The organism is Nitrospirillum guaranorum (genome assembly GCF_034653275.1).
Taxonomy (GTDB): Bacteria; Pseudomonadota; Alphaproteobacteria; order Azospirillales; family Azospirillaceae; genus Nitrospirillum.
In genome coordinates this window covers 449850-506407 of record NZ_JAYEES010000004.1, presented here as the reverse complement: position 1 = coordinate 506407, position 56558 = coordinate 449850, and the positions used below count along the sequence as shown (strand labels likewise).

Here is a 56558-nt window from a genome sequence, read left to right as displayed (position 1 = left end):
GTGGCCCCCCAGCCCCAGGCCCCCCAGTCCCCGGTTGCGACATCCCAGGACACGCCCCCAACCGGGTAATACCAGCGGCATGAGATTTCAACTCATGTCGCCATAGGACGCGACTGCGGCCGCCGGAGGGTTTCGGAAAGCGTCAGCGGACTGAAGCGCGAGGAAGCCCAGGCCACGGATGTGGCCGCCCGGCGATTGAGGGACGGCCTTTGAACGGTCACGATCAAATGCCGACAGTACAAGCACCGCCGGCGTAAGGCGGGGACGGGGCAAACCCCGCCGTCCCGCCCCGCCGGAGAGACGATGGACTTGATCAGCGGGCGGTGTCGGCCACCTGCTCGGCCGGCAGGGTGGCGAAGTCGCGGGCCACGGCCTTCAGGTCATGGATGGTGCGGTCATAGCTGTTGGCGATGGCGGCGCGGCCGTCGGGCGTCCAAGCGATGACGCTGCGGGCGCTCAAGCCGTCCAGGCAGGCCAGGCGGGCCTGGGCGGCCTTGCCATAGGCGCGGACTTCGGCGGTGGCGGCGTTGACGTCGGCGGCCGAGGCGGTGGCGGACAGGTGGTTCACGGGAGCCACGGGCGCCTTGCCGCAGGCGCGCTCGACACCCAGGGACTGGGCGGAGGCGGGAAGGGCGGCGGTGATGAGGCCACCCAGGACCAGGGCGGCGAAGACGCGGGAAACGGAAGCCATGTTATCTCTCCGATGGCGAAAGGTTGTGCCTTTGACGGTCGCGCCCTCCCCCGCGGATTGATTGGCGAAACTGCCATTTCGCAAACGCACATTATTTATTGTGCGTCGCGACAACCGTACGATTGGCCCGTTGGGGTGTCAACAACGCCCCTGGCCGCTGATAACGCTATCATCAGTCAGGCATATGGGCAGAAACCCTTGCGCTAAAAGCGAATTATCCTTCTGATCCGCATATGAGCGCATCGCGCATGGCCGCCATGCGCGGAACGAAAAAGGCGACCGGTCGCGGCCGGTCGCCTTGATCGACGGAAATTATCGGGCAGGAGTGGGCTTAGTCGCCGGAGGGTGCCGGGGCCATGGCCGGGCTGGTGGTGCCGCTGTTGGCGGCGACCTTGGCCAGGCAGGCGCTCCGCGCCTTGGCCTTGGCGGCGTAGCTGTTCACCTGGGCCACGAAGGCGTCACCATTGATGGAGGCGGGCCGCGCGTCCAGGCGCTTCAGCGATAGGGTGGGGGCCGGACCGCAGGGACCGGCATCAGCGGCCAGAGCGGCACCACTGGTCAGGCCGACCAGGGCGAAAAGGGCGCAAGCAATGGATTTGGACATTGCAGTCATGGGTCATCTCCTTGAAAAAACAAGGCCTTGGTGTCTTCTCGACCCGTACCCGCCCCGGTGCGGTCCGGCCTGTCGCCGGCTTCATTAATTTCACGTTATGGTGGTTGCGTTATGTAATAACGCTACATTTGCTTGTTACCGGTGTCAACAACGCCGACGGCGGGGAAGAGGCGCCTTCGCCATAGGGCAGCGGGTGCAAAAGATAGAAGGCCGAACCCCTTGGCCCCAAGCCGGCGTCCAGGGCGCCTTCCGTCAATTGCCACCACGCATAGCTGCCATGCGCCCTTACAAGCCCGCCACAGGCTGGCCCGCGCGGGGCGGACAGGTACCCTTTCCCCCACAAGGCCGCGCCGGATCAAGGCGATGGCGGGAAACAAGAGGGGCGGTGACAATGGGTAAGCGGCATTTCGGCTGGGTGTTGGCCTTGGGCACGAGCGTGGTGGGCCTGATGGCCGCCGCCCTGCCCGCCCACGCCGGCGATCGGGAGACGGCGCAGGCCACGGTGGATACCCGCGCCGCGGTGGAACAGCCCAAGATCATCGCCTGGCGCCGCGACATCCATGAGCATCCCGAACTGGGCAACCAGGAGACGCGCACGGCCGCCCTGGTGGCCAAGCATCTGAAGAGCCTGGGGCTGGAGGTGCGCACCGGCGTCGCCAAGACCGGCGTGGTCGCCGTGCTGAAGGGCGGCAAGCCCGGCCCCGTGGTGGCCCTGCGCGCCGACATGGACGCCCTGCCGGTGGTGGAGCAGGTGGACGTGCCCTTCGCCTCCAAGGTCAAGACCCAGTACAACGGCCAGGAGGTGGGCGTGATGCACGCCTGCGGCCACGACACCCACGTCGCCATGCTGATGGGCGTGGCCGAGGTGTTGGCCGGCATGAAGGACCAGTTGCCGGGGACGGTGAAGTTCATCTTCCAGCCCGCCGAGGAAGGCTTGCCCAAGGGCGAGGTCGGCGGCGCAGAGCAAATGCTGAAGGAAGGCGCGTTCGAGAACCCCAAGCCCGACGCCGTCTTCGGCGTGCACGTCATCTCCACCCTGCATGCCGGCGATGTGGGCTACCGCCCCGGCCCCTTCATGGCGGCGGCGGATGAGTTCGTCATCACCGTGCACGGCAAGCAAAGCCATGGCGCCCTGCCCTGGACCGGTGTCGACCCCATCGTCACCGCCTCGCAGATCGTGCTGGGGATGCAGACCATCGAAAGCCGGCAGATGGAGGTGATCAAGGAGCCGTCCATCCTGAGCGTGGGCAGCATCCATGGTGGCAACCGCAACAACATCATCCCCGACACGGTGACCCTGAACGGCACCATCCGCACCTTTGACGAAGGCATGCGCGCCGACATCGACAAGCGCCTGCGCCGCACCGTCGCCGGTATCGCCGAATCCGCCGGCGCCACCGCCGACGTGGACATCATCAAGGGCTACCCGGTCACCATCAACAACCCGGAACTGACGGCCAAGATCGTCCCCACCCTGCAGCGGGTGGCGGGCAAGGACCATGTGAAGCTGATCGACAAGGTCACCCCGTCGGAGGACTTCTCCTTCTATGAACAGCAGGCGCCGGGCGTGTACCTGTTCGTGGGCATCACCCCGCCCGAGACGGACCTGTCCAAGGCGGCGTCGAACCACTCGCCCAAGTTCTTCGTGGACGAGTCCGGCCTGATCGTGGGCGCCCGCACCCTGGCCCACCTGACGGTGGATTACCTGTACGGGCTGTAACGCAACGGAGGCATGACGGGACGCGGCGGCGGGGCCGCTTCCCTGGGGCCGGGGGCGGTGCCAAGATGCCCGCCTATTTCCGTTTATGACTTGGCGCCCATGTCCCACGACACAAATGACTCTGGCGACAAAAACCCCGCCACCCTGCTGGTCCATGCCGGCCGCAACCCGCTGGACAATTACGGCGTGGTCAACGTGCCGCCCTATCGCGCGTCCACCATCCTGTTCTCCTGCCTGGATGAGCTGGAGGGGCACGATCCCGAGCATCGGGCGCCACGCTACGGCCGCCGCTCCACCCCCAGCAGCCTGGCGTTCGAGGACGCGGTGGCGGCGCTGGAGGGGGGGCACCGCGCGGTGGTGGCCAGTTCCGGCCTGGCCGCCGTCACCACCGCCTTGCTGGCCTATGCCAAGGCCGGCGGCCACCTGCTGGTGGCCGACACGGTCTACGGCCCGTCGCGCGATTTCTGCGACAAGGTGCTGACGCGCCTGGGCGTGACCGTGGAGTATGTCGACCCGCTGATCGGCGCCGACATCCGCCATAAGCTGCGGCCCGAGACCACGGCCATCCTGCTGGAATCCCCCGGGTCCCTCACCTTCGAGGTGCAGGACATCCCCGCCATATCCCGGGCCGCGCATGACAAGGGCGTGGCCGTGCTGGTGGACAGCACCTGGTCGGCCGGCATTTGCAGCAAGCCGCTGGACCTGGGCGCGGATGTCGTCATCCACGCCGCCACCAAGTATTTCGTGGGTCATGCCGACGCCACCGTGGGTGTCATTGTCGGCACGCGCGAGGCCTGGCAGCGGGTGAAGGACACCGCCCTGCAGCTGGGCCAGAACGTGGGCGGCGACGACCTGTATCTGGCCATGCGCGGCATGCGCACCCTGGCCGCCCGCATGGCCCGCCACCAGGAGACGGCGCTGGCCATCGCCCGCTGGTTGAAGGGGCGGGACGAGGTGCAGCGCGTCCTGCACCCGGCCTTCGCCGACTGCCCCGGCCACGACACCTGGAAGCGGGATTTCACCGGATCCAGCGGGCTGTTCACGGTGGAATTGAAGAGGCAGCCGCGCGCCGCCATCGCCGCCCTGGTCGACGGCATGTCCCACTTCGGCATCGGCTTCAGCTGGGGCGGGTTCGAATCCCTGATCCTGCCCACCGACCCGCGCAAGATCCGCACGGCCACGCCCTGGACCGGCACCGGCACCCTGGTCCGCCTGCACGCGGGCCTGGAGGACGCCGACGACCTGATCCGCGACCTGGAACGGGGCCTGGACCGCATGAGGGGAGCCACCGCGTGAGCACCGATATCACCTATCCCCTGCCCCCCTCCGTGGTCGAGGCGACGGTGGCCGCCATCCGCTTCGACGCCAACGGCCTGGTGCCGGCCATCGCCCAGCAGCATGACACGGGCGAGGTGCTGATGATGGCATGGATGAACGCCCAATCCGTGGCGGAGACCCTGGCCACCGGCCGGGTCTGCTACTGGTCGCGTTCGCGCCAGTCCTTCTGGCGCAAGGGCGACACCTCGGGCCAGGTGCAGCGCTTGCGCGAAATGCGGGTGGACTGCGACGGCGACACCCTGCTGCTGCTGGTCGACCAGGTCGGCGTCGCCTGCCATACCGGCCGACGGTCCTGCTTCTACCGGGCGGCGACGGCGGACGGCCTGTCCACAATCGCGGATGTGGTCACCGACCCCCTGGACCTGTATCCGCCGCATGGCCACAAACACGCGACAACTTAACTAAAAATCCAGCAATCGTTTGCCGTTTCCAGTATTGTCCAATTGACGGCGATTGCTTGGTCGCCGACCATTTGGCAGTGGGGTCCGGTCCGGTTTTTGGGTGGAACCAGCGGATCCCCCGTGGGGGAAGACGGGTATGACTGGCGCTGTTCAGGGGGCTGGTGGCGAATTGGGGTCGTCATCCCAACGCCCCCGTGACTTGGCGCAGGCCACCACCCTGTTCGCGGCCCCCACCACGCCATCGCAGCACGCGGCGGCCTTCCTGGTCGGCCTGGCGATGCTGGCCCTGTTCCTGATCGGCGCCATGGGGGCGAAGACGCCCGTTGGCAACATCCCCGGCCTGCTGCCCGCCTATGCCGTCATCATCCTGGTCACCGACCTGCTGACCTCCTTCCTGATCGCCAGCCAGTTCCTGCTGTCGGGACACCGCGCGCTGCTGTGGCTGGTGGGTGGCTACGCCTATTCCGGCGTCATGTCCGTGCTGCAGGTGGCGGCCCTGCCCGGCGCCTTCGCGCCCCTGGACCCGGACGGCACGCTGTCACAGTCGGCGCTGTGGCTGTACACGGCCTGGCACATGGCTTTCCCCCTGGCGGTGCTGGGCTTCGCCCAGCGGCAGCGCCAGGCCCCGCCGCCAGTGGCCGGTGAGGCGCGCAAGATGATGGCGCTGGGCGTGGGGGTGGGCGCCGTGCTGGCGGCCGGCCTCACCCTGGCCGCCGTCCTGTTCTCCATAGACCGCTGGCTGCCGCGCGTCACCCTGGTCAACACCTACAACAACGATATGGTGGTCAAGGTCATCTATGTGGCCATGCTGCTGATCAACTTCTGCACGCCGGCCATCCTCGCGACGGTGACCAAGGTCCGCACGGTGGGCCATCTCGGGCTGTTGATCTCCACCGTCGCCCTGGCGATGGACACGCTGCTGAACGGCCTGGGCCTGGCCCGCTTCACCCTGGGCTGGTTTCTGGCCCGCGCCGACGGCGCCATCGCGTCCAGCGTCGTGCTGCTGCTGCTGCTGGCGGAAATGGTCAGCCTGTACCGCCGCGTCCACCTGTTGAACGGCCAGTTGAACGCCCAGCGCGAGCGTCTGCTGGCCCTGACCGGCGACCTGGACCGCGCCCGGCGCACGGCGGAGGAGGCCCGGCAGGTGGCGGAACGGGCCAACGCCGCCAAGTCGGACTTCCTGGCCAACATGAGCCACGAAATCCGCACCCCCATGAACGGCGTCACCGGCATGGCGCAAATCCTGCTCGACACGCCGCTGACCACCCAGCAGCGCGGCTATGCCGAAATCATCCGCGACAACGCCGACGCCCTGCTGGGGGTCATCAACGACATCCTGGACATCTCGAAGCTGGAGGCGGGCAAGGTCAGCCTGGAACGCATCCAGTTCAACCTGGATGAGCTGGTGGACGGCGTCCTGTCCATCCTGGGCCCCAAGGCCCGCGACAAGGGGTTGGAGATCGGCGCCCTGGTGCATGAGGGCGCCATGGGCATGTGGTGGGGCGACCCCACCCGCCTGCGCCAGGTGCTGCTGAACCTGGTGGGCAACGCCATCAAGTTCACGGCAAAGGGCGCGGTGTCGGTGGACATCCAGCTGCTGGGTGACGTGCCGGCCCTACCGGAGCAGACGCGGCGCCTGCGCGTCACCGTGCAGGACACCGGCATCGGCATCGACCCGGCGCAGGCGGGCAAGCTGTTCCAGATGTTCGAGCAGGCCGACAGCTCCATCACCCGCCGTTTCGGCGGCACCGGCCTGGGCCTGGCCATCAGCCGGCAGCTGGTGGAGCTGATGGGGGGCAGCATCGGGGTGGAGAGCACGCCCGGGGAAGGCGCCACCTTCTGGCTGGACATCCCGTTGGAACGGGCGGTGGCGCCCAGTCGCGCCGTCCAGCCCCTGGGCGATCGCCTACGCGGCCGCCGCGCCCTGGTGGTGGACGACACCCCCGTCAACCGCCTGATCCTGGTGCATCACCTGATGACCTGCGGCATGACGGTGGATGAGGCCTCGGGCGGGCTCCAGGCCCGCAACCACCTGCTGCGGACCATGGCGGTGATGGACGGGACCCTGGACGGCGCTTGCACCGACGGCGGCCAGGCCGCCCTGCCGGACGTCATCCTGATCGACCACCACATGCCTGAGCTGGACGGACCCGGCCTGGCCGCCTGGATCCGGGCGGAACCGCGTTTGGCGGGCGTGCGCCTGCTGCTGGCCAGCTCGCTGGAGGCGCCGGCGGCGGGGGTGGGCGCACCCGAAAGCCTGTTCGACGCCGTGGTGCCCAAGCCCATCCGCCGGCCCCAACTGCTGGAGGCGCTGGCCAAGGCCTGCGGCCTGCGCGTCGAGTTGGCGGAGGCCGCCCCGCCCCGCTCCGCCCCGGCCACCACCCCGGCGGGCGCCAGCAAGCCCCGTATCCTGGTGGTGGAGGACAACATCACCAACCAGACCATCGCCTCGGTCCTGCTGGAAAAGGCGGGATACCAGGTGCAGATCGCGGAGGATGGGGCGCAGGCCGTGCGCGCCTGCCTGCAGACCCGTTTCGACCTGGTGCTGATGGACGTGCAGATGCCGGTCATGGACGGGATCGAGGCCACCCGCCGCATCCGAGCCGTGGACGTCCGCGTGCCGCAGATGCCCATCATCGCCATGACCGCCAACGCCATGGCGGGCATGCGCGAGGAGTACCTGGCCGCCGGCATGGACGACTATGTGTCCAAACCGTTCAAGTCGGACCGCTTCCTGGAAACGGTGGGCCGCTGGCTGGCGGAGCGCGCGCCCCAGCCGACGTCGGAACCGGACGCGACCACCCTGCTGCTGGAACCCCGGGTGTTGGCGCGGCTGGAACGGACGGTGCCGCCAACGGACTTCCGTGCCCTGGTCGACGGCATCGTCAGCCGCGGCCGCGGCAGGCTGGATGCCGTCCTTGACCTGAGCGCCGCCAACGCCACCGAGGCGCTGCGGGAAGCCACGCGCGACCTGGCGGTGATGGCCGACAGCTGCGGCCTGGTGCTGCTGGCCCGCCAGGCGCGTCAGCTGGGCGACAGCCTGGCCCAGCCGGATGGCGGGGCGGACGTCGACGGGCAGCTGCGGGCCCTGGCCGACCTGGGCCATCGCTCCTGGGACGCGCTGCGCCAGCGCTTCCTGGGTGTGAGCGTGGAGTAGCTTCCCCTCGGCGCTTCCCGCCTCGGCGGCTCCTTCACGTCGGCAAAAAAGGCGGCCCCCGGATGGGGACCGCCTTTTCCCATGCCTGAAAAGCGCCCGATCAGAACCGGAACTTGCTCACGAAGCGGGCGTCATAGCCGATGAAGCCGCGACGGTCTTCGCCGCCCAGTTCCAGCGCGATGTCGGAGTAGCGGTTGCCGCCCTGCACCGTGACGCGGGCGATGGGGCCGCCGCCGACCACGGACTGCGGCATCAGGGTGAAGCTGGACCCGCCGGCGAAGCTGGCGGTGGTGTCGCCCGGGCCATCGCCGAACACCTGCTTCCATCCCACGGTCAGGGCGGGCTTCCACTGGAAATCGCCGCCCAGCTGGGTCCCGAAGGTCAAGGCGGCCTCGGCATTGCCCTGCTGGCCGGTGCGCTCGTCGATCTTCAGGTTGAAGCCGTCGCTGCCGCCGCTTTCCTGATGGGCGCCGTCGGACAGCACGAAATAGTCCACCGAGGCGGTGGGCCGCACGAACATGAAGCCCAGCGATTGCTCATACCCCACGCCGAAATGGGCGTCGCCCAGATAGCCCGACCAGTGGGCGTTGGCGTCGCGCTCGAACGCCGCCCCTTCGTCATCCGTGCCGGTGAAGACACGCTTGCTGGAGAAGCGGATATAGCCGGCGTTCAGGCTGGCGCTGGCCATCAGCCCGCCGTAGCGATCGCGCCAGTAGGCGCCGCCGGTGAAGACCTCACCCTTCACCTGGTTGCCGCTGGAGGCGTCCGGGTCGTTGACCGCGGTGATCATGTAGGAGGAGGACAGGCCGACGATGCCGACGTTCTCCATGGATTTCTCGTAGCCGCCCATCAGCGCCACGCCGTTGCCGTTGTAGCCGGGCCCCTGGTCGCGGTTCTGCGACACGGCGAAGCCCAGCTCCTGCACCCAGGCGCCGCGCTTCTCGTCCTTCATGGCCACGGTGGGATCGGATTCGGTACGGGCCAGCGCCATCATGCCGCGGTTCAGCAGCTGGAAGGGGCCTCCGTTGTAGTCGGGCAGCATCTTCTCATAGAGGCTGCCGAAGCTGCCGGCGCTGGTGGCGTTGAAAAAGGCCTCGCCGATCTGCGTATCCTTGTCGAAGGCGCCGTAGACGGCGTTGAACGCGCCCGCACCCACGGTGATGCCCGCCTCGGCCGCCGTCCGGCGCGCCACGTTCACCGTCACCGTGCCGGCGGTGGTGTCGGTGGCGACGTTGGCCTTGTACCAGTAGGACACGTCACCCAACAGCGACTGGTCGGTGGTGCCCACGCTCAGGCTGCTGGCCTTGATGACGGTGAAGCTGTTGCTGTCGGTGACCTTGCTCTTGAAAATCAGGCCGATCTTGGCGCCCGAGGCCAGCGAGGCGGCGCCGGAAACGTTGAACAGGGTGTTGGTGTTGTTGGCGGGGTCGGCGGTGAAGTCGATCTCACCGCTGGACCCCACGGTCAGGGAGCGCAGGGCGATGGTGCTGGTGCTGCTGTTGCGCAGCTGACCGCTGGTGACGGTGGCCGCCAGGGTGCCGTCGCTGGTCAGGGCGCCGGTGTAGATGGCGCCGCCGTCGATGGTCAGCGTGTTGGCGCCGCTGCCGAAGGACAAGGCGCCCGTGACCTTGCCACCCGTCAGGTTGATGGTGGCGTCACCCGAGCCCAGCAGGATGTCGCCGGTGATGGTGCCGCTGCTGTTGATGGTGACACCGATGGTGTTGGCCCGCAGGTCCAGCGCCGTGGCCGTGCCGGTGATGCCGGTGTTGTCCGTGGATTTCGTGACGGTGGCCAGGATGGTGCCGCTGTTGTTCACGAGGGTGATGGTGCCCGCGCCGTCGTAGACGGCGACGGCGTTGCTAGCCACGGCGGTGGTGGCGCCCGCATAGCCTGTGGCGTAGGCCGCGATCGTGCCGGTGACGTTCAGGCTGTTGACCGTGGCGCCGCTGCGGATGGAAATGGCCGTCGCCTGGGAGGACTGGGAAGACACCGTCGTGCTGAGGGAGCCGGAGATTGCGACGTCGGTGACCGTCGCGCCCGAACCGATCAGGATGCCGGTGGAATCGGCCTTGTAGGACAGGGTGGTCAGGGTGCCGGACACGCTGACGCCGCCCAAGACGTTGACCGTCCCGCCCAGGCCGCCAATCTGGATGCCGGTGGTGCTGAAGCCGTCATAGACGCCATTGGCCACAATGCCGCCCGCCAGGACCAGGCCGCGGGTGTTGTCGGGGTAAGTGCCAAGGGTGATGTTGTCGGTGGCGCTGCCGACCAGCAGCGCCGGGGCGGAACCATAGGATGTAAGACTGCCCGTCGACTCCAAGTACAGGCCACCCGTTATCGTCTGGGCGATCCGGAAGGCGGCGCCGCCCTGCAGCTCGTCATTGGCGGTCAGCGCCGCGAAGCCGGCCGTGGTCGTGGGACGCGTGGTCGACAGATAACCGGTGGAGGTGACGCTGCCCGAGACATCAACCGCCCCTTCCATCACCCCATCCACGGCCACGCCGACCGCTCCGGTGCCCAGCACGCTGACCGTGCCGGAAACGACTAGGCCGCCATAGGTATGCCCCGTGTACTGAATTCCGTAAGAGTTGTTGCCCGTCACCGACACCGAACCACTCATGGTCACGCTGCCAGCCATATCGGACGCGACCAGGATGCCGGCGCTGTCGTTGCCGCGGACCGTGAGGGTGGCCGAGGTGTTGATGGCGCCGGTGAACACGCCGTCGCCCGAGACCCAGATGCCATAGCGCCGTTCGGCCGAGGTCAGCGGGATGGTGGAGCTGACGCTGCTGTCGGTCAGCGTCAGGGTGCCGCTGACGGCGACGCTGCCGGTGGTGCCGCCCTTCACCAGGATGCCGGTGGTGTCATCGCCGCCGGTGATGGAGATGGTGCCGGAGCTGCTGACGCTGTTGTTGCTGTCCAGCGTCACCGCCGTGCCGCTGGAGGGGCTGACCGTTCCCGTGATGGTCAGGTCGCCGGCCGAAGACGTCGCCACCCCGCTGCTTCGGGTGTCGGAGATCGTGGTCGCCGCGTGAAGGTCGGTCAGGGCGGCGAGGCACAGGGGCGCGGCGGCCACCGGCGCGAGAAGGCGCTTCATTTGCTGAAAAATCCTGCCTGTTCAGACGAATTGAAGGACGTTTGGCCGGCGGGCCGGCGGGGAGGGCGGAATTGGACCCTGTTGTGGCGACGGGGTTGCGGGCGGGGGGATCCGTCCCTTACGGACCGGGTTACACGGCGCGGTCGTCGAAACCCGGCGGGTGGTTTTGAAAAAAATTCCCACCATCGCGGCCGCTGGCCAATTTGCCGCAGGCCAGCCCGCGCCTATCCTTCCGGACGGCGGAACGCGATGGGCCTGGGATATTTGCAACTGGCGGCGGCGCGGAGACCTGGCGTAGAGTTCCCGCGTCCCAGCCTGCCGGAACGCGAGCGCATGAAGGAACTACGCTGCATCGTCTTCACCGACCGCGAGGTGGTGAGCGCCATCACGGAACGGCGGCGCAAGCTGAACGACGCCTTCCCCGACGGGGATGTCACCAGCCTGGAGTACACGGTCAACCGCGGCGTCACCGCCCGCCTGTCCGTGACCCTGGATGGCGCGGCCAACGACGTCACCGTTCCGGAACAAGAGCTGCAGGCGGCCCTGGTGGGCTATTGCATGTCCCGCAACGTTCCGCTGCCCGTCGTGGCCGACAAGGCCCTGTACGTCATCAAGGGACGGGCCACCCTGATGATCACCATGAATTTCAAGAAGCCGGCGCGCCTGGTTGTTCTGGGTGTGGAATGATCGCCGCGGCGCCTTAGGCTTAAGCGCGAAATGAAAAAGGGCGGCCCGCTGGGGACCGCCCTTTTCCTTGCGCCTGTCGCTTCCGGGACCGGGGCGGCGGGATGGGGGACCGGTGGCCTTTTGCCACGCCGCCGCCCGCCCCGCCGTCGCCGATTAGAACAGCTTCAGGATGGCCTGCTGGCTCTGGTTCGCCAGCGACAGGGTGGTGACACCCAGCGACTGGCGGGTCTGCAGGGTCAGCAACTCCGCGCCGGCCTGGTTCTGGTCGACCTGCACCAGGCTGTCGGCGCCGTCCGACAGGACGTTGTTGAAGGCGCTGGTGAAGTCGGACCGGGTCTGGATGACGTTCAGGTTGGTGCTGAGCGTCTGGCCGGCGGACCGCAGCTGGCTGGTGGCGTAGGTCAGCTGGGCCACGGCGGCGTCGATGTCCGACCGGTCCAGGAACTCGTTCTGGGCATAGTCGAGACGCAGGCCCTGGCCGTCGGTGGTGACGTTGGTGGACTTGACGCTCAGCGAGTTGGTGTTGGTCTCGTTGAACTGCACCGACAAGTCGTTCTGGGTGTTGGCCGGCGTCTGCTGCGACGTCGTCATGTTGGCGGACCGGTTGGCCGACGCCGCCTGCATGATCTTGGCCGGATCGACGTTGATGCGCACTGTGCCGGTGGTGAAGGACATGGCGTTTTCGCCGTCCGTCAGCTTGCCGCTGCCACGATCATTGGCGCCCGACCGGGTGATGGACACACCGTTCAGGTCGGTGGCCGTGACCGCCAGATCCACGTCCTTCTCGATGGTGGAGGTGCCGTTGCCCGCCGTACCCAACCCTTCCAGCGTGGAACGGTCGACGGTGAAGGACACGACCGAGCCCGAGGTGAAGGACACGGAGATGTTCTTGGTCAGGGCGTTGACGGTCGAGCTGCCCAGCGTGAAGCTGTTCGACGTGCCGAAGCTGCTGGCCGCGGTGATCTGGAAGCTGCTGCCCGTCACCGTACCGATGGTGAAGCCGGAGAACGCGCTGCCCGGAAGGGAATTGTTGATCAGGCTCTGCAGGTTGGTGGCGATGGCGGCCTGGCGCGTCGTCGGCGACGGGCTGGACACGTCGCCGGCCGAGGCGGTGTAGCTGAACGTCCGGCCGTTGATGGTGACGTTGAAGGTGTCACCCTGATCGATGTTGCCGGTGATGTTCACCTGCGACACCTGCGGCGTGCCGGAGGCGCCGGCGCTCACCAGGCTGTTGGTGGCGCTCTGGGTGTTATCGAAGAAGGTGATGGAGCGGGACTCGTCGCCCTCGGTGATCACGGCCGTGCGGGTCTGCCCCACGGAGCCGCGGATTTCGATCGACACGTCGGAGAAGTTGCCGGCGGTGCTGCTGAGCTTGCCGGAGACCTTCAGGCCGAACAGGCCGCGGGCGGTTTCCGCCGAGGCGATGTCACCGGCGTTGCCGGAGATGTCACCCGTGCCGGACACGCGAACGGAATAGGTGTCCGAAGTGGTGACGTTGGTCACGCGGCTGTTGGACAGGCCGGTGATGGAGTTCACCGTGGACCGCGACGTGGAGGTGGCGTCAAAGGTCTGGCCGCTGCCGGCCAGCAGGTTCTTGCCACCGTAACCGCTGTCGGCGGCCAGCTTGTCGATCTGGTCCTTGATGGCGTTGAACTGGTCGGCCAGCGACTTGCGGGTCGCGATGGCGCTGGGGTCGTTACCCAGGTTGGAGTAGGCCGAGGTCGTCAGGCCCTTGGCCTGGTCGATCAGCGACTGGATGGAGGTGATGCCCTGGTTGCCCGCCTTGATGGTGCTGATGGCCTGGCCCATCGCATCCTTCAGGGTGGACAGGTCGCTGGCACGCTGGTTCAGACCTTGCGCCGCGAAGAAGGCCGTGGGGCCGTCCAGCGCGCTGTTGACCTTGTTGCCCGTGGACAGTTGCGCCTGGAGCTTGTCGATCGAGCTGTTGGTGTTCTGCAGCAACAGCAGGTTGGAACGCATTGCCGAAGAGAGGGCGACTTGAGAGGACATCATCTATCTCCTTTTGAGCTGCCGGAGGGCGGCCGTTTGGGCCGGTCTGATCCTTCTGGCGAGAGCAAGCTGTTGGTCCCATGCCATCGAAGAGCACCACCCGCCCGCTGCCGGGGGGGCCTAAGTCCCCGTCTCCGGGCGGCAACCCGTTCCTGCCGGGATGGCGGGACGGATTGGTCCGGGGTTGCCCGGGGGCGCTACGCTGGTATGGACGCCATCAACCTCCTCTGATGGACGGTTAGGTTCGGCCGGCTAACCGCAGAAACCGTGCCAACAGCCCGCAGCGATATTTACGCATCTGTAAATAAAGGGTTTTTTCAGGGTTGACCGGCGGGAGGCGACAGGAATGCGAATAATTGGGGCGGTCGGATTTTCCCGTTGCCCGGTCAAAATTGCCGGGTGAAGCGGCCCAAGGCGGTCGGGATTACCTGGTTGCCGGCCCGGAAAAGGGCCCGCACGCGATCCGCCGGGCCCCTGGAAAGGCGTGGCTTCGGCCCTGGGAGCGGGATTCGGCCGCCGCCGGGCGCTTTTTGCCGGGCAGCACGCCACTCTTCCGTGTATTGGGCGGTGGGGATTTCGGTCCAAAACCTGGGCGCGGGTTGGGTCAGGGTTGCCGCGCGCCGGGCCGCTTTCCTGATTGACCATGGCCCCGCGAACCGCGTAAACCCTAGCTCGCGATGGTTTCGGGGCGTAGCGCAGTCTGGTAGCGCGACGGTTTTGGGAACCGTAGGCCCCCGGTTCGAATCCGGGCGCCCCGACCATCGCCCGGACCGGCGCCGGACGGCGCCGGCAGGCAACAGGTGTTTCGTTCAACCGGGGACGTTCCAGAGATGCAGGTTCGTATCTATCAGCCGGCCAAGACGGCCATGCAGTCCGGCCGGGCCAAGACCCACTCGTGGATCCTGGAATATGAACTGGCCACCGCCCGCCGGCCGGAGCCGCTGATGGGCTGGACCAGCTCGGGCGACACCCTGAACCAGGTGAAGCTGACGTTCGACAGCGCCGAAGAGGCCATCGCCTACGCGACCCGCAAGGGGTGGACCTACGAGGTCGTCACCCACAACGACCGCATCGTCCGCCCGAAGAACTACGCCGACAATTTCCGCACCGACCGCCCCCGCGTCGGCCGCTTCTGATCCCTTCCTGATATCGGGCGCCCCGGCCCTCGGGCCTGGGGCCGCCTCCGGGCCCCATAGCTCAGTTGGATAGAGCAACCGCCTTCTAAGCGGTAGGTCGCTGGTTCGAATCCAGCTGGGGTCGCCAATCCGCCGGACCCGCCCGCGCACCCTGCGCGGCGGGTCTTGTTGTTTCCGCCCCCGCAGTGATCCGGCCCATAGGGCGCCCACAAGGCAGACGCGCGCCGGCGCATGCTTGCAAAAACATCGGCGGCGGGTTTACTGAGAATGACTCGCACCTCTCAGCCGGGCCGCCCCATGGTCAGATCGTTCCGCCTCATCGCCGCCGCCCTCACGCTGCTGGGCCTGGCCCTCGGCACCGCCCTGCCCGCAGGGGCGGCGGAACCGGCGCCCGCGCAGACCATCTGGCGGCTGCTGGACTATGTGGCGGTGGACTATGCCGGCGCGGTGGCCGACGGCCGGGTGACCAGCGAGAGCGAATATGCCGAGCAGGCGGAGTTCGCGGCCAGCGCGCGGGAGCGGATGGCCGAACTGCCGCCCACCCCCGCCCTCCCCCGGCTGCAGGACCAGGCCGACGCGCTGAAGGCCGCCATCGCCGCCAAGGCGTCCCCGGCCGTGGTGGCCGGCCTGGCCCGCGCCCTGGGCCGGGATCTGCTGGCCGCCTACCCCGTGCCGCTGGCGCCCACCGCCCCGCCGGACCTGGCGCGGGGCCGAGCCCTGTACGCGGAGAATTGCGCCGCCTGCCACGGCGCCACCGGGCATGGTGACGGCCCGGTGGGCGTCACGCTGGACCCCAGGCCCGTGGCCTTCAGCGACACCGGACGCGCGCGGCAACGCAGCGTCTTCGCCCTGGAGCAGGTGATCGAGCAGGGGCTGGACGGCACGCCCATGGTCAGCTTCGCCCACCTGCCGGCCGAGGACCGCTGGGCGCTGGCCTTCATCGCCGGCGGCTTCGCCTTCACGCCCAGCGACATCCAGGCGGGTGAGGCGCTGTGGCGCGCCCGGCCCGACCTGCACGCCCTGTTTCCCAATCTGGAAGCCCTGACCCAGGCCTCGCAGGCCGCCCTGGAGGAGACGGTGGGCGCCCATGACGCCCAGGCGCTGCTGGCCTATCTGCGCGCCCATCCCGACGCGGTCATGCCGAAGGCCAACGACAGCCTGGCCATCGCCCACGCCAAGCTGGGCTTGGCCGTGGAGGCCTATGAGGCCGGCGACGCCAAGGCGGCGGGCGACCTGGCCCTGGCCGCCTACCTCGACGGGTTCGAGCCGGTGGAGCCCATCCTGAAGGCGCGCGACGGCGGCCTGATGACCCGGGTGGAAAGCGCCATGGGTGCCTTCCGCGGCGTCATCGGCCAGGGCCGGCCGGCCGACGAGGTGCGCGCCCAGGCCCAGGCCATCACCGGCCTGCTGACCGAGGCGGAGCATGCCCTGTCACCCACCGCCGCCAGCGACGCCTCCACCTTCGTCGGCGCATTCACCATCCTGCTGCGCGAAGGGCTGGAAGCCCTGCTGATCGTGGTGGCCATGATCGCCTTCCTGCGCAAGGCCGGGCGCGCGGACGTGCTGCGCCATGTCCACCTGGGCTGGACCACCGCCCTGGCGGCCGGCCTGGCGACCTGGGCCGTGGCGACCTACCTGGTCTCCATCAGCGGCGCCAGCCGGGAACTGACGGAGGGCTTGGGCTCCGTATTCGCCGCCCTGGTGCTGCTGTCGGTGGGCGTGTGGATGCACGGCAAGTCCCAGGCCGGCGCCTGGCAGCTGTACATCAGGGAAAAGCTGTCCCACGCCCTGTCGCGGCAGTCGGCCTGGTTCCTGTTCCTGCTGACCTTCGTGGTGGTCTACCGCGAGGTGTTCGAGACCATCCTGTTCTACATGGCGCTGTGGGCGGAGGGAGCGCACATGGCCGTGCTGGCCGGTGCCGGGGCGGCTGTGCTGCTGCTGGCCGCCATCGCCTGGGGGCTGCTGCGCTACAGCCGCCGCCTGCCCATCGGCGCCTTCTTCGCCTGGAGTTCCGGTCTGATGGCCGTGCTGGCCGTGGTGCTGGCCGGCAAGGGCGTTAAGGCCCTGCAGGAGGCCGGCTGGCTGGACGTCATCCCCTTGGCCCACGTGCCCAGCGTGGAGATCGTGGGCCTGTTCCCCACGGCGGAAACCGTGGCGGCCCAGGCCGCGATGGCCACCGCCCTGGCCGCCGGCTTCGCCTATAACGGGCTGGCCGCCAAACGCAAGGGCGCGTGACGCGGATTACGGCGCCGCCCCCTGGCGGGCCAACCAGCGGCCCACCTGGTCGTGCAGGATGTCCATGGGCATGGGGCCGTCGTCCAGCTCGGCGTCATGGAAGGCGCGGATGTCGAAGCGGGCGCCCAGCGCCTGCTCCGCCCGCCGCCGCTCCGCCAGGAACTTCAGCTCCCCCACCTTGTAGGCCAGGGCCTGGGCCGGCCAGGCAATGTAGCGCTGTGTTTCGCCCAGCACAACGCGTTCCGGCAGAGCGGTGTTGTCGCGCAGGCAACTGGCGGCCTGTTCGGCGCTCCAGCCCTTCCAGTGGATGCCCACATCCATCATCAGGCGGCAAGCCCGCCACATGTCGAAGGACAGGCGGCCGAAACGTTCGTAGTCCGTGCGGTAAACGCCCATGTCCTCGCCCAATTGCTCGGCATACAGCGCCCAGCCCTCGATGAAGGCGGTGGGTTCGTCCTTGCGGCGGAAGGCCGGGAGGTCCGTGCGCTCCTGGCCCAGGGCGATCTGCAGGTGGTGGCCGGGCACCCCCTCATGCAGGATCCAGGACGGCAGGCCGAACAGCGGGTCGCCGAAGGATTTGGAGCCCACCACCACGCGGCCGGGCACGCCCTTCACCGGGTCCCCCAGGTCATAGCCGCTGGACGAGCCCTCCTGCTCCGGCGGCTTTTGCCGGATGGTCCAGGTCAGGCGCGGCAGCCTGCCGAACCACAGGGGCAGCAGGCCGTCGATGCGCTTGCCGATCTCGCTGGCCTTTTCCACATAGGTCGCCAAATCCGGGGCGTAGAACTGCTTGTCCGTGCGCAGCTTGGCGATGAACTCGGGCAAGGTGCCAGTGAAGCCGGTGGCCCGCATCGCGGTCTCCATCTCTCCCCGGATGCGCGCCACCTCCCGCTCCCCCAGCGCGAACACGGCGTCGGGCGTGAGGTCGGTGGTGGTGGAGCGGCGCACGGCATAGGCGTAGTACTCCCGCCCGCCCGGCAGGCCGCTGGCGCCCAGCGTGTCGCGGGCACGGAGTACGTAGTCCTGCTCGAAGAAGGCCACCAGCCTCATCTGCGCCGGCTTCACCGCCTGGGTCACCGCCGCCAGGGCGTCGGCGCGCAGGGCCGCCTGGCGGTCGGCCGGGATGGTGGCGGGCAGCGCCTTCAGCGGCCCCAGCAGGGGGCTGGCCTCCGCCGGCTGGTCGGCCGCGATCTTGAGGATGTTCAGAACCGAGGCGGCGGTGGGACGCGGCTGGATGAAGCCCGTCTCCAGCCCACGCCGCATATTGGCGATCTGCTGGTCGTAATAGGCGGGCAAGGCCCTGAGGCGCGCGATCCAGGCCTGGGCGTCCGCCTCCGTCCGGATGACGGTGGTGGCGGCGGCGTAGTTGGCGGTGTTGAAGAAGCCGTCGCCATTGTCGAAGGGGATGCGATCCTCATCGAACGTGGCACCCTCCACCAGCACACCCAGGCGCCAATCCAGCAGGCGGCGGGTCAGCGCCTCCTCGCCATCGGGGGCGGAGGGCGGCAGTCTGTCCAGGCGGGCCCTCAGCGCGGCATAGCCCTGGGCGCGGCGATCGGCGGCGGCCTTGCTGACATCCGGCCAGCCGGGCCCGTCGGTGCCGTCCGTCTGGCGGGCCAGCGCCTCATAGTCGGCGATGACGGCATCCACGCCGCTGGCGGGCTTCGCCATCGGGGCGGCGGGCTTGGCCCAGGCGGGAGAGGCGGCGGGGGTCACCGCCGCCAGAATGAATGCCAGCGCCACCGCGGTATGGTTCATCATCGCCCCCTGTTCCCCATCATTTCCCGGCAGGGTCGATGATGGGATATTGTATGTCAAATATTTTATACTATTTGTCGTGGCGCACCGCCGCGCCCGGGATCGGCGTGCCGGTCCGTATAAGCGTCACGGCCCCAACCCTTCCACGCCGCCACCCCAGAGTCGCCACAATGCCCGTGCAGGTAAAGGGGCGACGCGGGGGTGGGCGCATGATGGGGGAACGCCCCGCCTGCCCGCCTTCCGCCGTCGCCCAGTCCCCGATGAGGAAGAGATGCGCCTGACACTCCGTGCCCTGGCCCTGGGCGCCGCGCTGGCCGGTTCCGGCCTGGCGTCGGCCCAGGCCGCCCCACCCCCGGCCAACCAGGCGGCCGGCGCCACCAGCACCCGCATCCCCGGCAGCGCGGCGGAAGGGGAGGCCAACCGCCAGACGGTCCTGGCTTTCTACGACGCCTTCTTCAACAAGCACGACCTGTCCGCCGCCGACCGCTACGTCGCCCAGGACTGCCGGGAGCATACCCCCGGACTGGCCGACGGGCGCCGCGCCCTGCAGGATGCCTACGCCACGGTCTTCCAGCATCATCCCGACGCCACGGTAGAGGTGGTGCGCAGCGTCGCCCAGGGGAACCTGGTCGTGCTGCACGTGCACGCCATCCCCAGCCCGGGCGAGCCGGGCACGGCGGTGATCGACATCTTCCGCGTGCTGGACGACAGGGTGGTGGAACATTGGTCCGTCAGCCAGCCGGTGCCGGCCAGCGACCCCGACGGCAAGGGCGTGTTCTGAAGCCCCGCCCTTGACGCCGGCGGCGCCGCGCGGCTTAGTCAGCGGGCCTGCACCACCTCGCACCCCTTCGGCACCCTGCCATGTCCCTCCCCACCCTGCGCGAGGCGACCCGTGTCTGGGCCCGCATCGGCCTGTTGAGCTTCGGCGGCCCCGCCGGGCAGATCGCCCTGATGCATCGCGAGCTGGTGGAGGACCGCCGCTGGATCGGCGAGGCGCGTTTCCTGCACGCCCTCAGCTACTGCATGCTGCTGCCGGGGCCGGAGGCGCAGCAGCTGGCGACCTACATCGGCTGGCTGCTGCACGGGCGCCGGGGCGGGCTGATCGCGGGCGGCCTGTTCATCCTGCCCGGCGTACTGGTCATGCTGGGCCTCAGCACCCTCTACACCCTGTATCATCAGGCGCCGCTGACGGGCGCCCTCTTCCATGGGCTGAAGGCCGCGGTGCTGGCGGTGGTGATGGACGCCGTACTGCGGCTGGGCCGCCGGGCGCTGCGCGGCTGGCCATCGCTGGCCGTGGCCGGTCTGGCCTTCCTGGCGCTGGCCGTGGCGCACCTGCCCTTCCCCCTGGTCGTCCTGGCCGCCGCCGGCATCGGCATGGCGGCGCGCCGCTCCTTCGCGCCCGCCGCCGCCAAGGCTGACGGGGACGCCCTGCTGGACCGCCAGCTGGAGGCCGCCGTGCCGCCGCACGCGCGGCCCAGCCGCGGCAGGGCCTTGGCCACCCTGGCGCTGTGGTTGCCCCTGTGGCTGGGGCCGCTGGCCGCCCTGCGCCTCATCACCGGCGCCGACAGCGTGTGGACCCACCTGGCGCTGTTCTTCAGCGGCATGGCCCTGGTCACCTTCGGCGGCGCCTATGCCGTGCTGGCCTATGTGGCGCAGGCGGCGGTGACGGGATACGGCTGGCTGACGCCCGGGGAGATGATCGACGGCCTGGGTCTGGCGGAGACCACGCCCGGCCCCCTGGTGCTGGTGCTGCAGCATGTCGGCTTCCTGGCGGCCGCCCATGCGCCCGGGACGCTGCCGCCGCTGCTGGCCGGGTTCCTGGGCGCCATGCTGACCAGCTGGGTCACCTTCGCGCCGTGCTTCCTGTGGATTTTCCTGGGCGGCCCCTATGTCGAGCGGGTGCGGACCAACACGACGATCACCGCCGCCCTGGCCGCCATCACGGCGGCCGTGGTGGGCGTCATCCTGAACCTGGCGGTGTGGTTCGGATGGCATGTGCTGTTCAGCGGCAGCCGTCCATTGAGCCTGGGCCCGTTCAGCCTGCCCCTGCCCACCGGCCTGGACATCCCCGCCGCCCTGCTGGCGCTGATGGCCTTCATCGCCCTGCGCCACACGCGCCTGGGCCTGCTGCCCACCCTGGCCGCCTGCGCCGCGGCGGGCGTGCTGCTGGCTTGGCTGCCCACGCCGCCCTGATTTGACAATGGTTTCCATTTATGGAAGCCATTGGCATCCCCTGATCACGGAGGCTGGTGATGGCGACCCATGATTGCAGCGGCATCGTTCCCGCCCTTTATTACCAGGACGCGACCGCGGCCCTGGACTTCCTTGAGGCCGCCTTCGGCTTTACGGTGGAGGTGCGCGTCACCGATACCGACGGCCAGGTGCAGCACGCCCAGATGGCCCTGGGCGAGGGGCGCATCCGCCTGGGCCCACCGGGGTGGGACGACTGGGTGAAAAGCCCATCGCAAGTGAGGGGCGCCAATACCCAGAGCGTCCATGTGGCGGTGGCCGACGCCAGCGCCCATTGCGCGCGGGCCCGGGCCGCTGGCGCCATCATCGTGGCGGAGCCGGCCGAGCAGTTCTATGGCGATTTCACCTACCGCGCCCGCGATCCGGAAGGCCACGTCTGGACCTTTTTCCAGCCCATGCGCGACGTGCCCATCGCGGAGATGGAGGCCGCCAGCGGCCTGAAGATCACCGCGCGATGAGCCCTGACAACCCGCGGCCCAAACTTCCCCCCGGCCTGACCGGCGTGCCGGAAACCATGCTGTGGACCCTGCACAACCGCGCGGCGGAGGCCATGCGGCCCAACGCCCGTTTCCATGACCCGGAGGCGGTGCGCATCTACCAGGCCCTGGCCTATGACTATGAGCGCCACTTCGGCCGGGCCGACGGGTCGCACGCCATGCGCGCCGCCGCCATCGATGCCATCCTGCGCCGATGGCTGGACCGGCATCCGGAGGGTACCATCGTCTCGCTGGGGGAAGGGCTGGAGACGCAGCGCCACCGCGTGGACAATGGCCGCCTGAGCTGGCTGACGGTGGATTTGCCGGAGGGCATCGCCCTGCGCGACCATTTCCTGCCGCCCGGCCCGCGTGTGCGCCACCTGGCGGCCGACGCGCGCGACCCGGCCTGGATGGACGCCGTGACGGGCGACGGCCCCGTGCACATCGTGGCCCAGGGCCTGTTCATGTATCTGCCCGAGGCCGACGTGCGCCAGCTGGTGGCCACCCTGGCGCGGCGCTTCCCCGGCGGGCAGCTGGTGTTCGACACCGTGCCCACCTGGCTGTCGCGCCTGACCCTGCGCGGCCTGCACCGCACGCCGCACTATCGCATCCCGCCCATGCCCTGGGGCATCGACGCCGACGCCGTGCCCGGCACCCTGCGCGCCTGGTCGCCCCAGGTGGCGGCGGTGGAGACGCTGGACTATCGCATGCCGCGCGGCCTGCCCCGCCTTATGGACACGCTGTTCCGCCTGACCCCCGCCCTGCGCCACAAGCTGCCCGGCCTGGCGCGGGTGGAGTTCAAAGGCTAGCGGGCGGTCGCGGGGGCCGCCTCCACACCCTGCTTGCGCCAAGTCTTGGGGCCCAGCACCAGCAGGTTGCCCGCCACCGCCAGCGCCAGGCCGATGAAGGCCGCCGGCGACCAGTGATACCCCTCGAACACGGTGGAGATGACCAGCGCCAGGATGGGGATCATCACGGCGACGTAGCCGGCGCGGTCCGCCCCGATGCGACCGATCAGGGAGAAGTAGGCCAGGAAGGCGATGACCGAGCCGAACAGGGCCAGATAGCCCAGGGACACGGTGTAGCTGAGATTGGTCGGAAAGCTGAAGACGGCGCCCCGGGCCAGGGCCACGCCCACCATCAGGACGGCGCCGAAGGCCATGCTCCACGCCGTGGCGGGCAGCAGGGGCACGCCCAGCTTGGCGCCGCGCTGCACGCAGATGCTGCCCAGCGACGCGCTGACGTTGCTGAGCATGACCAGGGCCAGGCCCACCGCCGCCTTGCCCGTCAGGCCGTCCACCTGCAACTCGGGCAGGAACAGCAGCACCACGCCGGTCATGCCGATCAGGCCACCCAGCAGCACCAGGGGGCGGACGGGCTGACGCAGGAAGACGCGGGCGTTCAGCACGTTCATGAGGCTGAGGGCCGAACCCGCCACCGCCACCAGGCCGGACGGCAGCCGCTCCGTCGCCAGATACACCAGCAGGTAGTTGGTGGAGAAGGTGAAGGCGCCGACCAGGGCGACCTGCCGCCAGGCGTGCCGGGGTAGAATGATCCTCTGCCGCCGCGCCAGCAGCCAGCCCATGAGCAGCACGGCGGCCAGGCCGAAGCGATAGGCCACCGACACCGCCGGATCCACGGCGCCCAGCTGGAACTCGATCACATACCAGGTCGATCCCCAGATGAGGACGGCGGTCAGGTACAGGCCCAGGATGGGGGACATGGCGGCAACCCAATGAACGGCGGGGCGCCGGCCACCGCCGGCGCGGGCGGCAACGTTAGAGCGAGGCCCGCCGCCGGCCAATCCGTTTCTTGTGCCGGTGACATTTTTGAGGGTACCTCTGGACCCCTCCCCCGTCTCAACGAAGGCCGCGCCCGTGGACGCCCCCATCCAGCCCGTCGACTTGTCCAAAGCCTACCGCCTGCTGAACCACGGCCCCACCGTGCTGGTGTCGGCCCACCATGGCGGGACGGACAACGTCATGGCCGCCGCCTGGGCCTGCCCGCTGGATTTCAGCCCGCCCAAGGTCACCGTCGTGCTGGACAAGGCCACGGCCACCCGCGCGCTGGTGGAGGGCAGCGGCGCCTTCGCCCTGCAGGTGCCGACGAGGGCCCAAGCGCACCTGACCCGCGGCGTGGGCGGCGAAAGCCTGGCCGACGTGCCGGACAAGCTGGCCCGCCACGGGGTGGAACTGTTCCGCTTGGAGCGGCACATCCCGCCGCTGGTCGCCGGCTGCGCCGCCTGGCTGTCCTGCCGCGTCATCCCCGAGCCGCACAATCAGAAGACCTACGACCTGTTCATCGGCGAGGTGGTGGCCGCCTGGGCCGACGCCCGCGTCTTCAAGGATGGGCACTGGATGTACGAGGCGGCCGACCCCGCCTGGCGCAGCCTGCACCATGTGGCCGGCGGCCATTTCTACACCATCGGCGATCCCGTCGGCGGCTGAGGCCTGCGTCCCGGCGATGGCTTAGCCATTCGCCCGTGCAAAAAATTCAAAGACGCAGCCCCAGTCGTTAGCAACCTGTTCATCTTCCCGGGCGTAAAAATAACGTCATGAGCCGTAACGCGATGCTTCCCGCCACAATCCTTCCACAATAAAGGACCATGGTGGCGGAAGTTTAGGAGTAGGGATCATGACCGCCGTGTTCAATAAAGATCGCCTGGTCACTTTAAGCCTGTGGGTGGTGCTGCTGAGCATCGCCTGGTCCCTGCCGGTGATCAGCTACATGCGTTCGGAACACGAACGCGCCCTGGTGAAGGCCGGCCACTACTACAAGCCCGCCTTCCCGGCCGAGTTCTACGTCAGCCAGCAGCCTTCCAGCGCCGCCACCCCGCGCTGAGTATTCCCGTTCGTCCCGTTTGTCCTTCAAATCGCCTACCAGTCAACACGTACCCCGCCGGATATGATCCGCCCCGGGGCGATCGCCACCAGGCCATCGATGCGGCGTCCTGACTCCACCGTGCGGTCGAACAGGTTCTCCGCCGTGGCGAAAACCGCCAGATAATCCCGTATCCGCCAGGTGCCCGACAGGTCCACCGTGACCGTGGGCGCCAGCGAGCGGGTGTTCAGCCCATCCTCATACTGCTGGCCGCTGGCCTTCACCCGCAGGGCGGTGGTGAAAGCCGACGTCGGCGTCCAGGTCAGGTCCGCCGTGCCGGTGTGCAGCGGGCTTTGCGCCAGCCGCTTGCCCACCAGGGCGGGTAAGCCGTCGGCGCGCAACACGGTCGACCGGCTCCACAAATAGCCCAGGCCCGCATCCAGCGTGGGATCCAGGGCCCAGGTGGCCCGCATCTCCACCCCTTCTGCCCGAACCCGGTCCAGGTTGCGGCGCTGGGCGAAGGTTCCTCCCACCGGCACCACCACGCCGAAGCCCGGCACCGTGCCCGGGCGGTCGGTGACCAGCACATTGTCCACGGCATCGGTCACGCCGTCGTGATAGGCGGTCAGGCTGACGGTCGGCCCCAGGGACGGCGCCCAGGTCACCCCGGCCTCCGCCCCCACCATGCGCTCGGGCTTCAGCCGGGCGTTGGCCTCGATGATGTCGTTGCCCACGCGATAGGGACGGTAGAGTTCATTGATGGTCGGCAGGCGGAAGCCGGTGTAGGCGGCCGCGCGCAGGGTCCAATCCGAAGCGGGCCGCCAGTCGGCGCCCAGCCGCGCCGTGGGCAAGGCGCCGCCCCGGTCGTCATAGTGATCGTTGCGGGTCAGGGCCCCGGTCTGGCCCCCTGTCTGAACCAAGGATCGTTCCACCCGATGGCCGTCGCCCGTCGTCCAGCCATCCAGGCGCACGCCGCCATGCAGGTCGATCGTCTCCCTCAGCGGCCACGTCTGCTCGGCATAGACCCCACCCACCATCTGGTCGCCGCCGGCGTCACGGTCGCGCTGGAACACGCCGGCCACCGGCTGGAAACGTTCATGCGTCGCCCCCTCGGCCCAGCGCAGGTCGGCGCCCAGCACGGTGCGGCGCCCCCCGCCCTCCTCCACCGTGGTGGACAGCGAACCGCCGGCGGCCGTGGCCGGCACGCGGTACTGGTCCAGGGCCGGCGTTTCCGCCGTGCGGCTGGCGTTGACGGAGGAGAACATGTTCTTGAAGACATAGCGGCGCAGATACAGCGTGCCGTGCCAGGGCAGGCCCAGGGGGCCATCGGCGTCGCTGAGGCGCAGGCTGCCCTCCAGTGCGTCGGTGCCGTTCTCCTGCAGGGGCGTGCCGTTGCCGCGATGCTCATGGAAGGCGGAGAGGGTGCCGGCCAGCGCCAGGGGCCCGGCGTCCCCTCGCGCCTTCACATCCACCCAGGCGTCATCCCAACCGGCCTGTGTGTCGATGGGGCCGCGCTGGTCGGACCGCACCAAATAACTGCCGTCGCTGCGGCTGGCGTGCGCCAGGACCGAGACGCCGCCGGCGGTGGCGCCGGCCGTTCCCTCCGCCAGGCCATTGCTGCCGGCGCGAACCTCGCCCCCCTCCAGCGGCCTGGTGGTGATGCGGATGACGCCGTCCAGGGCCTGGTTGCCCCAAGGTCCGGCGCCGCTGCCCTCCGTCACCGCCACGCTGGCGACGGCGGCGGTGGGCAGGCGGCTCCAGTACACCCAGCCGCCGAAGGGGTCGTTGACCGGGATGTCGTCCACCAGCACCAGGGTGCGTCCGGCGCCGTTGGGCCCCAAGGCGCGCAGCGATATGCCTTGCGCGGTGGGGTGGGCGCTGGTGCTGCCGGTGCGGCGGAACAGGGAAAAGCCGGGGACGCCGCGCAGCGCCTCATCCAGCCGCCGCTCCGGTGCCGCGTCCAACCAGGCGCCGTCCAGCTGCAGGGTGCCATAGATGCGCTCGGTGGCGGCGTCGGGCGGCACGCGGCCGGTGACGATGATGGTGGGCAGCTGGTCCGCCTCCGCCCAAGCCGGGGGCGCCCCAGCCACGGCCGTCCAAGCCACCGCCGCCCATGCCACGGCCGGCCCCATCGCCAGCACCGATCCCCTCAAAGCGCGCTTTGACAGCGCGCCCTTAGGCCGCCCCATGATCCGTCCCCGCTTGACTTCCCCCCGCCGGATGGCGTCCAAAAACGCCATGGCACCCTACCATGTTCCTGATAGCACCCCGGGCGATACTTTAGAACCATTCCAGGATGGTTCGGCCGATCAACCGTTGCCGCCCAGCCTCGCGGCGGCGGCCGTCGGGGTGCTGACCACGGCCGCGCCCTTGGAAAAGGTGCGGCTGACCCGGACCTATGCCGCCGCCTGGCGTGCCGGCCTGCTGCCCGACCTGCCCGGCCCCGTCCCGCCGGACCGGCCGGCGCGGCCCCAGCGGCCGGAACTGAAGCTGCCCCGCGACATGCCCAAACGGCGCAAGGCCGGCAGCGTGGCGGGGCGCGTGGCCCTGCTGCATGCGCTGGCCCATATCGAGCTGAACGCCATCGACCTGGCCTGGGATATCGTCGCCCGCTTCACCACCTTCCCCGACGGCACGCCCGCCCCCAGCGCCTTCAAGGACGATTGGGTGACGGTGGCGGATGAGGAGGCCAAGCACCACGCCCTGCTGGCCCGGCGCCTGGCCACGCTGGGCGCGGCGTACGGCGACCTGCCGGCGCACGACGGGCTGTGGCAGGCCAGCGAGGTCACGGCCCACGACCTGGCCGCCCGCCTGGCCCTGGTGCCCATGGTGCTGGAGGCGCGCGGCCTGGACGTGACGCCCATGATGATCGCCAACCTGAAGAGGGTGGGGGACGAGGACAGCGCCGCCGTGCTGCAAATCATCCATGACGAGGAGATCGGCCACGTCGCCGCCGGCCGCCGCTGGTTCGGCGTCATCGCCGCCGCGGCCGGCGACGATCCGGCGGAACACTGGCGCGCCCTGGTGCGCCACTACTTCAAGGGCGACATCAAGCGCCCCTTCAACGACGCCAGCCGCCTCAAGGCCAACTTCCCGCCGGATTGGTACGAGCCGCTGGCGCCGGTGGAGACCATCCTGGGCGGGGTGGTGGGGTAGGACGGTTAGGCCCGTCAGCCCCTTTACCGTTCAGTCACAAACTGTCCTTGGGCGGCGCCCATCGCCCTTGCTACCATCCGCGCCAATCCCGGCGCCCGTCCGCGGCGCCCGCCTTTCCATAGCTGCCCCGCAGCTTCCACCACGGTGCCCAAACGCCCATGACCGCCTCCCCCTCCCGTGAGACCATGACCCGACGTACCCTGCTGCGCCGCGGCCTGATGGCCGGTACCGCCCTGGTGGCCCTGACGGCCCTCCCCGAGCTGATCGCCCAGCCCGCCGTGGCGGCGGAGCCGTCGGAGACGGAGAAGGCGCTGAACGCCTTCTTCGAGGATTGCTGGAACGAGGACCTGGCCCGCGACCCGCAGCAGCGCACCGTGCTGGGCCTGCCGGGCCCGCACGACAAGTGGACCATTCCGGACGACGCCCACCTGCTGGAAAACTTCCACTTGGCCGAACAGCGGCTGAAGACCCTGAAGGGCTTCAAGGGGACGGAGCTGTCGCCCGGCGCGCTGATCAGCAAGCAGCTGTTCGAGAATGAGCTGCAGCAGACCATCACCCAGTATCCCTGGCGCAACCACAGCTATGTGATCAGCCAGCTGACCGGGCCGCACACCGACATCGCCAGCTTCCTGATCACCTACCACGCCGTGGGCAGCGCGCAGGACGCGGAGGACTACGTGGCCCGCCTGGTGGGCATCGCCCCGCTGATGGACGCCTACCTGGCGCGCATCGCCAAGCAGGCGGACATGGGCGTCCTGCCGCCGGCCTTCGCCTTCAAATCCATCCTGGAGGCGGCGCGCAACGTCATCACCGGCAAGCCCTTCGGCGCCAACGCGACGGAAAGCAGCCCGCTGCTGGCCGACTTCGCGGAGAAGGTGACGGCCCTGAAGCTGGCCGACGCCGAACAGGCCCGCCTGATCGCCGCCGCGGAAAAGGCCCTGACCGACCAGGTCCAGGCCTCGTTCCAGAAGCTGATCAGCACCGTGTCGGCGCTGGAGACCAAGGCCACGGCCAGCAACGGCGTATGGGCCCTGCCCGATGGCGAACGCTTTTACCGTTCGCAAGTGCAGTTGATGACCACCCTGCCCCTGGACCCGGCGGCCGTGCACGCCCAGGGCCTGAAGGAGGTGGCGGCGCTGCAGGACGAGATGCGCGCCATCATGGTCAAGGTGGGTTTCAAGGGGGAGCTGCGCGCCTTTTTCGACTACCTGCGCACCGACAAGCGCTTCTTCGACCCGGCCACACCGGAAGGCCGCGCCACCCTGCTGAAGCGCGCCACCGACATCATCGACAAGATGCGGTCGGACCTGGACCGGTTCTTCCTGACCAAGCCCAAGGCCCCCATCGTGGTCAAGGCGGTGGAACCCTTCCGCGAGAAGGCCACGGCCAGCGCCTTCTATGAGCCGGCGTCGCCGGACGGATCGCGGCCCGGCGTGTTCTACACCAACCTGTACGACATGTCGGTCAACCCCATCCCCATGCTGGAAAGCCTGGCCTATCACGAGGGCATCCCCGGCCATCACATGCAGATCGCCATCGCGCAGGAGATGGCCAACCTGCCCACCTTCCGCCGCTTCATCTGGAACAGCGCCTATGGCGAGGGCTGGGCCCTGTACGCCGAGCGCTTCCCCAAGGAGTACGGCTATTATCAGGACCCCTACTCGGACGCCGGCCGCATCGCCTCGGAGCTGTTCCGCGCCGCCCGCCTGGTGCTGGACACCGGCATCCACCTGAAGCGGTGGACGCGGGAACAGGCCATCGCCTACATGAACGACAACACGGCCAACCCCGAGCACGACAACATCACCGAGATCGAGCGCTACTTCGTCTGGCCGGGCCAGGCGCTGGCCTACAAGATCGGCATGAACAAGATCCTGGAACTGCGCGAAGCCGCCAAGGCCAAGCTGGGCGCCAAGTTCGACATCCGCGCCTTTCACGACACGGTGCTGACCTCCGGATCGGTCAACCTGCCGGTGCTGGAGGCGCTGGTGCAGGACTGGGTGAAGCGCACTGCGGCTTGATATCGGTTTCAGGCGCGGGGGTTTGGGACGGCCATGCCAACCGGCCAGCCGTCCCGGTTCTATCGGGTATGCGTTATATTATCACACAAACCCATGGTCCGCCGCGCCGGGTCGGCGCACGGTGCCGCGTATCAGGCATAAGGGCAGCCCAACCAAACGTGGCGCCCAATCCGACGAGAGCTTTGGCAGTTCACGGCATGCGTGGGGGCGGCATCCCGATCCGGGGCCGCCCCTTCGTGTTTTTCACCCTCGCCGCCTACAGGCAGGGGTTGAAGACCGGCGGCCGGGGCACCGACAGCGCCGCCGCCAATTCCGCCCGCAGCTTATCCAGCGACGCGGACCGCAGACCGCCCAGCATGCGTTGGGCGTCACCACCAGCGCATATCTTGGCCTGGGCCTCCTGACCCCGCAGGGCCGCGTCGTCCCGCTGCTTTTTCAGCCGCGTCTCCTCCGTCGCCCTCAACGCGTCTTTGGTGATGGGGGTCAAGCTGTTGGCAACCACGAAGTCATCGATCTGGTCCAGGCCCTCATCCATGAAGCGACGCAGGGCGTCATCCCCATCCTGGCGACAGAGGTCCAGCCCCTCACGCAGGCCGATATAGAGTTCCCGCAGGCACATCACGGCCCCGTGGCCGCTGCGGTCTTCTATCATCGTCTGCACCTTACCGCTGCGATCATGCTATTGGCGGGCGACGACGCCGCCGGCATAGGTGATTTCCCGCGTCTCGTTTCCCTTGGCGTCCCGATCCAAGCGCACGGTGGCATCGGCGGGAACCGGGACATTTCCCCAATCATTGGGCGACATCATCTGCGCCCGTGCGATAGTCGACAGGCCGACAGCCAACGATATGATCAACACCAGGGTGCGCACGGCTTCCCCTCCACCATAAGACGAAAGACATCTTCGCCTGCGCCCGATTTGTGTCGGTAAAATGGTGCCCGGGCCAACTCCGCCGCGTCATTTTGTACCGTCCACCACCCGGAGGTCCGACCCAGGATGGATGCCATGCCTGAGATCCCGACACTCAAGACCGCGCGCTTGCTGCTGCGCCCCTGGTTGCCGGCCGACCGCGATGCCTTCGCCGTCCTGGCCGACGATCCCCGGGTGATGGAATTCCTCACCCCCCTGGACCGCGCCGGCAGCGACGCCTTGGTCGACCGCGTGCAGGCGCACTTCGCCCGGCAGGGCTTCGGTTATTGGGCGGTGGAGGTGCCGGGGGAGGCACCCTTCATCGGCTTCGTCGGGTTGGGCGCCGTGGGGTTCGAGGCCGCCTTCACCCCGGCGGTGGAGATCGCCTGGCGGCTGGCCAGCGCGCAATGGGGTCGGGGCTACGCCACCGAGGCGGCGCGGGCGGTGATGGATGCGGCCTTCACCCGCTTTGGCCTGCCGCAGGTGGTGGCCCTGACCGTGGCGGCCAACCGCCGGTCCCGCGCCGTCATGGAACGGTTGGGCATGACCCACGACCCGGCGGAGGATTTCGACCACCCGCGACTGGCCGAGGGCCATCCCCTGCGTCGGCACGTGCTATACCGCAAGCGCCGTCCTTAAGCGGCCGGCTTGGGGGACGCCAAGGGGGACGCCGGCATAGCCTGGAAGGCCGGCAGCGCCTCCACCCGGCGCAGCCAGGCGTTCAAATGCTCGTACCCGTCCAGGGAAATGCCGCCTTCCGGCGCATGGGCGACATAGGAATAGCAGGCGAGATCGGCGATGGTGGGGTGCGCCATCGCGGCGCCCGCCTCATCGGCCAGCCAGCGGCGATCAGCCAGATGCTGGTCCATGAAGGGCAGCAGGCGGGCGGAAATCTCGCGCGCCAGCGGCAGGTGACCCTGCAGGTTCCACAGCACCACCATGCGCGCCGACGCGGGGCCGTGCCGAACCTCGCCCGCCGCGACGGACAGCCAGCGCTGCACCCGCGCCGCCGCCGCCGGTTCCTCCGGCAGCCAGGTGCCGCCCTGGTCATAGCGCTTGGCCAGGTAAAGCAGGCTGGCGTTGCTGTCCGGCACCACCACGTCACCGTCCACCAGCACGGGGATCTGCCCCAGCGGGTTCAGCGCGCGGAATTCCGCCGTGGCGCGGACGGCGGCACCGGCTTCGACGAATTCATGCGGCAGGCCCAGCATGCGCAGCAGCAGCTGCACCCGATGGACATGGCCTGACAAGGGCGTGCCATAGATGACAAGCGGCGCGGCGGAATGGGCGGGCATCGGAATCTCCTGCATGGGATGGTTGGCCTGCGCAGGCCGGTTGGATTGACCGCTGACTTAATCCTTGCCCATTTCGTTCGATAGGTGGCATCTGTGAAAGGCACTCTTGCGCCTGATGGAACGATGTCGCTCCTGGATGGCGCCCCTGTAAATCGCCCCAATGGATCCCCCCTGTGGACCGCCTCGATGAGCTGAGCCTGTTCCTGGCCATCCTGGAAACCGGCAGCTTGGCCGCCGCCGGCCGGCGGCTGCGCCGCTCCGCCCCCGCCGTCACCCGGACGCTGGCGGCGCTGGAGGCGCGGGTGGGCACCCGGCTGGTGGAGCGGACCACCCGCCAGCTGGCCCCCACCGAGGCCGGGCGCCGCCTCGCCGAAACCGCCCGCCGCGTGCTGGCCGACTATGACGAGGCCATGCGCGAGGGCAACGAGGCGGCGCCGCGCGGCCTGCTGCGCGTCACCGCCCCACTGGTCTTCGGCCGCCGGCACGTGACCCCGGTGGTCACCAGCTTCCTGGCCGCCTACCCCCTGGTGCGGGTGGAATTGCTGCTGTCCGACCGGCAGCTGGACCTGATCGAGGATGGGCTGGACGTGGCCCTGCGCATCGGTGACCTGCCGGACAGCGGCTTGGTGGCACGGCGGGTGGGCCAGGTGCGCCAGGTGACGGTGGCCGCCCCCGGCTATCTGGCACACCGGGGAACGCCCCAGCGGCCCGAGGATTTGGGCACCCATGACACCATCGTCTCCACCCCCCTGGTCCACGCCCCGCAAGCGGGCCCGGCCGAGTGGCGCTTCCTGGCCCCGGGAGGCGATAGGGGACGGGAGCGCACGGTACCCCTGTCCCCCCGCCTGATGGTCAACGAGGTGGAAGCGAAGCTGGAAGCCGTTCGCGCTGGCCATGGCATCGGCCAGGCGCTGTCCTACCAAGTGGTGGACGATCTGGCTGCCGGCCGCCTGGTGCGCCTTCTGACGGCGTTCGAGCGCCCGCCCCTGCCCGTGCATCTGGTGGTGCCCAGCACGGTCCACCTGGCCGCCAAGGCCCGCGCCTTCCTGGACCACGCCGCCCCGCTGCTGAAGGCCCTGGACGTGCTGCGCGAACCGGCGTGAAGCGCTCCGGCCGGCCGTCCGCGCCCGCCCGCCAGCGACAAAGACCCTGGACGCGTCGCCGGGACGGGCGTAAGCGGCATCCGTCCGCCCGTGGACGGCGGACGCCAAGGGAGGGACTGGTATGGATCAGCGGACGCTCGCCGCGTACGACACCGCCGCCACAGCTTACGCGGAAGACTGGCATGGCCAGCCGCCGCCGTCGGACCTGCACGAACTGATCCGCCGGCACTTCGCGCCCGGCGAGCCCACGGTCGATATCGGCTGCGGCAGCGGGCGGGAGGTGGCGTGGCTGGTGGAGAACGGCTTTCCGGCGGTGGGGTTTGACGCGTCGGAAGGGTTGCTGGCGCAGGCGCGGGCCCGATACCCGGGGCTGGATTTCCGCGCCGCCAGCCTGCCCGACCTGGCCGGCCTGCCCGACCACGGCTACGCCAACGTGCTGTGCGAAACGGTGATCATGCACCTGGACGCCGGCCTGGTCGCGCCCGCCGTCCGCCGCTTGGCCAGCTTGGTGCGTCCCGGCGGCACCCTGTATCTCAGCTGGCGAGTGACCCGGGGCGCCGATGCGCGCGACGGCGCCGGGCGCCTCTATGCCGCCTTCGATAGCCGCCTGGTGCTGGACGCGCTGGCCCTGACCTCGCGGACCGGCGCCGCCCTGCTGCTGGACGAGGAAGCCACCAGCGCCTCGTCGGGCAAGACCATCCACCGCCTGGTCGCGCGGTTCTGAAAATGAGGAGGGCCGGCGTATCGCTCCGCCGGCCCTTTCATTACGCACTCAAAACAATCCTGGCGGGCAGAGGCTTACGCCTCCGCCTCATCGAACCCTGTCCTTGGCGGGCGGAGGCTTACGCCTCCGCCTCATCGCCTTGGCCCTTGATGCGGTGGGCCAGGGCGGCCTGCAGGAACTCGTCGATGTCGCCATCCAGAACGGCTCCGCTCTGGCTGGTTTCCACCCCGGTGCGCAGGTCCTTCACCATCTGGTAGGGCTGCAGGACGTAGGAGCGGATTCTGGTGGCCCCAGCCGATCTCCGTCTTCTGCGCCTCCAGGTTGGCGGCGGCCTCCTCACGCTTGCGCAGCTCCATCTCATAGATGCGGGCGCGCAGCATGTCCCAGGCCTTGGACCGGTTCTTGTGCTGGCTGCGCTCCTGCTGGCAGGCGACCACGATGCCCGTGGGCATATGGGTCAGGCGCACGGCCGAGTCCGTCTTGTTCACGTGCTGGCCGCCGGCGCCCGAGGCGCGGTAGGTGTCCACCCGCACGTCCTTCTCGTTGATCTCCACCACGATCTTGTCATCGATGACAGGGGTGACGGAGACACTGGAGAAACTGGTGTGGCGGCGCGCCTGGCTGTCGAAGGGGCTGATGCGCACCAGGCGGTGCACGCCCAATTCCGTCTTCAGCCAGCCATAGGCGTTGTGCCCCTTGATCTGGATGGTGGAGGACTTGATGCCCGCCTCTTCACCGTTGGTCTCGTCCAGCAGTTCCACCTTGAACTTATGCTGTTCGGCCCAGCGGGTGTACATGCGCAGCAGCATCAGCGCCCAATCCTGGGCCTCGGTGCCGCCGGCGCCGGCGTTCACTTCCAGATAACAGTCGTTGGCGTCGGCCTCGCCCGACAGCAGGCTTTCCAGCTCCAGGGCCGCCGCGCGCTTCTGCAGGGCGACCAGGCCCTGCTCGGCGTCGGTGATGATCTCCTGGTCGCCTTCCAGCTCCCCCATCTCGATCAGCTCGATGCCGTCGTTCAGGTCGCGCTCCAGGGCGCGATAGCCTTCGATGGCGGTCTCAAGCTGGGTCTTTTCCCGCATGATCTTCTGCGCACGGTCGGAATCGTCCCACAGCTTGGGGTCTTCCGACAGGGCGTTCAGTTCGTCGTAGCGGCGGAGGGCATTCTCCCAGTCAAAGATGCCTCCTTAGCAGCGTCAAGGACTGTCGCACAGCCTCGACGACCGCCTCGATCTCGGCCCGCATCGCGGTCCTCCTCGTCTCGGGTCATGAAATGGTCTTGTAACGGACCGCTTAGATAACCGCTTGAGGGCCCGATTAGAACCCTGCATTTCGATGGGGGGCGTTGCGGGATCGCCCCCGATCCCGACGCGGACAAAAAAGGGCGCCCCCCGATGGGACGCCCTTCAAGTTCCGGGTCAACACGGTGGGGGTCGTCAGCCGACCATGGCCAGCGAGGCCTCGTTGATCCGGCGGGTCAAGGCGTTGGCGCCGTTGGTGGCGTCGGCGATCTTGGTCAGGCTTTCGCTGATGCTGGACACGCCGTCGGCGGCGGTCTGCATGTTGCACGAGATGTCTCGGGCCACCGCGTTCTGTTCCTCCACCGCCGCCGCCATGGCGCCGGAGATGGCGCTGATGCGGTTGATGATGCCGCCGATGCCCTGGATGGCGCTGGCCGATTCCGTGGTGGCCAACTGCACCGTGCTGATCTGCTCGGCGATCTCGCCCGTGGCCTTGGCCGTCTGGTTGGCCAGGGCCTTGACCTCGGAAGCGACGACGGCGAAGCCCTTGCCGGCCTCACCCGCCCGGGCCGCCTCGATGGTGGCGTTCAGCGCCAGCAGGTTGGTCTGGCTGGCGATGTCGCTGATCAGCTTCACCACCTCGCCGATGCGCTGGGCGGCGCTCAACAGGCCGGAGACGGAGGCGTTGGTCCGGTTCGTCTGATGCACGGCGTCCTCGGAAATCTTGGAGGCTTCCGCCATCTGACGGCTGATTTCCTCGATCGAGGCCACCAGCTCGGTGGCGCCGCCAGCGATGGCCTGCACGTTGCCAGAGGCGATCATGGCGGCATTGGAGGCGTGGCTGACCTGCTCGTCGGTCACGGTCATGGCGCCCGCCAGGCCGGTCAGGTCCTGGGAGATCACCTTCTGCGTGGCGGCGCGGCGGTCGCGCGCCTCGACCTGCTCGGTGATGTCGGTGGCGAACTTCACCACCTTGTAGGGCTTGCCGCTGATGTCGAAGATGGGGTTGTAGGTCGCCTGGATCCACACGGGCCGGCCGCCCTTGCCCAGGCGCTTGTATTCGGCCGACTGGAACTCACCCCGGCCCAGCGCCGCCCAGAAGCGCCTGTACTCGTCGCTGGCCTTGTAGGCCGGGTCCACGAACATGCTGTGGTGGTGGCCCTGGATCTCCGCCAGGCCGTAGCCCAGGGCGTTCAGGAAATTCTCGTTGGCCGTCAGGATGGTGCCGTCCATCTTGAACTCGATGACGGCCTGGCTTTTGTGGATGGCCTTCAACTGGCCGCACAGGTCGTCGTTCCGCGACCGGCGCTCGGTGATGTCGGTCGCCAGCTTGATGACCTTCACCGGCTTGCCGGTGACGCCGAACACCGGGGTGTAGGTCGCCTGCAGCCAGACCTCCCGGCCGCCCTTGGCCAGGCGCTTGTACTCGGCGGACTGGAAATCACCGCGGGCCAGGCTGGCCCAGAAGTTCCGATACTCGTCGCTGTTCCTGTGGGTCGCGTCCACGAACATGCTGTGATGCCGGCCCTGGATCTCCGCCAGGGTGTAGCCCATGGTCTTCTGGAAGTTCTCGTTGGCCGTCAGGATGGTGCCATCGAGTTTAAACTCAATGATCGCCTGAGAGCGGTTGACGCCTTCCAGAATGGACTTCAGATCAGAGCCCGCACCCGGTGAAAACAGCCCGTTCATCATGATCGACCCCGATCTTCTCTTTATTGCACATGGCCGAGATTTCCCGACCGGACATACAGAAATTAGGGCCGTATCCTTAAGTTTCCCTTAAATGCACGATACTACAAATGCGCCACTTAATATTGAAAAATCAATCACTTAACCCGTCGTTCACATGCCATTCATTACTAACCAGAAGGATTGGTTCACCTTACAATTGAACTCGTTTTACTGCTAACGATCCCCGTCAAAAACGGCTGGGCCGCCCCACGCCTGGTGGGACGGCCCAGCCTTTCAACAATCGATGGGGGGCTGCGCGCGTCAGAAGCGGTAGCCGACGCCGAAGCCGACCAGCCAGGGATTGATGTCAACGTCCGCCTTGATGGGCGTGCCCAGGCCGGCGTTCACCGTGGCCGTGGTGTTGAGCATCAGCTTCTTCAGGTCCAGGTTCAGGGACCAATGGTCGTCCAGCTTGTAATCGACGCCGGCCTGGAAGGCGTAGCCGAAGGTATTGTCGTACTTCAGGCCCAGGGCGTCGCCCTTGTCGACACCGTAGAACAACGTGTAGTTCACACCGACGCCGATGTAGGGGCTGATCTTCTCATGCGGCATGAAGTGATACTGGAAGGTCAGCGTCGGCGGCAGCAGCCAGACATTGCCCAGGTCCACCTTGCCCAGCGGCGTGCCCGACGCCTTCACATTGTGCGGCGTGGTGCCGGCGATCAGTTCCGCGGCGATGCTGTCGGTGAAGAAGTAGCTGAAGTCCACTTCCGGCACGATGGCCGTGCTGATGTCGGTATGGCCGGGAATGCCGGCGCCGCCCAGCGACAGGGAACTGCCGACGTCCGGCGCCACCACAAGCGCGCGACCGCGGATCAGAAAATCACCAGCGTCGGAGGCATGAGCCGCCGGGGCCATACCGTAAATCCCGGCCAAGAGCGCAGCGGCGGCCACCGTGACGGACAAGAACTTCATCACTTACCCCTCCTTGAACAGTGTGGCCGGCGAATGTTCCACCGCCTTGACGCCGCACTTGTTTTTCAATGAGGGGATTTTTATTGGAGATCGGGCCGCCTATCCCTGACCTGTATCAATCGGCATCTTCCAGGCACGCAATACGGACCGGCGGAAAGGCCATGACTGGGTCGTCGCCTTCCTCACCCGCCAGGGCGGCCGCGATGGCGTCCAGGTCGGCGCCGTCCAGCCGCGTCAGCCCCACGGGCAGGCTGAACCCCCAGCCCATGGCCGCCAGCGCCCCGTCCAGCACGGCGGCCAGCGGCACCGGCCGCGACGGCAGATAGGCCACCGGCAGGCAGGCCCACCCCCGGCCGGCCGCGTCCTGCTCCACATATAGCCCACCCTGCAGGACGTGACCCACCGCCAGGAAACAGGATCCGCCCACGGCGTCGGGGGCGAAGCAAGCCACACGCTCCCCCACCGCCACGCGGCGCAGCACGCCGTCGTGGCGCACCGGCAGGCGCATGTCGCCGGCCGCCCGGCCCCGCCCGATGGCCCCAACAGAGGCCACCCACACCCAGCCGGGGGTGCCGGTGGCCAGAGGGGCGGTGGCCAGAGGGGCGGCGGCCAAGGGAACAGAGGTGAAAAGCGGCAGGCCACGGGAGGCGGAGGCTGTTTCAGGGGTCATGGCGGCGCTCCATCGACGGGTGGGCCTGCATCCTAGGGTCGCCCCCTGACAGATCCTGTCAGCAGCATCGCCCCCTCGCCAAACAATGTGGCAGGCGGTAGGGTCCGTGCTTTCCGCGCACCCGCTCGACACGCGCCCAGGGGACCGCATGCTTTTCCGGACTCTATTGCTGGCCGGCCTGGCCGCCGGCGCCGCCATCCCCGCCTGGGGGCCCGCCACGGCCCATGACTGCCAGCCCTACCAGCCGGAGCCCGTGACCCTGACGGGGGAGATCACCCTGCGACACGGCACCCGCAACGGCGCCAGGGGCGTCACCAACGAGGACTATTACGTGCTGACCTTGCCGCAGATGATCTGCGTGGCGGGCGGCACGGCGGAAACGGATGAGGACGTGGAGTCCATCGACACCCTTCAGCTGAAGCTGCCCACGGGCGCCAAGCCCCCGCTGGGCCGCCGGGTGGCCGTGACCGGCACCCTGTTCCACCGCCTGGCCGACGGCCATACCGACGTGCTGCTGACCTACGACAGCGCCAGGCCAGCGCCGTAAGGGACGCCGGCCTACGTCTCCTCCGCCTCCGCCGCGTCCATCTCCGCCTTCCAATCCGCCAGCAGGGCGTGGCGGCGGCGGGGATAGCGGTCGGCCTCCACCGTCACCTCGACGATGCGGTCGGTGCGGAAGTGGCGGAAGGCCTGCCGCGTCTCGCACCAGGCGGCCACCATGCGGATGCGCTCCAGGAAGGCCAGGGCGAAGGGCCAGATGGTGCGGTCGCTGGCCCGACCCTGCCCGTCGGTGTAGGCGATGCGCAGCTTGCGCTCCGTCCGGATGGCGCGGCGGATTTCCGTCAGGTCGCGCGGCTCCGCCACGCTGGGCCTCAGCGACACCGGCATCAGGCCGCTATCCTCCGCCAGGGCCTTCAGGTCGGCGGGCAGCACGGCCATGATCTTGGCCGTGGCGTTCTGCGCCGCCAGGCCCAGGGGCCCGTCGCCCCGCTGCGCCACCCAGCGCAGGCCCAGCACCAGCGCCTCGATCTCGTCGTCCCCGAACATCAGGGGCGGCAGCATGAAGCCCGGGCGCAGCACATAGCCCAGGCCGGCCTCCCCCTCCACCGGCACGCCCTGAGCCGCCAGGGTGGCAATGTCGCGATAGACGGTGCGGATGGACACGTCCAGTTCCGCCGCCAGGTCGGCGGCCGTCACCGGCCGGCGATGGCGGCGCAGGGCCTGGATGAGGTCGAGCAGGCGGGCGGAACGGGACAAGGCGGCGGGTCCGAAGGGTCGGGATCGAGGATCGGGGTTCCTGGCAGGATAGCCCGCCCTCAGGCCGTCCGCACCACCCCGTCCGTCACCACCGGGAAATTGACGGAGTTGGCGATGAAGCAGAAATGGTGCGCCTTGTCGTGAAGCGACTGGGCCAGCGCCGGGTCGCCCCCGGCGGCGATGGTCACCGTGGGGCGCAGGGTCACGCGGATGAAGTGCCCGTTGCCGTCCGCCGTCTCCACCATCGTGCCCTCCGCCTGGTCCTGATAGGCGGTGACGACCAGCCCGGCCTCGGCCGCCAGATGCAGGTACCACAGCTTGTGGCAGGTGGAGAGGGAGGCGACCAGCATCTCCTCCGGATTGTAGCGGGTGGCGTCGCCCAGGAAGGCGGGGTCGGAGGAACCGGGGATGACCGGCTTGCCCGCCGCCTGGATCTCATGGTCGCGGGTGTAGGCGCGGTAGTTGGCCGTGCCCTGGCCCTTGTTGCCGGTCCAGGTGACGGTGACGCGGTAGGTGTGTTGCTTGCCGGCCATGATGTCGCTCCCTTTTGGCGATGATGGTTGCCGGCATTGGAGGGGAGCCATTCCCATGGCGCCAGAGGGAACCACCGCAGAACGGACATGCGCTCTGACCCTGGGCGGTGTACGATTTCGGACAGTATTGTGGGGGACTTCGCACCGATGACACAGAAAAGCGGCCGCATCCTGATGGTGGACGACGACCAGGACATCCTGGTGGCCGCCCGCCTGCTGCTGAAACGGGAAGGCATCCTGGTCCATACCGAGAGCCAGCCGGACCGCATTCCCCAGCTGTTGAAGGATGAGGTGTTCGACGCCGTCCTGCTGGACATGAACTTCGCCATCGGCGCCAACACGGGGCGCGAAGGCTTCCAGTGGCTGAAACGCGTGCTGGAGATCGACCCCACCCTGTCCGTCATCCTGATGACCGCCTATGGCGACGTGGGCACGGCGGTGGAGGCGATGAAGCAGGGCGCCTGCGACTTCGTGCTGAAGCCCTGGTCGAACGAGCGGCTGGTGGCGACGCTCATGAGCGCCATGACCCTGACGGCCTCCCGGCGTGAGGCGGCGCAGCTGGGCGCCCGCAACAAGGAACTGGCGGCCGCCCTGGACCAGCCGGGGCAAACCCTGATCGGCAGCAGCCCGGCCATGGCGCGCGTGCTGACCCTGGTGGACCGCGCCGCCCCCACCGACGCCAACGTCCTGATCCTGGGGGAGAACGGCACGGGCAAGGAGGTCATCGCCCGGGAAATCCACCGCCGGTCCCGGCGCGCGGACCAGGTGTTCGTGGCGGTGGACCTGGGCGCCATCGCCGAGAATCTGTTCGAGAGCGAGCTGTTCGGCCACAAGAAGGGCGCCTTCACCGACGCCAAGGAGGACCGCGTCGGCCGGCTGGTGGCGGCCAACGGCGGCACCCTGTTCCTGGATGAGATCGGCAACCTGCCCCTGTACCAGCAGAGCAAGCTGCTGTCGGTGCTGGAGCAGCGCGTGGTCATCCCCGTGGGCGGCAACCGGCCCATCCCCATCGACGTGCGCCTGATCTCCGCCACCAACATGCCGGTGGAACAGCTGGAAAGCCCGGACACCTTTCGCCAGGACCTGCTGTACCGCATCAACACGGTGGAGCTGCGCCTGCCCCCCTTGCGCGACCGGGCGGACGACATCCCGGCCCTGGTCACGCATTTCATGAGCCTGTATGCCCGCAAGTACGCCATCCCGCCGCGCCGCCTGTCCGACGACGCGCTGGCGCGGCTGAAGGCCTACCACTGGCCGGGCAACGTCCGCGCCCTGCGCCACGCGGTGGAGCGCGCCATGATCCTGGGCGCCGGCGACGTCTTGGAGGCGGAGGACTTCTCCCTGCCCTCCGCGCCCGGCGGCGCCCCCCGGCCGGCCGCAGCGCCCCCGCCCCCGGCGGTGGGCGACAACGGCCTGACCCCCAACGCCTTGACCTTGGGCACGCTGGATTTGGAAACGGTGGAGGCCCAGGTGATCCGGCGGGCGCTGGACAAGCACCAGGGCAACATCAGCCACGCCGCCAATGAGCTGGGCATCACCCGCACCTCCCTCTACCGCCGGATGGAGAAGCATGGTCTTTAAGTCGTCGTTCAGCACGGCGCTGACCCTGCGGGTGACCCTGCTGTGCCTCAGCTGCGTGGCCCTGGGCCTGCTGCTGCAGGCCACCGACTACCACGCCACCGAGGCGCTGGTGCTGTTCCTGATCGCCTTCCAGATCGGCGGCGTGGTGCGGGTGGTGAACACCACCAACCGCGAGCTGGCGCGCTTCCTGAACGCGCTCAGCCATTCCGACTTCACCCAGAGCTTCAGCTATCGCGCCATGGGGCCCAGCTTCCAGGAGCTGGGGCAGGCCTTCGCCGGGGTGTTCGACAAGTTCCGCGACGCCCGCGCCGATGCCGAGCGCAAGGCCGATTACCTGAACGTGCTGGTGGAGCATGTGCCCGTGGCCCTGGCCGAGGTGCACCCCGACGGCCGCGTCAACCTGCTGAACAACGTGGCCCGCCGCCTGATCGGCCATGACGACCTGAACCGACGCCTGGTGGACGGCGGCACCCTGGATTCGGCGCTCCGCGTGCTGGAACCGGGGCAGAGCGCCCTGCTGAAGGTGGCGGGCGGCATCACGCCCCTGCACCTGACGGTGCGTGCCACCCAGCTGACCCTGGCGGACGGGCCGCGCCTGCTGATCAGCCTGCAGAACATCGGCGGGGAGCTGGAGGCGACGGAGGTCAAGGCCTGGTCGGACCTGGTGCGGGTGCTGACGCACGAGATGATGAACTCGCTGACGCCCGTCTCGTCCCTGGCCGGCACGGCGCAGTCGCTGCTGGCCGACCTGCGCACCCAGCTGGAGACCATCCCCGGCCTGCCCCCCGCCGTGCTGTTGGACGCGGCCGACGCGGGCGAGGCCATGGACACCGTCACCCGCCGCGCCGGCGGCCTGCTGCGCTTCGTCGAGCGCTACCGCCGCTTCACCCAGATGCCCCGGCCGAAGGTGGAGCGGCTGAAGGTGCGTGAGCTGTTCGGCCGGGTGGAACGGCTGATGGGCCCGGCGATGGCGGAGCACGGCGTGGCGCTGGAGGTGGTGGTGCTGCCGCCCTCGCTGGAGATCAGCGCCGACCCCGACCTGATCGACCAGGTGCTGATCAACCTGGTGAAGAACGCGGTGGAGGCGCTGGATGAGGCGAAGGCCAGCGGCACGGCGGCCCGCCCACCCGCCATCACCCTGGCGGGCCACCTGGACGTGACCGGCCATCTAAACCTGCTGGTGCGCGACAACGGCCCCGGCATCCCGCCCGACGTGGCCGACAAGATCTTCGTGCCCTTCTACACCACCAAGCGTGAGGGCAGCGGCATCGGCCTGCCGCTCGCCCGCCAGATCATGCTGGCCCACGGCGGCACCATCGCCGCGTCCCCGGTGGAGGGTGGGGGCACGGTGTTCACGCTGAGGTTTTGATCTCGCGCCAAAGCCGCCAGCCGGTGTGCTTGACCAGATAACGCACCCCCACCAGTGCCGCCAGGAAGCCCGAGGCGGCGCCCAAGCCCAGGGACCAGCGGGGCCCGGCCACGTCGGCCACCCAGCCGACGATGGGGGCGCCCAGGGGCGTGCCGCCCACGGCGATGGCCAGCAGCAGCGCCACCACCCGGCCGCGCATGGCGCTGTCGGTCGATAGCTGCACCAGGCTGTTGGTGGAGGTGGTGAAGGTCTGTGCCGCCACGCCGATGACGACCAGCAGGATGCCGAACGCCCAGGTGGTGGGCATGACCGCCGCCAGGGCGCATCCCGCGCCGAACAGCAGCGCGGCACCCGCCAGCAGGGGCAGGGTGGGCGTGGCGCGCCGGGCCGCCAGCAGGGCGCCCGCGACGGAGCCGATGGCCATGGTGGAGCTGAGCACCCCGTACTCCCCCGCCCCGGCCTGGAAGGCGTGCACCGCCATGGTGGAGATGAAGATGGGGAAGTTCAGGCCGAAGGTGCCGATGAGGAACAGCATCAGCAGGACGGCCCGTAAATCCGGCCGGCCCCAGACATAGCGGAAGCCGCCGATGAAGCTGCCCCGGCTGCGCACCGCCCGCGTGCGGGGATGGAAGTCCGCCGCCCGCAGCAGGCACAACGATCCGATGACGGCGACGAAGGAGGCGGCGTTGATCAGGAACACCCAGCCCGTGCCCACCGCCGCGATCAGCACGCCGGCCACCGCCGGCCCGATCATGCGCGCGGCGTTGAAGGAGGTGGAGTTGAGCGCCACGGCGTTGGCCAGGTCAGCCTCCCCCACCAGCTCGCCGATGAAGGTCTGGCGGGCGGGCGCGTCGAAGGCCGCCACGCAGCCCAGCAGGAAGGCGAAGACATAGACGTGCCACAGCTGCACCAGGCCCAGCACGGTCAGGAGGCCCAGGCCCAGCGCCAGTAGGCCGGAGGCGAGCTGGGTGAGGAACACCAGGCGCCGCCGGTCGAAATAATCGGCGGCGAAGCCGCTGAAGGGCAGCATCAGGGCCAGGGGGCCGAACTGCAGGCCCATGACGATGCCGACGGCGGAGGCGCCGTTGACATGCGCCAGTTCCGTCAGCACCAGCCAGTCCTGCGCCGTGCGCTGCATCCAGGTGCCGACGTTGGACACGATGGCGCCCAGGAACCACAGGCGGAAATTGCGGTTGGCCAGGGAACGGAAGGTGCCGGTGGCGGCGGCGGGGGCGGGGGAAGCGGCGGGCGCCGTCATGAGGTCCCATCCAGCAGGGCCAGGATCTCGGCCGTGGTGCCGGTTTCGCCCAGACGGGGAAAGACGCGCGTGACGCTATGGTCATGGGTTTCGGCGTCGCGGTCGGCCATGGCGTCGACCGCCAGCGTGACGTTGTAGCCCAGCGCATGCGCCTCGCGCGCCGTGGATTCCACGCCGGCGCTGGTGGAGACGCCGGCCACCACCACCTGGGTCACGCCCCGGCCCTTGAGGTAGGCGTCCAGGTCGGTATGGGGAAAGGCGCCCCAGGTGCGTTTCACCACGCGGTGGTCACCCGGCTGGGCATCCAGTTCCGGGACCAGCTCGGCCCAGTCCGGCGGCAAGTCGCGGGGAACGCGCCCCTGCTCCGTCCGCCCCGGCGCGCCGCCGGCCACGGTCACCAGCACCACCGGCAAGCCCCGCCGGCGGAAAGCCGCGGCCAGCGCGGCGGCGTTCCCAAGGACCCCGTCAAGGGGCGGCAGTCCCGGCATGGCCAGCAGGCCTTTCTGCAGATCGATGACGATCAGGGCCGTGCGGGCATCCAGGGTGGTGACGGCCATGGCCGGTCTCCTAAGGTTTGGGGCTACTAAAGCTTGGGACGATCAGTCGGCGACCAGGCGTCTCAAAAGGTCGACCGCGCGCGCCAGTTCCATCCGCTCCGTCGCCGACAGGCGGGCGCGCATGGCGCGGAACAGCCAGTCCTCATGCAGGGCGCGGCCCGCCCGCACCCGCTCGCGGCAGGCGGGAGTCAGGTCCCACAAGGTCTGGCGGCCGTCAGCGGGATCGGGGCTGCCCATCACCAGGCCCGCCGCCTCCAGCGCCGCGACGGTGGCGCCTAGGGATTGAGAGCGCACACCCTCCGCCTTGGCCAGGGCCGTGACCGTGGCCGGCCCGCCGTCCAGCCGCCGCAGCACGGCGATTTGCGAGGGCGTCAGGTCGCCGACGTTGGCCTGCTCACGCAGCTTGCGCCGCAGCTGGCCCATGACCACGCGCAACTCCACCGCCGTCGCCATGACGGCCGAGGCATCAGGATCGCCCACGTCGGGCCTGTCCAAGGGATCGCTCATATCCCGGTTATAGCAGATACGAAGGAAAACTGTGAAGCTTTCCTTCGTATCTCAGCACGGCGCGGCGGCGATGGCTGGTTGCTCCTACCGCCACCACTCTACTGCGGGCTGCCGTTTGGTCGTTCCCTCAATAGGTGTGTCGCGATAGATTTGGCGATCTCGGGCGGGGCCTTGCGGTTGGGGAGGGCATGGTGCGCAGGTTATTTCTGGTGACGGCGTTGCTGGCGCTGCTGGGCGCCGGGTTCCACATGATGGCGGCCACGGCCGACGCGCAGACGGCGCCGGTGACGGTCGTCGAGACGCCCGTCACCACCACGCCGGCCTCGGGGATGCCCCCCGCCAGCGGCGTCACCCTCACGACCGCCACCCCCACAGCCGCCGCCGGTGGCATGACGGCGATGGGGCCGGTCACCACCAGGGAGCCCAGCCTGGCGCTGGCCTGGAAATCCCTGCCGCAAAGCCAGAAGACCCTGGCGGTGGGCAGCGTGCTGGTGCTGGTGGCGGTCACGGCCGCGCTGCTGTATCTCGCCATGTCCACCGACATGCTGCGCGACAACACGCCCTCCACCTTCGCCGGCGTGGCCGGGGCCACTGGCAGGCCGCTGCGCCGCGCCTTCAGCCTGGCGCAGAGCCAGATGGCGTGGTGGTTCGTCATCGTGCTGGCGGGATATCTCTACCTGTTCCTGGTGACGGGGGAGCTGGACACCCTGACCGGGCAGGCCCTGTGCCTGATGGGCCTGGGCACCGGCACCGCCATGGGCGCCGCCATGGTGGAGCAGAACAAGACCAACCCCATCCTGGTGGCCTATCAGGGCGTGCTGACCCAGATCGCCGACCCGGCCACGCCGCCGGCCGACCTGCCCACCCTGACCGCCACCCGCGACACCCTGGCCCGCCAGCTGGCGTCGCGGGATTTTGTCCACGACATCCTGACCGACGCCAACGGCATCAGCCTGCACCGCTTCCAGACGGCGGTGTGGACGGTGGTCATCGGCGTGCTGTTCCTGATCGAAACGGTGGTCCACCGCAAGATGCCGGACCTGGACCCCTACAGCCTGGGCGTGCTGGGCATCAGCGCCGGCACCTATCTGGGCTTCAAGATCCCGGAACAGCCGAATTGAGAAGCATACGCGTCCTTTCCTCCGTCGAGCGCCTGGACTGGCTGCGCCTGACGCGCACGGAGTCGGTGGGGCCCGTCACCTTTCATAGGCTGATGGAGCGCTTCGGGAGCCCGGCCGCGGCCCTGGAGGCCCTGCCCGACCTGGCCCGGCGCGGCGGGCGCGACCGGCCGCTGAGCATCGCCCCGCGCGCCGCCGCCGAACGGGAGCTGGCGGCTCTGCAGCGCATGGGCGCCCGCCTGCTGTGCTGGTGCGAGCCCGACTACCCCGCCCAGCTGGCCGCCATCGAGGACGCGCCGCCCGTCATCACCGTGCTGGGCGCCCCGGCGCGCCTCAGCCGCCCGGCCGTCGCCGTGGTGGGCGCCCGCAACGCCTCCCTCACCGGGCGCAAGCTGGCGGCCATGATCTCCCGCGACCTGGCGGAGGCCGGCGTCACCGTCGTTTCCGGCCTGGCGCGCGGCATCGACACGGCGGCGCACGAGGCGGCGCTGCATCGCTGCACCGTGGCCGTCCTGGCCGGCGGCGTGGACGTCATCTACCCGCCGGAAAACGCGGAACTGCACCGCCGCATTGCCGACCAGGGCGCCCTGGTGGCCGAATCGCCGCCGGGGACGGAGCCGCAGGCCCGCCATTTCCCCCGGCGCAACCGCCTGATCTCCGGCCTGTCGCGCGGCGTGCTGGTGGTGGAGGCGGCGCTGAAGTCCGGGTCGCTGATCACCGCCCGCCTGGCGCTGGAACAGGGCCGCGACCTGTTCGCCGTGCCGGGGTCGCCGCTGGACCCGCGCGCCCAGGGCTGCAATCGCCTGCTGAAGGACGGCGCGGTCTTGGTGGAGACGGCGGACGACATCCTGGCCTACCTGGGGCCCCAGGGTTTGGCCGCGTTCAACGCCCCGCCAGTGGGCGGCGGGCCCGTCCCGCCCCCGGCCGATCCGGGGGAAAAGGAGGTGGAGGCGGCCCGTCCTCGGGTCACCCTGTGCTTAAGCCCGACCCCGGTACACATTGACGAAATTGTCCGGGACTGCCAATTGTCTGCGGCGGTGGTGTTGACCATCCTGCTGGAATTGGAGCTGGCGGGCCGTCTGTACCGCCACCCCGGCGGCCGCGTGAGCCTGGCGTGAAGCTGGACGGCGCCGTCCCGGGATCTGGTTTTCGGAAAACATCGCCACCTATTGCAGTGCGGGGTCCCCTTGTCGGGCAGCAACGTCCTCATCGTCGAATCGCCGGCCAAGGCGAAGACCATCAACAAGTACCTGGGCGATGATTTCACCGTTCTCGCCAGCTACGGCCATGTGCGCGACCTGCCGGCCCGCGACGGCTCGGTGAAGCCGGAAGAGGACTTCTCGATGGAGTGGGAGCTGGGCGACCGCTCCAAACGCCATATCGACGAGATCACCCGCGCCGCCAAGGGCGCCTCGCGCATCTACCTCGCCACCGACCCGGATCGCGAGGGGGAGGCCATCGCCTGGCACGTCAAGCAGTTGCTGGATGAGAAGCGCATCACCGGCAAGGTGGACGTGAAGCGCGTCACCTTCAACGAGATCACCAAGAGCGCCGTGCTGGACGCCATCGCCCATCCGCGCGACGTGCACCAGGAGCTGGTCGACGCCTATCTGGCGCGCCGCGCGCTGGACTACCTGGTGGGCTTCACCCTGTCGCCGGTGCTGTGGCGCAAGCTGCCCGGCTCGCGCTCCGCCGGCCGCGTGCAGTCCGTGGCCCTGCGCCTGATCTGCGAGCGTGAGTCGGAGATCGAGGCCTTCCGCCCGCAGGAATATTGGACCATCGAGGCGGAGTTCCGCACGCCGTCGGGGTCGCCCTTCACCGCCCGCCTGGTGGGCCTGAACGGCAAGAAGCTGGACAAGTTCACCCTGGGCAACAAGGGCGACGCCGACGCGGCGCTGGCCACCATCCGCCCGCTGTCCTTCATGGTGCGGTCGGTGGAACGGCGCCAGGTGCGCCGCAACCCCTTCCCGCCCTTCACCACCTCGACCCTGCAGCAGGAGGCCAGCCGCAAGCTGGGCTTCGGCGCCACCAAGACCATGCGCATCGCCCAGAAGCTGTATGAGGGCGTGGACATCGGCGGCGAGACGGTGGGCCTGATCACCTATATGCGTACCGACGGCGTGCAGCTGTCGAACGAGGCCATCGACGGCGCCCGCCGCCTGATCTCCTCCGCCTTCGGCAACGAGTACCTGCCCAACGCCCCACGGGTGTACAAGTCCAGCGCCAAGAACGCGCAGGAAGCGCACGAGGCCATCCGCCCCACCGACATGTTCCGCCGGCCGGACCAGATGGGCCGCTTCCTGGACAAGGATGAGCAGCGGCTGTACGAGCTGGTGTGGAAGCGCACCATCGCCTGCCAGATGGCCAGCGCGGAGCTGGACCAGGTGTCGGTCGACATCACGTCGCCGAAATCCGAGGCGCAGTTCCGGGCCACCGGCTCCATCGTCACCTTCGACGGCTTCCTGAAGGTCTACCAGGAGGACCGCGACGACGCGGGAGATGACGAGGACAAGGACACCCGCCTGCCGGCGATGAAGGACGGCGACGACCTGGCCAAGGGCGAGGTCAAGTCCGACCAGCACTTCACCCAGCCGCCGCCGCGCTACACCGAGGCCAGCCTGGTGAAGAAGATGGAGGAGCTGGGCATCGGCCGGCCGTCCACCTACGCCAGCATCCTGCAGGTGTTGCAGGACCGGAACTACGTCCGCCTGGAAAAGCGCCGGTTCGAGCCGGAGGACCGCGGCCGCCTGGTCACGACCTTCCTGGAGAACTTCTTCAACCGGTATGTCGAGTACGGCTTCACCGCCGACCTGGAAACCAAGCTGGACGACATCTCCGGCGGCCGCATCGACTGGAAGACGGTGCTGCGCGAGTTCTGGCAGGCCTTCTCCGCCGCGGTGGAGGGGACCAAGGACCTGACCATCACCCAGGTGCTGGACGCCCTGGACGAGGCGCTGGGCCCGCACTTCTTCCCCGCGCCGGCCGAGGGCGGGCGCGACCCGCGCGTCTGCCCGGTCTGCGGCGACGGCCGGCTGTCGCTGAAGCTGGGCAAGAACGGCGCCTTCATCGGCTGTTCCAACTATCCGGGCTGCAAGTACACCCGCCCCCTGAGCATCGAGGGTGGCGAGGAAGGCAACGCCGACCGCGAGCTGGGCAACGATCCGGAGACGGGCTACCCCGTGACCATGAAGCGCGGGCCCTACGGTGTCTATGTCCAGACGGGCGCGCCGGATGAGCCCAAGCCCAAGCGCGTGTCCCTGCCCAAGGCCATGAACCCGCAGGACGTGGATTTGGACATCGCGCTGCGCCTGCTGGCCCTGCCGCGCAGCCTGGGCCCACATCCCGAGACGGGACAGGAGATCACGGCCGGCATCGGCCGCTTCGGCCCGTATCTCAAGCATGGCGACGCCTACAAGAACCTGACGCCGGACGACGACGTGCTGACCATCGGCCTGAACCGGGCCGTGGTGCTGCTGGCCGGCGTGGCCGCGCGCAAGACGGTGGCGGGCCGCGAACTGGGCAACCATCCCAAGGACGGCAAGCCCATCACCCTGGGCAGCGGCCGTTTCGGCCCCTACGTCAAGCACCTGAAGCTGTTCGCCAGCATCCCCAAGGCCATCAACGCCGACACCATCACCCTGGAGCAGGCGGTGGAGCTGCTGGCGGCCAAGGCGGCCAAGGACAGCGGCAAGAAACCAACGGCGACGGCGACGGACGGCGAGGAGAAGCCGAAGAAGGCGGCGGCCAGGAAGGCGCCGTCCAAAGCTGCGGGGGCCAAGGCCGCAGCCAAGGCTCCGGCGGAAAAGAAGGCCGCCGCGCCGAAGAAGACCACGACAGCGGCGAAGAAGCCCGCGACCAAGACGACGGCCAAGAAGGCGGTGGCGGGCGACTGAGCCCGCCGTCCAGTGTCCCGCCGTCCAGTGTAAGGAAAGTTTCCATGCCGAAGCGTCCGGAAGGCCCCCGGCGGGCTTTGCCCAGGCCGGTGCCGGCCCGCCGTGCGGCCGACGCCCCCTTCCCCACCCGGGAAGAAATCATGGACTACATCCAGTCCAGCCCCGTGCCCGTGGGCAAGCGGGAGATCGCCCGCGCCTTCAACATCACCGGCGACGGCCGCATCGTCCTGAAGGAGCTGCTGAAGGAGCTGGAGGGCGAGGGCAGCATCGAGAAGGGCGAGGGCCGGCGCGTCGCCGTGCCCGCCGCCCTGCCCGAGGTCGCCGTGCTGGTCGTGGCCGAGGTGACGCCGGATGGCGAGGTGCTGGCCCGGCCCACCAGCTGGGCGCATGAGGCCCCGCCGCCGCGCATCTACATGGCCGCCGAGAAGCGGGGCCACTCCGCCCTGGCGGTGGGGGACCGCGTGCTGGCCCGCCTGTCGCGCCAGCCCCAGTTACGTGACAATGGGCCGCAGGGCGAAGAGGATGTCTACGAAGGCCGCACCATGCGCAAGCTGGACGGCGGCACGGCCACGCGCATCGTCGGCATCTATGAGCGCGCCCGCGACGGCGGCCGGCTGAAGCCGGTGGATCGCCGCGCCAAGGCGGAATTCGCCGTGGCCGACGCCAACGCGGAAGGGGCCCAGCCGGGCGAGCTGGTGGTGGCCGAACTGCTGCCCGCGTCCCGCCTGGGCCTGAAGCAGGTGCGGGTGGTGGAGCGGCTGGGCAGCATCGAGGAACCCCGCGCCGTCAGCCTGATCGCCATCGCCCAGCACGCCATCCCCACCCATTTCGCCAAGGCCGCGATCGAGGAGGCGGAAGCCGCACCCGAGCCCACGGTGGAGGGGCGCACCGACCTGCGCGATTTCCCCCTGGTGACCATTGATGGCGAGGACGCGCGCGACTTCGACGACGCCGTGTTCGCGGAGCCCGACACCGACCCCAACAACCCCGGCGGCTGGCACCTGCTGGTGGCCATCGCCGACGTCAGCTTCTACGTCCGGCCGGGCATGGCGCTGGACCGCAACGCCTTCGACCGGGGCAACAGCGTCTATTTCCCCGACCGCGTCGTGCCCATGCTGCCCGAGGCGCTGTCGAACGAGCTGTGCTCGCTGAAGCCGGAGGTCAACCGCGCCTGCCTGGCGGTCCACATGTGGATCGATGGGCAAGGCCGCCTGAAGCGCCACCGCTTCGTGCGCGGTCTCATGCGCTCCGTCGCGCGCCTGACCTACACCCAGGCGCAGAAGGCCCGGGATGGGGAACCGGATGACCTGACCGGCCCGCTGATGGAGCGGGTGATCAACCCGCTCTACGGCGCCTTCGCCGTGCTGCAAAAGGCCCGCGACGCCCGCGGCACGCTGGAGCTGGACCTGCCGGAGCGGGTGGTGAAGCTGGACGAGGCCGGCACCATCCAGAGCATCGGCGTGCGCCCCCGCCTGGACAGCCACCGCCTGGTGGAGGAATTCATGATCGCCGCCAACGTGGCGGCGGCGGAGGCCCTGGAAGCCAAGCACAGCCCCTGCATGTATCGCGTGCACGCCGAGCCGGCGCGCGACAAGCTGGAGGCGCTGCGCCAGTTCCTGGGCTCCCTGGGCTACACCCTGGCCAAGGGCCAGGTGATGAAGCCCATCCTGTTCACCCGCATCTTGAACAAGGCGGCCGACACGCCCGAGGCGGACCTGGTGAACACCGTCATCCTGCGCAGCCAAAGCCAGGCGCTGTACCAGCCGGAGAACATCGGCCATTTCGGCCTGGCGCTGCCGCGCTACGCCCACTTCACCTCCCCCATCCGGCGCTATGCAGACCTGGTGGTGCACCGCGCCCTGGTGAAGGCCTACGGCCTGGGGCCGGGCGGGTTGGATGACGAGGAAGCGGGCCGCCTGGTGCAGGTGGGGGAGCACATCTCCGTCACCGAGCGTCGCGCCGCCACGGCGGAGCGCGACGCCCTGGACCGCTATGTCGCAGCATATCTGTCGGACAGGGTGGGCGGCACCTTCACCGGCCGCATCGGCGGTGTCACCCGCTTCGGCCTGTTCGTCACCCTGGATGAGACGGGCGCCGATGGCTTGGTGCCCATCTCCACCCTGCCGGACGACTTCTACGACCATGACGAGGCCAACCACCAGCTGGCGGGCCGCCGCTGGGGCCGCACCTATCGCCTGGGCACGATCGTCAAGGTGCGCCTGGTGGAGGCCGACCGCATTTCCGGCAGCATGGTCTTCGCCCTGCTGGGCGAGGACACCGACGACGCGCCCTGGCTGGCCGGCGGCCAGTCCCCCCGCAAAGGGCCGGACGGCAAGGGCGGGCGCGCCCGGCTGACCAGGAAGACCGCCACCAAGGCCCGCATCAAGCGGCCGTCGCTGAAGGATAAGTGAATGCCCCAGTTCATCGGCGGCGTCGCCCTGGTCGTGCGCGACTATGACGAGGCCAAGGCCTGGTATCGCGACGTGCTGGGTTTCGACGCGGTGGAGGACACCGACCTGGGCGGCGGCAAGCGCTGGGTGGTGATGGCGCCGCCCGGTTCCCACCCGAACTCTGGCGAGACGCGCCTGCTGCTGGCCAAGGCGGTGGGGCCGGAGCAGGAGGCCGCCATCGGCAACCAGGCCGGCGGCCGCGTCTTCCTGTTCCTGCGCACCGACGATTTCTGGCGCGACCACGCCCGCATGAAGGCCGCCGGCGTCACCTTCTGCGAGGAACCCCGGGTTGAGGCCTACGGCACCGTGGTGGTGTTCCAGGACCTCTATGGCACCCGCTGGGACCTGCTGCAACTGAACGGTTGATCCGCGTCCGGGTTCAGGCAACCCACAATTCGCGCAAATCACAACAAGTGCATATGGCAGGGCTGAGACCCGGCAAACGCGTCTGGACCATGGCTCGGACCGTACCCATCATCTAGGCCATGACGACCGACCCCGTCCCCCCTGTTGACCCGCATCCGAGGGCAGCCCGCGAGGCCAGCGTCGCCGAGATGGAGGACACCATGACGGACACGCACGAGGAAATCATCGCACCGCCCAAGGGCATGGCCGGCACGGCCATGCTGCGCGGCATCCGCCGCTGCTGCCCCAACTGCGGCGCCCATACCCTGTTCACGGGCTATACCAAGGTGGCGCCGGTCTGCACCAATTGTGGCCTGGAACTGGGCAAATTCCGCGCCGACGACGCGCCGCCCTACTTTACCATCTTCGTCGTCGGCCATATCGTGGTGGGCGCCGCCCTGGCGGTGGAACAGAATTTTCATCCCGCCCTATGGGTCCACGCGGCCCTGTGGGGGCCGTTGACCCTGGGCCTGTCGCTGGCCTTGCTGCCCCTGTTCAAGGGGGCCGTGATCGGCGTGCAGTGGGCCATGGGCATCCGCGGCTGAAGGGCAAACAATATCGGGAGGCGCCGTGGCCCAGGCCACATGCCGGGCACGCCGTGCCCGGCCCGCCCATGTCAGGCCTGACCGCATCCGCCGGGGCGCCCCCCTGGCCCGGACGGTGATTGCCTTGGCCGGTGCCTTGGCCCTGGCGGCCTGCGCCGGCGGCCCCGGGAGTCGCGGGAGCGTCACCGCCGAGCAGTTCTATCAAAGCGCCTATGGCAAGATCGACGAGCTGTACCTGGAGCCGGTGGACATGCGCCGCCTGGTGCTCGATGGCCTGGTCCATGCCGGCGTGGTGGTGCCCGACCTGACGGTGACGGTGCAGCCGGGCGGCGGGGCCGTCACCCTGGCGGTGAGCCGGCGGGCACCGCGCACCTTCGCCCTGCCCGCCGGCCACGACGCCGCATCCTGGGCCCATCTGGCCGCCCTCACCACCGACTGGACGGTGGCGCAAAGCGCCGACGCCGGCCCGGGCGACCAGACGCGGGAAACCCTGTTCCGCGCCATGCTGGAGGGCGGCACCGCCGACCTCGACCCCTACAGCCGTTATTCCGTGCCGGCGGCGGCGCGGACGGAACGGTCACGCCGCGAAGGCTATGTCGGCATCGGCGTGACGCTGGAGGAAACGCCGCGCGGTTTCCGCATCATCGCCGTCGCCCCCGGCAGCCCGGCCTCGGCCGCCGGCCTGTGGGTGGGCGACGTCATCACCGCCGTGGGCGGGGTGCCGGTCGACGCCGCGGGCGGGGGCGGCCCCGCCATGACGGTGGAGGCGGTCATGACCCGCCTGAGTGGGCCGGAAGGCACCGGCGTGCCGGTGCGCGTGGCCCGGGCCGGCGGCATGGTGACGGTGCTGATCAGCCGCCAGCGCATCCTCCTGCCCACCGTGACGGCGGAGCGGGCGGGTGCCGTGGGCGTGCTGCACATCAGCCGCTTCAACGCCGGCACCGCCGACGCCCTGGCCGCCGCCATCCGCCATTTGCGCGACGCGGACGGCTTGGGGCCACCCACCGGGTGGGTGCTGGACCTGCGCGGCAACACCGGCGGCCTGCTGGACCAGGCGGTGGCCGTGGCCGACCTGTTCATCACCAGCGGCCCCATCCTGAACACCGTGGGCCGCCACCCGGACAGCGTGCAGCATTACGACGCCACGCCGGACGACATCCTGGACGGCGCCCCCCTGGTGGTGCTGGCCGACGGGCAGACCGCTTCTTCCGCCGAGATCGTGCTGGGCGCCCTGGTCGATAGTGGCCGGGCCCTGGACGTGGGCACCACCAGTTTCGGCAAGGGCGTGGTGCAGACCGTCGCCCCCCTGCCCAACGGGGGAGCTGTTCATCACCTGGTCGCGCATCCTGACGCCGGCCGGCCGCATGTTCGACCACCACGGCCTGGCGCCCGCCCTGTGCACCGCCGGCCTGACCGACGCCGCCGCCATCCTGGCCCCCCTGCGCGCCCAGCCCCGCCCCCCCGGCACGTCCACCGCCTGCCCGGCGGAGCGCAACCGCCCGGCGCCGGTGGACCTGACGGTGGCGGAGACCCTGCTGGCCAGCCCGCCCCTGCTGCGCCGCGCCCAGCTGGCGGGCCAGACCCTGCTGGCCGACCAGCCGGCGGCGGGCAATAGCCCCTGAAACGCCCCGGCCCTTATTCCTTGGCGGGAGCCACCGCCGGTGCCGCGCCGTCGGCCGAGGTACCGGTCGATTCGGCCATGTCCCGCACCGCCTCGCCCTCGGCCTGGGCGGGGGTTTCGCCCACGACCTTCACATTGCTCTGCGTCACCGAATCAGTGATCTGGCTGTTCACGGCGGTGGGAAAGGCCATGGGGTTCCTCCTGCACGGCACGGGTGCGGCGATCGCACGGAATGCGCCCAGGGTAGCCTATTCCGCGGCGCCCATTCCACGGCGTCGGGGCAGCCGGCATGCCGGCCACCCAGGGTGGCGCGGCCTCATGCATGGCGCGCATCCCCTGCCCCAACTCGCTTCCCCTGAGCGTATGGCTCTTTGGCCTTGACTCTCAGGGCCCGCTGACTAAAGTGCCGCGACGCCGTGCCCCTGAGGGCCACGGTACGGAATTGTTTTTGACCGCCCCCGACCCGCCGAGTTGGCGACCGAACGGGGTTGTCGTAGGTGGGATTAAAGGTCATGGCCAAGCAGAATACCGTGCTGATCCGTCTGATCAGCTCCGCTGAAACCGGCTTCTTCTACGTGAAGAAGAAGAACCCGCGCAAGACGACCGAGAAGCTGGAGTTCCGGAAGTACGATCCGGTGGCTCGCAAGCACGTGATCTTCAAGGAAGCCAAGATCAAGTAAGTCCCGCGCGCCCGTATCGGGCGCGCCGTTCCGGGACCACGCCCCGCCCGCAAGGCTGGTGGCGAGCGACCGGAGCAAGAGGACACTGGTCAGGCGAAGGGCCGCTCCTTGAGCGGCCCTTTCCTATTGGCATGCCTGGCGTCCGGCCTTCCCTTGGACGCCCAGAACCTTGGGATGCGCGCGCCCATGGCCCCCGTGCCTGCCCCCTCCTGCCCCATCTTCGTCATCAACCTTGAGCATGACGCGGTGCGGCGCGCCCATATGACCGGGCAGTGCGCGCGTCTGGGGCTCGCGGCGGAGTTCGTGCCGGCGGTGAACGGCCGCGCCCTCAGCGAGGCCGACCGTGCCGTCTATGACCGCGCCCGGGCGCTGCGCGTCTATGGCGTGGAGATGCTGGACACGGAGATCGGCTGCTATCTCAGCCACTACCGCCTCTATGAGCGCATGGTGCGGGAGAGCATCCCCGCCGCCCTGATCCTGGAGGACGACGTGGAGCTGAGCCCGGCCCTGCCCCGCATCATGGAGGACCTGCTGGCCGACCCGGCACCGGAATGGCAGGTGGTGCGGCTGGAGTCCCTGCGCCCGCGCGTGCGTGAGCCCAAGACGGCGAAGTTCCGGGGCCGCACGGTCAA

Annotated in this window: 50 protein-coding genes, 2 tRNA genes and 1 pseudogene (2 of these 53 cut by a window edge); 33 read left to right on the top strand and 20 right to left on the bottom strand. The window is 69.2% G+C overall.

Annotation, left to right across the window (positions count from 1 at the left end; genetic code table 11):
• A protein-coding gene (locus UAJ10_RS24095; protein ID WP_322917790.1) for an FUSC family protein crosses the window boundary here: on the top strand, window positions 1–69 show its end. Its footprint begins 1146 nt before the window's first position; the window shows 69 of its 1215 coding nt (coding positions 1147–1215); its start codon lies beyond the left edge, outside the window; the stop codon is at window positions 67–69.
• A gap of 244 nt (window positions 70–313) precedes the next feature.
• Here UAJ10_RS24095 and UAJ10_RS24090 read toward each other — a convergent pair whose 3' ends face one another.
• The gene (locus UAJ10_RS24090) at window positions 314–691 is read right to left on the bottom strand and encodes a hypothetical protein (RefSeq protein WP_322917789.1); all 378 of its coding nucleotides are present in this window, start codon (window positions 689–691) and stop codon (window positions 314–316) included.
• A gap of 331 nt (window positions 692–1022) precedes the next feature.
• The gene (locus UAJ10_RS24085) at window positions 1023–1304 is read right to left on the bottom strand and encodes a hypothetical protein (RefSeq protein ID WP_322917788.1); all 282 of its coding nucleotides are present in this window, start codon (window positions 1302–1304) and stop codon (window positions 1023–1025) included.
• Window positions 1305–1695: 391 nt separating this feature from the next.
• Here UAJ10_RS24085 and UAJ10_RS24080 point away from each other — a divergent pair, with 391 nt between their 5' ends.
• The 4 genes from UAJ10_RS24080 to UAJ10_RS24065 all read left to right on the top strand — a co-directional run bounded on the left by UAJ10_RS24080 (window position 1696) and on the right by UAJ10_RS24065 (window position 7920).
• Complete coding sequence (locus tag UAJ10_RS24080; RefSeq protein WP_322917787.1) at window positions 1696–3024, top strand: amidohydrolase; 1329 nt, start codon at window positions 1696–1698, stop codon at window positions 3022–3024.
• A gap of 99 nt (window positions 3025–3123) precedes the next feature.
• Entirely contained in the window at window positions 3124–4320 is a 1197-nt protein-coding gene (gene metC, locus UAJ10_RS24075) for a cystathionine beta-lyase (RefSeq protein ID WP_322917786.1), read from the top strand.
• Window positions 4321–4340: 20 nt separating this feature from the next.
• Window positions 4341–4763 (top strand): phosphoribosyl-AMP cyclohydrolase, encoded by a 423-nt coding sequence (gene hisI, locus UAJ10_RS24070; protein WP_416235418.1) that lies wholly within the window; start codon window positions 4341–4343, stop codon window positions 4761–4763.
• Window positions 4764–4899: 136 nt separating this feature from the next.
• Window positions 4900–7920 (top strand): response regulator, encoded by a 3021-nt coding sequence (locus UAJ10_RS24065; protein ID WP_322917785.1) that lies wholly within the window; start codon window positions 4900–4902, stop codon window positions 7918–7920.
• A gap of 100 nt (window positions 7921–8020) precedes the next feature.
• Here the strand turns inward: UAJ10_RS24065 and UAJ10_RS24060 are convergent, their stop codons facing one another.
• A complete protein-coding gene (locus tag UAJ10_RS24060) occupies window positions 8021–11017 on the bottom strand; it encodes an autotransporter outer membrane beta-barrel domain-containing protein (protein WP_322917784.1) in 2997 nt (998 codons plus the stop codon).
• A gap of 333 nt (window positions 11018–11350) precedes the next feature.
• Between UAJ10_RS24060 and UAJ10_RS24055 the strand changes: the two genes are divergently transcribed.
• Window positions 11351–11704, top strand: a complete 354-nt coding sequence (locus UAJ10_RS24055; RefSeq protein ID WP_322917783.1) for a hypothetical protein — start codon at window positions 11351–11353, stop codon at window positions 11702–11704.
• A gap of 153 nt (window positions 11705–11857) precedes the next feature.
• On the opposite strand, the gene UAJ10_RS24050 is transcribed toward UAJ10_RS24055, so the two are convergent.
• Window positions 11858–13714 carry a flagellin N-terminal helical domain-containing protein gene (locus UAJ10_RS24050; RefSeq protein WP_322917782.1) on the bottom strand — a complete coding sequence of 619 codons (1857 nt, stop codon included), beginning with the start codon at window positions 13712–13714 and terminating at the stop codon, window positions 11858–11860.
• Window positions 13715–14398: 684 nt separating this feature from the next.
• Here UAJ10_RS24050 and UAJ10_RS24045 point away from each other — a divergent pair.
• From UAJ10_RS24045 to UAJ10_RS24030, 4 genes are all read left to right on the top strand, one after another.
• Window positions 14399–14475 (top strand) — tRNA-Pro (locus tag UAJ10_RS24045).
• Window positions 14476–14544: 69 nt separating this feature from the next.
• On the top strand, window positions 14545–14850 hold the full coding sequence (locus UAJ10_RS24040; RefSeq protein WP_322917781.1) for an ETC complex I subunit: 306 nt from the start codon (window positions 14545–14547) through the stop codon (window positions 14848–14850).
• A gap of 50 nt (window positions 14851–14900) precedes the next feature.
• Window positions 14901–14977 (top strand) — tRNA-Arg (locus tag UAJ10_RS24035).
• 140 nt (window positions 14978–15117) lie between these two features.
• On the top strand, window positions 15118–17085 hold the full coding sequence (locus UAJ10_RS24030) for a cytochrome c/FTR1 family iron permease (protein ID WP_322917780.1): 1968 nt from the start codon (window positions 15118–15120) through the stop codon (window positions 17083–17085).
• Between the two features lie 6 nt (window positions 17086–17091).
• On the opposite strand, the gene UAJ10_RS24025 is transcribed toward UAJ10_RS24030, so the two are convergent.
• Window positions 17092–18846, bottom strand: a complete 1755-nt coding sequence (locus tag UAJ10_RS24025; RefSeq protein ID WP_322917779.1) for a DUF885 domain-containing protein — start codon at window positions 18844–18846, stop codon at window positions 17092–17094.
• A 268-nt stretch (window positions 18847–19114) separates the two neighbouring features.
• Between UAJ10_RS24025 and UAJ10_RS24020 the strand changes: the two genes are divergently transcribed.
• The 4 genes from UAJ10_RS24020 to UAJ10_RS24005 all read left to right on the top strand — a co-directional run bounded on the left by UAJ10_RS24020 (window position 19115) and on the right by UAJ10_RS24005 (window position 22378).
• Window positions 19115–19624 (top strand): nuclear transport factor 2 family protein, encoded by a 510-nt coding sequence (locus tag UAJ10_RS24020; RefSeq protein WP_322917778.1) that lies wholly within the window; start codon window positions 19115–19117, stop codon window positions 19622–19624.
• 80 nt (window positions 19625–19704) lie between these two features.
• Complete coding sequence (chrA, locus tag UAJ10_RS24015) at window positions 19705–21036, top strand: chromate efflux transporter (protein ID WP_322917777.1); 1332 nt, start codon at window positions 19705–19707, stop codon at window positions 21034–21036.
• A 59-nt stretch (window positions 21037–21095) separates the two neighbouring features.
• The gene (locus UAJ10_RS24010) at window positions 21096–21551 is read left to right on the top strand and encodes a VOC family protein (RefSeq protein WP_322917776.1); all 456 of its coding nucleotides are present in this window, start codon (window positions 21096–21098) and stop codon (window positions 21549–21551) included.
• Entirely contained in the window at window positions 21548–22378 is an 831-nt protein-coding gene (locus UAJ10_RS24005; protein WP_322917775.1) for a class I SAM-dependent methyltransferase, read from the top strand. The genes UAJ10_RS24010 and UAJ10_RS24005 overlap by 4 nt, the downstream gene beginning before the upstream one ends.
• Here UAJ10_RS24005 and UAJ10_RS24000 read toward each other — a convergent pair.
• On the bottom strand, window positions 22375–23292 hold the full coding sequence (locus UAJ10_RS24000; RefSeq protein WP_322917774.1) for a DMT family transporter: 918 nt from the start codon (window positions 23290–23292) through the stop codon (window positions 22375–22377). The genes UAJ10_RS24005 and UAJ10_RS24000 overlap by 4 nt on opposite strands.
• A gap of 154 nt (window positions 23293–23446) precedes the next feature.
• On the opposite strand from UAJ10_RS24000, the gene UAJ10_RS23995 reads away from it, so the two are divergent.
• Complete coding sequence (locus UAJ10_RS23995) at window positions 23447–24016, top strand: flavin reductase family protein (protein ID WP_322917773.1); 570 nt, start codon at window positions 23447–23449, stop codon at window positions 24014–24016.
• A 187-nt stretch (window positions 24017–24203) separates the two neighbouring features.
• Window positions 24204–24410: a hypothetical protein gene (locus tag UAJ10_RS23990; RefSeq protein WP_322917772.1), complete on the top strand. Its 207-nt coding sequence runs from the start codon at window positions 24204–24206 to the stop codon at window positions 24408–24410.
• 35 nt (window positions 24411–24445) lie between these two features.
• Here the strand turns inward: UAJ10_RS23990 and UAJ10_RS23985 are convergent, their stop codons facing one another.
• A complete protein-coding gene (locus tag UAJ10_RS23985; RefSeq protein ID WP_322919044.1) occupies window positions 24446–26521 on the bottom strand; it encodes a TonB-dependent receptor plug domain-containing protein in 2076 nt (691 codons plus the stop codon).
• Window positions 26522–26705: 184 nt separating this feature from the next.
• Here UAJ10_RS23985 and UAJ10_RS23980 point away from each other — a divergent pair, with 184 nt between their 5' ends.
• Both UAJ10_RS23980 and UAJ10_RS23975 read left to right on the top strand, forming a co-directional pair.
• Window positions 26706–27545 (top strand): ferritin-like domain-containing protein, encoded by an 840-nt coding sequence (locus tag UAJ10_RS23980; RefSeq protein WP_322917771.1) that lies wholly within the window; start codon window positions 26706–26708, stop codon window positions 27543–27545.
• Window positions 27546–27730: 185 nt separating this feature from the next.
• Window positions 27731–29566, top strand: coding sequence for a DUF885 domain-containing protein (locus tag UAJ10_RS23975; RefSeq protein WP_322917770.1), 1836 nt, complete (start codon window positions 27731–27733; stop codon window positions 29564–29566).
• Between the two features lie 256 nt (window positions 29567–29822).
• On the opposite strand, the gene UAJ10_RS23970 is transcribed toward UAJ10_RS23975, so the two are convergent.
• Both UAJ10_RS23970 and UAJ10_RS23965 read right to left on the bottom strand, forming a co-directional pair.
• Window positions 29823–30218: a hypothetical protein gene (locus tag UAJ10_RS23970; protein ID WP_322917769.1), complete on the bottom strand. Its 396-nt coding sequence runs from the start codon at window positions 30216–30218 to the stop codon at window positions 29823–29825.
• 27 nt (window positions 30219–30245) lie between these two features.
• Window positions 30246–30437 (bottom strand): hypothetical protein, encoded by a 192-nt coding sequence (locus UAJ10_RS23965; protein WP_322917768.1) that lies wholly within the window; start codon window positions 30435–30437, stop codon window positions 30246–30248.
• A gap of 135 nt (window positions 30438–30572) precedes the next feature.
• Here UAJ10_RS23965 and UAJ10_RS23960 point away from each other — a divergent pair, with 135 nt between their 5' ends.
• Window positions 30573–31115, top strand: coding sequence for a GNAT family N-acetyltransferase (locus tag UAJ10_RS23960; protein WP_322917767.1), 543 nt, complete (start codon window positions 30573–30575; stop codon window positions 31113–31115).
• On the opposite strand, the gene UAJ10_RS23955 is transcribed toward UAJ10_RS23960, so the two are convergent.
• The gene (locus UAJ10_RS23955; protein ID WP_322917766.1) at window positions 31112–31771 is read right to left on the bottom strand and encodes a glutathione S-transferase family protein; all 660 of its coding nucleotides are present in this window, start codon (window positions 31769–31771) and stop codon (window positions 31112–31114) included. The two genes, UAJ10_RS23960 and UAJ10_RS23955, sit on opposite strands and share 4 nt — an antisense overlap.
• A gap of 173 nt (window positions 31772–31944) precedes the next feature.
• On the opposite strand from UAJ10_RS23955, the gene UAJ10_RS23950 reads away from it, so the two are divergent.
• Together UAJ10_RS23950 and UAJ10_RS23945 are read left to right on the top strand one after the other, a co-directional pair.
• Window positions 31945–32874: a LysR family transcriptional regulator gene (locus UAJ10_RS23950; protein WP_322917765.1), complete on the top strand. Its 930-nt coding sequence runs from the start codon at window positions 31945–31947 to the stop codon at window positions 32872–32874.
• 121 nt (window positions 32875–32995) lie between these two features.
• A complete protein-coding gene (locus UAJ10_RS23945) occupies window positions 32996–33598 on the top strand; it encodes a class I SAM-dependent methyltransferase (protein ID WP_322917764.1) in 603 nt (200 codons plus the stop codon).
• Between the two features lie 118 nt (window positions 33599–33716).
• On the opposite strand, the pseudogene prfB reads toward UAJ10_RS23945, so the two are convergent.
• From prfB to UAJ10_RS23925, 4 genes and pseudogenes are all read right to left on the bottom strand, one after another.
• Window positions 33717–34840, bottom strand: a pseudogene (gene prfB / locus UAJ10_RS23940) (peptide chain release factor 2).
• A 191-nt stretch (window positions 34841–35031) separates the two neighbouring features.
• Window positions 35032–36528, bottom strand: a complete 1497-nt coding sequence (locus UAJ10_RS23935) for a methyl-accepting chemotaxis protein (RefSeq protein ID WP_322917763.1) — start codon at window positions 36526–36528, stop codon at window positions 35032–35034.
• Window positions 36529–36828: 300 nt separating this feature from the next.
• A complete protein-coding gene (locus tag UAJ10_RS23930) occupies window positions 36829–37482 on the bottom strand; it encodes an OmpW/AlkL family protein (protein ID WP_004272966.1) in 654 nt (217 codons plus the stop codon).
• 115 nt (window positions 37483–37597) lie between these two features.
• Window positions 37598–38152: an EVE domain-containing protein gene (locus UAJ10_RS23925; protein WP_322917762.1), complete on the bottom strand. Its 555-nt coding sequence runs from the start codon at window positions 38150–38152 to the stop codon at window positions 37598–37600.
• 148 nt (window positions 38153–38300) lie between these two features.
• On the opposite strand from UAJ10_RS23925, the gene UAJ10_RS23920 reads away from it, so the two are divergent.
• Window positions 38301–38699, top strand: a complete 399-nt coding sequence (locus tag UAJ10_RS23920) for a hypothetical protein (RefSeq protein ID WP_322917761.1) — start codon at window positions 38301–38303, stop codon at window positions 38697–38699.
• 11 nt (window positions 38700–38710) lie between these two features.
• On the opposite strand, the gene UAJ10_RS23915 is transcribed toward UAJ10_RS23920, so the two are convergent.
• The gene (locus UAJ10_RS23915) at window positions 38711–39409 is read right to left on the bottom strand and encodes a helix-turn-helix transcriptional regulator (protein ID WP_322917760.1); all 699 of its coding nucleotides are present in this window, start codon (window positions 39407–39409) and stop codon (window positions 38711–38713) included.
• A gap of 59 nt (window positions 39410–39468) precedes the next feature.
• Window positions 39469–39942: an OsmC family protein gene (locus tag UAJ10_RS23910; protein ID WP_322917759.1), complete on the bottom strand. Its 474-nt coding sequence runs from the start codon at window positions 39940–39942 to the stop codon at window positions 39469–39471.
• Between the two features lie 147 nt (window positions 39943–40089).
• Here UAJ10_RS23910 and UAJ10_RS23905 point away from each other — a divergent pair, with 147 nt between their 5' ends.
• Both UAJ10_RS23905 and UAJ10_RS23900 read left to right on the top strand, forming a co-directional pair.
• Entirely contained in the window at window positions 40090–41523 is a 1434-nt protein-coding gene (locus UAJ10_RS23905; RefSeq protein ID WP_322917758.1) for a sigma-54-dependent transcriptional regulator, read from the top strand.
• The gene (locus tag UAJ10_RS23900) at window positions 41513–42892 is read left to right on the top strand and encodes a sensor histidine kinase (protein ID WP_322917757.1); all 1380 of its coding nucleotides are present in this window, start codon (window positions 41513–41515) and stop codon (window positions 42890–42892) included. Before UAJ10_RS23905 ends, UAJ10_RS23900 begins: the two co-directional genes overlap by 11 nt.
• Here UAJ10_RS23900 and UAJ10_RS23895 read toward each other — a convergent pair.
• The 3 genes from UAJ10_RS23895 to UAJ10_RS23885 are packed head-to-tail and all read right to left on the bottom strand — an operon-like array spanning window position 42876 to window position 45214.
• A complete protein-coding gene (locus tag UAJ10_RS23895; RefSeq protein WP_322917756.1) occupies window positions 42876–44150 on the bottom strand; it encodes an MFS transporter in 1275 nt (424 codons plus the stop codon). The genes UAJ10_RS23900 and UAJ10_RS23895 overlap by 17 nt on opposite strands.
• Entirely contained in the window at window positions 44147–44707 is a 561-nt protein-coding gene (locus UAJ10_RS23890) for an isochorismatase family protein (RefSeq protein ID WP_322917755.1), read from the bottom strand. Before UAJ10_RS23890 ends, UAJ10_RS23895 begins: the two co-directional genes overlap by 4 nt.
• Window positions 44708–44749: 42 nt before the next feature.
• On the bottom strand, window positions 44750–45214 hold the full coding sequence (locus tag UAJ10_RS23885) for a MarR family winged helix-turn-helix transcriptional regulator (RefSeq protein ID WP_322917754.1): 465 nt from the start codon (window positions 45212–45214) through the stop codon (window positions 44750–44752).
• Window positions 45215–45405: 191 nt separating this feature from the next.
• Between UAJ10_RS23885 and UAJ10_RS23880 the strand changes: the two genes are divergently transcribed.
• The 7 genes from UAJ10_RS23880 to UAJ10_RS23850 all read left to right on the top strand — a co-directional run bounded on the left by UAJ10_RS23880 (window position 45406) and on the right by UAJ10_RS23850 (window position 55240).
• A complete protein-coding gene (locus UAJ10_RS23880; protein ID WP_322917753.1) occupies window positions 45406–46335 on the top strand; it encodes a hypothetical protein in 930 nt (309 codons plus the stop codon).
• The gene (gene dprA / locus UAJ10_RS23875) at window positions 46332–47450 is read left to right on the top strand and encodes a DNA-processing protein DprA (RefSeq protein ID WP_322917752.1); all 1119 of its coding nucleotides are present in this window, start codon (window positions 46332–46334) and stop codon (window positions 47448–47450) included. The genes UAJ10_RS23880 and dprA overlap by 4 nt, the downstream gene beginning before the upstream one ends.
• Before the next feature lie 69 nt (window positions 47451–47519).
• Complete coding sequence (gene topA, locus UAJ10_RS23870; protein ID WP_322917751.1) at window positions 47520–50225, top strand: type I DNA topoisomerase; 2706 nt, start codon at window positions 47520–47522, stop codon at window positions 50223–50225.
• Between the two features lie 44 nt (window positions 50226–50269).
• Window positions 50270–52636: a ribonuclease R gene (gene rnr / locus UAJ10_RS23865; protein ID WP_322917750.1), complete on the top strand. Its 2367-nt coding sequence runs from the start codon at window positions 50270–50272 to the stop codon at window positions 52634–52636.
• The gene (locus tag UAJ10_RS23860) at window positions 52637–53041 is read left to right on the top strand and encodes a VOC family protein (protein ID WP_322917749.1); all 405 of its coding nucleotides are present in this window, start codon (window positions 52637–52639) and stop codon (window positions 53039–53041) included.
• A gap of 200 nt (window positions 53042–53241) precedes the next feature.
• A complete protein-coding gene (locus UAJ10_RS23855) occupies window positions 53242–53625 on the top strand; it encodes a DUF983 domain-containing protein (RefSeq protein ID WP_322917748.1) in 384 nt (127 codons plus the stop codon).
• Window positions 53626–53749: 124 nt separating this feature from the next.
• Window positions 53750–55240 (top strand): S41 family peptidase, encoded by a 1491-nt coding sequence (locus UAJ10_RS23850; RefSeq protein WP_322917747.1) that lies wholly within the window; start codon window positions 53750–53752, stop codon window positions 55238–55240.
• 20 nt (window positions 55241–55260) lie between these two features.
• Here UAJ10_RS23850 and UAJ10_RS23845 read toward each other — a convergent pair whose 3' ends face one another.
• The gene (locus UAJ10_RS23845; RefSeq protein WP_322917746.1) at window positions 55261–55437 is read right to left on the bottom strand and encodes a RebB family R body protein; all 177 of its coding nucleotides are present in this window, start codon (window positions 55435–55437) and stop codon (window positions 55261–55263) included.
• Between the two features lie 321 nt (window positions 55438–55758).
• On the opposite strand from UAJ10_RS23845, the gene rpmG reads away from it, so the two are divergent.
• On the top strand, window positions 55759–55926 hold the full coding sequence (gene rpmG / locus UAJ10_RS23840) for a 50S ribosomal protein L33 (protein WP_044562980.1): 168 nt from the start codon (window positions 55759–55761) through the stop codon (window positions 55924–55926).
• A 186-nt stretch (window positions 55927–56112) separates the two neighbouring features.
• Window positions 56113–56558 carry the 5' portion of a glycosyltransferase family 25 protein gene (locus UAJ10_RS23835; RefSeq protein ID WP_322917745.1) on the top strand. Its footprint extends 328 nt past the window's final position, so 446 of the gene's 774 nt are visible here — the first part of the coding sequence; the start codon lies at window positions 56113–56115; its stop codon lies off the right edge, out of view.

Bases quoted from the DNA above. Each gene is read 5' to 3' on its own strand.
- UAJ10_RS24090 (WP_322917789.1), bottom strand. From the start codon at position 691: ATGGCTTCCGTTTCCCGCGTCTTCGCCGCCCTGGTCCTGGGTGGCCTC.
- UAJ10_RS24085 (WP_322917788.1), bottom strand. From the start codon at position 1,304: ATGACTGCAATGTCCAAATCCATTGCTTGCGCCCTTTTCGCCCTGGTC.
- UAJ10_RS24080 (WP_322917787.1), top strand. From the start codon at position 1,696: ATGGGTAAGCGGCATTTCGGCTGGGTGTTGGCCTTGGGCACGAGCGTG.
- metC (WP_322917786.1), top strand. From the start codon at position 3,124: ATGTCCCACGACACAAATGACTCTGGCGACAAAAACCCCGCCACCCTG.
- UAJ10_RS24065 (WP_322917785.1), top strand. From the start codon at position 4,900: ATGACTGGCGCTGTTCAGGGGGCTGGTGGCGAATTGGGGTCGTCATCC.
- UAJ10_RS24060 (WP_322917784.1), bottom strand. From the start codon at position 11,017: ATGAAGCGCCTTCTCGCGCCGGTGGCCGCCGCGCCCCTGTGCCTCGCC.
- UAJ10_RS24055 (WP_322917783.1), top strand. From the start codon at position 11,351: ATGAAGGAACTACGCTGCATCGTCTTCACCGACCGCGAGGTGGTGAGC.
- UAJ10_RS24050 (WP_322917782.1), bottom strand. From the start codon at position 13,714: ATGTCCTCTCAAGTCGCCCTCTCTTCGGCAATGCGTTCCAACCTGCTG.
- UAJ10_RS24040 (WP_322917781.1), top strand. From the start codon at position 14,545: ATGCAGGTTCGTATCTATCAGCCGGCCAAGACGGCCATGCAGTCCGGC.
- UAJ10_RS24030 (WP_322917780.1), top strand. From the start codon at position 15,118: ATGACTCGCACCTCTCAGCCGGGCCGCCCCATGGTCAGATCGTTCCGC.
- UAJ10_RS24025 (WP_322917779.1), bottom strand. From the start codon at position 18,846: ATGATGAACCATACCGCGGTGGCGCTGGCATTCATTCTGGCGGCGGTG.
- UAJ10_RS24020 (WP_322917778.1), top strand. From the start codon at position 19,115: ATGCGCCTGACACTCCGTGCCCTGGCCCTGGGCGCCGCGCTGGCCGGT.
- chrA (WP_322917777.1), top strand. From the start codon at position 19,705: ATGTCCCTCCCCACCCTGCGCGAGGCGACCCGTGTCTGGGCCCGCATC.
- UAJ10_RS24010 (WP_322917776.1), top strand. From the start codon at position 21,096: ATGGCGACCCATGATTGCAGCGGCATCGTTCCCGCCCTTTATTACCAG.
- UAJ10_RS24005 (WP_322917775.1), top strand. From the start codon at position 21,548: ATGAGCCCTGACAACCCGCGGCCCAAACTTCCCCCCGGCCTGACCGGC.
- UAJ10_RS24000 (WP_322917774.1), bottom strand. From the start codon at position 23,292: ATGTCCCCCATCCTGGGCCTGTACCTGACCGCCGTCCTCATCTGGGGA.
- UAJ10_RS23990 (WP_322917772.1), top strand. From the start codon at position 24,204: ATGACCGCCGTGTTCAATAAAGATCGCCTGGTCACTTTAAGCCTGTGG.
- UAJ10_RS23985 (WP_322919044.1), bottom strand. From the start codon at position 26,521: ATGGGGCCGGCCGTGGCATGGGCGGCGGTGGCTTGGACGGCCGTGGCT.
- UAJ10_RS23975 (WP_322917770.1), top strand. From the start codon at position 27,731: ATGACCCGACGTACCCTGCTGCGCCGCGGCCTGATGGCCGGTACCGCC.
- UAJ10_RS23970 (WP_322917769.1), bottom strand. From the start codon at position 30,218: ATGATAGAAGACCGCAGCGGCCACGGGGCCGTGATGTGCCTGCGGGAA.
- UAJ10_RS23960 (WP_322917767.1), top strand. From the start codon at position 30,573: ATGCCTGAGATCCCGACACTCAAGACCGCGCGCTTGCTGCTGCGCCCC.
- UAJ10_RS23955 (WP_322917766.1), bottom strand. From the start codon at position 31,771: ATGCCCGCCCATTCCGCCGCGCCGCTTGTCATCTATGGCACGCCCTTG.
- UAJ10_RS23945 (WP_322917764.1), top strand. From the start codon at position 32,996: ATGGATCAGCGGACGCTCGCCGCGTACGACACCGCCGCCACAGCTTAC.
- UAJ10_RS23935 (WP_322917763.1), bottom strand. From the start codon at position 36,528: ATGATGAACGGGCTGTTTTCACCGGGTGCGGGCTCTGATCTGAAGTCC.
- UAJ10_RS23930 (WP_004272966.1), bottom strand. From the start codon at position 37,482: ATGAAGTTCTTGTCCGTCACGGTGGCCGCCGCTGCGCTCTTGGCCGGG.
- UAJ10_RS23925 (WP_322917762.1), bottom strand. From the start codon at position 38,152: ATGACCCCTGAAACAGCCTCCGCCTCCCGTGGCCTGCCGCTTTTCACC.
- UAJ10_RS23920 (WP_322917761.1), top strand. From the start codon at position 38,301: ATGCTTTTCCGGACTCTATTGCTGGCCGGCCTGGCCGCCGGCGCCGCC.
- UAJ10_RS23910 (WP_322917759.1), bottom strand. From the start codon at position 39,942: ATGGCCGGCAAGCAACACACCTACCGCGTCACCGTCACCTGGACCGGC.
- UAJ10_RS23905 (WP_322917758.1), top strand. From the start codon at position 40,090: ATGACACAGAAAAGCGGCCGCATCCTGATGGTGGACGACGACCAGGAC.
- UAJ10_RS23900 (WP_322917757.1), top strand. From the start codon at position 41,513: ATGGTCTTTAAGTCGTCGTTCAGCACGGCGCTGACCCTGCGGGTGACC.
- UAJ10_RS23895 (WP_322917756.1), bottom strand. From the start codon at position 44,150: ATGACGGCGCCCGCCGCTTCCCCCGCCCCCGCCGCCGCCACCGGCACC.
- UAJ10_RS23890 (WP_322917755.1), bottom strand. From the start codon at position 44,707: ATGGCCGTCACCACCCTGGATGCCCGCACGGCCCTGATCGTCATCGAT.
- UAJ10_RS23885 (WP_322917754.1), bottom strand. From the start codon at position 45,214: ATGAGCGATCCCTTGGACAGGCCCGACGTGGGCGATCCTGATGCCTCG.
- rnr (WP_322917750.1), top strand. From the start codon at position 50,270: ATGCCGAAGCGTCCGGAAGGCCCCCGGCGGGCTTTGCCCAGGCCGGTG.
- UAJ10_RS23860 (WP_322917749.1), top strand. From the start codon at position 52,637: ATGCCCCAGTTCATCGGCGGCGTCGCCCTGGTCGTGCGCGACTATGAC.
- UAJ10_RS23855 (WP_322917748.1), top strand. From the start codon at position 53,242: ATGACGGACACGCACGAGGAAATCATCGCACCGCCCAAGGGCATGGCC.
- UAJ10_RS23845 (WP_322917746.1), bottom strand. From the start codon at position 55,437: ATGGCCTTTCCCACCGCCGTGAACAGCCAGATCACTGATTCGGTGACG.
- rpmG (WP_044562980.1), top strand. From the start codon at position 55,759: ATGGCCAAGCAGAATACCGTGCTGATCCGTCTGATCAGCTCCGCTGAA.